A 57,671-nucleotide genomic window follows, 5' to 3' on the forward strand; every position below is an offset into this window, starting at 1 on the left:
CGCAAGTTCGCCCAGTATTTTTTCCGAAATCGCGAGTTTGAAACAGGCGATTGATCAAGGTCTAGCCCAAACAAAGAAGGCTTGGAATTTCTCAACGGGAACTTTTGTGGTTCCATCGGCGACTGATTTAGCTTGGGCGAAACAAATAAATGAAATGTACACAGACAAGAAAATGGAAGCTATTTTAGATAAGATTCCTGAATTGAATCAAGAGGACTTAGCATCTGTATTAGAATTTGCTAAAAATCACCCTGATGATGAAATACCAGACCCATTAATTAATTATTTAAAAGAAAATAAAGACGATATAATTTCAGATATAAAAAATGATGCTCTATCAAACTTTATTGAACAATTAGGTGTTGGGATTACAAGGTTTTCTGGTATAATTAATGTTTTAGAAGGGATTAAGGGACCTGTTGGTGAAAATTCCTTCGTGATGATTAATCCGAATGGTGTAGGAACACAAATGATGAAATATGGGAATAATATTGCTACTGCCGGAAAGGCTTTTGGTTATGGCTTCGCTGTAGCTGGATTTGGACTAGGAATGTATGATGATATGAATAATAAAGGAAAAACTGTAGGTCAAGCTATTTCACACAATACTGTCTCTACTGGAATAGGTATTGGTTCTGGTATACTTGGAACAGTTGGTGTAGGATTACTTGTGTCTAATCCAGGTGGATGGGCTGTTCTTGGAGGTATGGCTGTTGGTACTATTGTTAGTGTAGGGTTTGATTATTTATATGATAATAACATTCTTCATATCCAAGATGGCTTAGACTGGGCTGGTGACAAAATAGACTCTGGCATTGATTGGGCTAGTGATAAAATTGATGAAGGGGTTAGTTGGACAAAAGACAGAATAAAGGATACTGGTCAGGCTATTAGTCATATAGGTGAATCAATTAATCCAATGAATTGGGCGTGGTGAAGATTAATTTTGGGAAAATGAGATCCATATTCAAAAATACGCGTTATAAAATTTTAGAATATGAGTCAAAATTTTATTTGATAGATATGGATAGAGGTTTTTATGGATTTATGCTTTTTGCTTTAAGTTGGCTAATACCAAAGAAAGCTATTTTAATTACTCAAACGGATGCTGATGATTTAATTATAAAAAAAACTTATAAGTCAAGCCATTCAAATCAAGTTATTTTATTAATTTGTGCAATAATCATAAGCAATTTAGTTCTGCCCCCCTTATTGATAAAAATTGTTGAAGATCGATTTGAGGGTGGTCTAATTTTAAGTTTATGTATTTTATCTATTTTTGGTGTACTTATTCGAATCATTTATAGCATGAGAAATAAAATTAAGTGCAAAAATAGTGAGGGTAATCAAGAAGTTCTGGTAAAACTAAAACCACAAAAATGGGTCTATTGTTTTAAAGCTTTATGTGTCTACGTTCTGTTTTTAGCAGTAGTGATAATAGGAGCCTATTTATCTCTTTTAGTAAAGGGCTATTGGATACTTTCAGTTTGCTACACAATAGTGGTATTTGTATTTTTACTAACAAATTATCTAGCTTACAATGCAGATGAGTATAAAATTGAAATAGTGGAGGTAAAGTAGATGCTAACCATAGGAAGTATCATATATTTAAAAGAAGGATCAAAAAAAATTATGATTTTAAATAGAGGTCCTTTAGTAGTGGTAGATGGAAAAACGAATAAGTTTGATTATTCAGGATGTGTTTATCCAGTAGGCTTAGTACCGAACGAGGTTTTATATTTTAATGAAGCAAATATTGATGAAGTATTATTTACCGGGTTTTATGATGAAGATGAAGCTCGATTTCAAGATTTATACTCGAATTGGGCAGAAAACAATGCCTCGAGAATTAAGAAAGGCGTTGTAGATAAACCCTTGGAAAACTATGAAATATAATTAATGCATAGTCACATGATAAGAGTTAACTAGAAACTTTGTTTTTCTGCAGAGTAAATAAGTAAAACTACGTCAAACGAGTCAATTCAGAGCATACCCTAAATTGACTCGTTTGACATTCATTTATTTTAAGTTTCGAATCGGAGAGAGTCTAGAACTTATAAATTCTAGACTTTTTTCATGCCGACCAAAAGAATGAGAGTGTCATTTTTAATGGTAAATTGCATATGGCGTTACATCTGAAAAATACTACTCACAATGTACAGTCTAGGATTATATAGTGCTTGATAAACGTTCATAGGAAGAAAATTAGAGAAAGTTGTTATTAGCGTTTCACCAAGTTTTACTGCAAATGATCTTTGAAAATCCTGCAAAATAAAATTAAAAATGACAACTTGGCATTCTAAGAGAAAACAGATTGTTGTTTTCTCGTTTTTCTTCACATGTTTTAAATCTTACTTAATATGTAATATTGGGAAAAGAGGAGCTTTTTGATATTGTAGAAAAAAGACGCTTTGTTGTGATTGATAAGGTCTACCCTTTGTCGCACGCTTAGCAATGATCGCCTAACTCGGACAAATTTTTTTAAAGAGAGCAATCTAACAATAAAAAGAAAACAACTACCAACCGGATTTCTCTAGTTGGTAGTTGTTTTAATAATTGGGTCCATAACATGTTTTCCTCTGAAGCCATCTTCTTTTGACGGCTTTTCGTTTCTCTTCAGTAGTTGGCGAATAAGCAACTATTGAAGAGAAATGCTAGTGATGAAAAGCTTTTGATGGGAAAACTGTCGATGCTTAATAATTAAACTAACTCTTGGGGTGGAGCGACGTCAAGATTCATACCATAGAGGTCACTAATACATCTTTACTATTAGTCGTCAGGAGGGGGATGCGCGATAAGGTAGGATGGTATAAGTGACTGTCACAGAGGAATCTTCTACAACACCGCTGCTATTAGATGGTACTTCTAAGACATTTGAATAGTCATAAAGGATATATCCCCCCATGTTTTTGTCTTGTAAGCCATTAGAAAGAAGACCATTTTCATCATATATTTTAAATTTCATATATTCTGGTAAAGAATAAGATTCACCTATTTTAGTAGGTATTGTAATATCAGTTACAGCCATAGTTTGTGAATAAATCGCGCCATTATAGCTTAATTTAAAGAAATATTTATCAAGATTAGGGTGGTTATCTACATATTGTCCATCGTATATTGTTGTAAGATCTGGTAAAACAAAAGGATCTCCAAAGGCATCTACAAACTTAATAGTAATAGTGGCATCTTGTTGATTTTTTGTATAGACAAAAAGGATTTCTTGTGCTTGTTCACTTAAGCTTCCTTGGATATTAGCTGGTAATTTTGAAGTATCTAACGTGTATCCATCAATTGCGATTTGATATTTTTCGGTTGAAGCATCATAAGAATCACCAATCTGCCCACTGATTGTTTGCGCATCTCTTAGTTCATTTCCGTTCTGATCCACATATTTTACCAGGACATTTGCAGCGAGAATCGCGTTTTGTTCGTACGTATAGACAACTGTTTGCGGCTGATTGCTAAACGTACCCGATGGATTCCCTTGGACTGATTTATAGGTATAGCCGTCAATTTCTTTTGCTTCGGTTGTATAGTTTTCTCCAATATTACCACTTACTATGACATTATCTGTTAATGAATTCCCAGTTTCGTCTTGGTATTTGACCGTAATAGTCCCTTGCTGAGTAGGACGAACATTCGGCTGAGAAGGATTATCTGAATATTGATGAATATAACCTACATACTCATAACCTGCTAGATCTGTATTTGGAGAAAAGCTACTGCCTTTATCTAGTGTTTGTGTTGTTGATTCAGGTAAGGACTGTTCTGCTGCGTTAACAACGGCCGTCGTACCTAGGCTACCTGCAAAAATAATGGCTAAAAGTAGCGTTGTTCCTTTCTTACGGTTCCAAATTAATAAGCCAAATGCTGTTATGAATAACACACCACCGATTAAAACAATAAATGGAAGTTGCATTTCACCAGTTTTTGGTAAATTAGCCCTCTGTTGCTCGTTTGCCTTTGTAAATTCTTTTTTTGAAGGATTGGCTAGTTTGCTTTCAGTAATAGGTGTATGACTATTTGATACAATTGTATCGGCGTTTTTTCTATATACTAAGAGAAAATCCTCTTTATCGTGTGTAAGTGTTGTTTTTGGGACGCCTTCAATAATAGTAGCTTGTTCTTCGGCTGATAAGTCATCAAATAGTGTATAGTTTGTATTGACGATGGACTTGGTGACTGTTGCCGCAGCTACGTTTAACGCAAATAGATTGGTCAATCCAATGATTAAAGTAAGCAACAGCACTAATTTTTGTAAGTGTTTTTTTTTCATAGTACTCCTCCTTTTCTATCCCCTTTAATTTTCTGTGATTACAATCAATGCGACTTTTCTTATATTACTATCTTAAAAGACATTTTGTATAGAATAATTTGTAAAAAATAGCCATTTTTAACACATAATTCACTTTTTAGACGTTTTTTAGACACTTTTTAGACACAAATATTTTTCTTCATACTTTCGTTCATTTAAACGGTCGTTACCGGGAAGGAAGATTAATACTACAGAATCATTACAAACCGAACTTTGTCGTACAAAGATGTCGAAATCTCGGAAAACGCTCTTTTTCAATTGCTCAAAATAGCACAATATCTGTCTACCGTACAAAATTGTCGAATTCCTGCCGGTGCCCCAAGAAATGTTTATTGTTTTGTTATCTAACTTTATTTTTCTCATTTTTAGCTTGATGGCAATGTCCCGTACCCTTTTTTTGCTTTGAAAACGGAAAATATTTCAACCGGTTGAAATATTTTTATGTTAACCGGTTGAAATATTTTTAAAAAATGATATACTGAAATTGTTAACAAAAGAAAGCGCTTTCCTTGTTGCGTAATTTTCGTGGATATGTCGAGTTTTTTATTTTAGAAAGGATGGACGAGCCAAGTGAAACTAAAAAAAATTTTATTAACGGGCATGTTGGCACTGATAATGATTGGTTTATTGAGTAGTTGTGGTAAAGAGTCAAGTAAAACTGAAGAGGATACAGATAAAACGTTAAATCTTTTAGTTGAAGGTGGAGGCCCTGCCTTTAAAGTAGCAAATCAAACAGCTAAAGAGTTTGAAAAAGCTACTGGCTATAAGGTCAATATTGACTCGGTGCCCTACAGTGGTGTTTACGATAAGTTAAAAGCAGAGATCGATTCAAAAAAAGCGACGCATGATGTTGCGATTATTGATGTTTTGTGGCTGCCATCGTTAGCTAAGGGATTAGAGCCTGTTGATCAAGTCCTTAATGAAGAACAAATGGCTGATTTTTTACCACAATTGAGCGATAGTGCTACCTTGAAAGACCAGCTTCTGGGGTTACCCACTTGGACCAATTCTAAAATTCTGCTTTATCGTAAGGATTGGTTTGAAGATTCAACAAACAAGAATGATTTTAAGAAACAATATGGGTATGATTTGAAAGTTCCATCAACATGGAAAGAATACGAGGATGCTGCAGAATTTTTTACAAAAGATAATGTTTATGGCACTTCTGTTTTTGGACAAACTGGAGGTGACTCTGTAAGTAGTTGGTTGGATCACGCAACACAAGCTGGAGCAGAAGGACTAGTGGAAAATGATCAAGGAAAAGTTGTCTTAGATTCACAGCCATATGTTGATTCATTAAAATTTTTGCAAAAAATCGTCAAGGACAAATCGGTTCCAGAAGATTATTTATCAATTGCTAGTAGTGAAACAGCAGAGCTATTTAATAATGGTAATTTAGCCATGCAAATTGCTTGGGGACATTTCTATCTTTCTTCAAATGAAGCATTACCTGGAAAAGTTGGCGCAGCACCAATGATTGCTGGTTCTTCAGGGGTTGGTTCAGTACCAGGTCCTTGGTATCAAGTTGTTTTGAAGGATTCAAAAAAACAAAAGATTGCCAAAGAATATCTAAAATTTATGTATGAAAAAAATGAATTATATATGGAAACCTTAGGTGTAGCAGCTAGAAAATCAGTTTTTGAAAAATTTGCTGATAATCCTAAATATGCTCATGTCCAAGCGATTCAAACGACATTAAATGGACCACAGACACAAAATCGACCGCAACTTGGAAAATGGTCTTTTATTGAGAATGAAGTATTATCGCCAATGTTGCAAAGAGTTCTTCGTGGAGAAGATGCTGAAAAAGAATTGAAAAAAGCCCAAAAAGAAATCGAAGAAGTTTTAGCAGAATAACGTAATTTAAGAAGGAGGGATTAATTGATGGAAAAAACTGTGAATCAACATGGAGTGACTTTGAAAAAATCAAAGAAGAAAACAACTACTTCCATTATGAATCGAAAAACATTATTTCTGTTTTTTTTACCAGCTGCTATTTTTATGGCGTGTTTCTTATTGTATCCTTTGTTGACATTAGCAATTGATAGTTTCTTTGTTTTTGATGAATGGGGGCAAAGAAGTTTTGTAGGGTTGCATAATTACTTGCGAGCCTTTCATTCACCAACATTTTTAAAAACATCATTAAATACAGGGATTTATGTGATTGTAGCTGTTGCGGTAGAGACTGTTCTGGGACTAACTTTAGCTGTTGTTTTAACGCATAAGTATAAAGGTTTAAAATCTTTACGAACGTTAATTTTATCGCCACTAATGATTGCGCCTTTAGTTGCTGGCTTAATTTGGAAATTTATGCTTAGCAATCAATTTGGGATTGTTAATGCACTTTTAGTCAAAATAGGACTGATTGAGTCAACTGGTAGTATTCTTTGGTTAGCGGACCCCAAAATTTCTTTATTGTCTTGTATAATTGCCGATATTTGGCTGACGACTCCTTTTATGATGTTGATGTTTTTAGCAGGGATTCAAGGCATTCCTAATAGTTTATATGAATCAGCAATGATTGAAGGAGCAAATCGTTGGCAAATGATTTTAAAAATTATTGTTCCCAATATCAAACCTGTGTTGATTAGTGCATTGGTTGTTCGGATTATTGATGCGGCACGTTCTTTTGATATTATTTGGATCATGACGCAAGGTGGGCCGGAAAATTCTTCTGAATTGTTAAGTGTTCATATCTACAAGATGTTACAACGGTATGGTGATACAGGTTATGCAAGTGCGATGGCTATGTTGTTTATTCTTGTATTAGTAGGTATCACTTTGCTCTCTATGAAAAAAATTAAGAAAGGGGTTTAGCTATGTTTACTGAACGTTTTGGCAAGAATAGTAAAGACAATCGTTGGATAATAGGGATGTATGTTTTAGCCGTTATCTTTCTATTGGTGTTTCTTTTTCCTTATGTGTACATGCTTTTATCATCCTTTAAACCTTCTGCTGAAGTCATTTCCACGACACCAAGTTTTTTTCCAAAAGTTTTTTCTTTGGAAAACTATCGTAATTTAACAGAATACGCGGATATGGGGAAATTTTTTGGGAATAGTATTTTGGCAGCAGTTTTTAGTACAATTATTTGTTTGATTTTAGGATCAATGGCTTCCTATGCTATTTCACGAACAGCTGTCTCGAAATTAAGTAACTTCTTTTTAATTTTAGTTCTTTGCTTAAAAATGATTCCCATGTCCTCTGTTTCCGTTCCAATTTATTCTTTGATTCAAAAATTGGGTTTCTATGATTCTTTACCAGCATTAATTGTTGTTTATGCAGCAGTGAATATGCCATTTGTACTTTGGATGATGATTAGTTTCTTTAAAGCAATTCCGATTTCATTAGATGAAGCGGCTTCGATTGATGGTGCATCACCTTTTACCACTTTTAGAAAAATTATTTTACCAATTACAGCTTCAGGTATTGTTTCAACAGGGATATTTACCTTTTTATTAGCTTGGAATGATTTCTTATTAGCTTTATTACTTACTAGTAGTAATGCGAAAACAGTTCCGGTCGCTTTATCTGAATTTTTAACAGCATATAATTTAGATTTAGGTCCAATGACTGCTGCAGCGACGTTATTTAGTTTACCTGTTATTGCCGTGTCATTTTTCTTACAAAAATATCTAGTATCAGGAATGATGGCCGGTTCAGTTAAAGAATAGGAGGAATGATTCATTGAATCAACATCAACATAACTTACAACGAGCAAATCAACAAATAAATCACTATCGAGATAAAATTAGTCAAGGGGCGTATCGCCAAAATTTTCATTTTTGTCCACCTGTGGGTTGGTTAAATGATCCTAATGGGTTTATTCAATATAAGGGAGAGTACCACCTGTTTTATCAATTCAATCCTTATGCCGCTCAATGGGGTACTATGCATTGGGGACATGCGAAAAGCAGTGATTTAGTCACCTGGGAACATCTACCAGTTGCTTTAGCACCTAGTGAATTTTATGATGAAGATGAAAACGGGGGTTGCTTTTCTGGTACGGCAATTGAAAAAGCTGGGAAGTTGTATCTCTTTTATACAGGATCTGTGATTCGTGATGGGGTAGTGATTCAAACTCAAAACATTGCTTATAGCGAAGATGGAATCCATTTTGAAAAGTATGCTCACAATCCGATTGTGGAGGTCAACTATCCTGGAGCCAGCCCAGAATTTTTTAGAGATCCAAAAGTCTGGGAGCATGCGGGGAAATATCACATGCTAGTAGGAACTCAAATTGACGGCAAAGGAAATGCGCTTTATTATACGTCAACTGATTTAGTCAATTGGGAAGTTGTCGGGCCAATCATGGAAACGACAGAAGACTATGGTTTTATGTGGGAATGTCCAGATTTTTTTGAAATTGATGGCAGAGGTGTCTTGATGATTTCACCAATGGGTATGCAACAAGGAAATGTAACTACCCTTTATTTTATTGGAGACATGGATTATGAAAAGGGCTGTTTTATTCCTGAATATCAAGAAACAATTGATTATGGTTGTGATTTTTATGCTCCTCAAACGATTCAAACAGAGGATGGACGCCGTTTAATGATTGCTTGGCAAAATGGTTGGGAATGGATGCCGTGGTGGAGTGAGATTAGCTTTGGACCGACAGCAAAAGAAAATTGGTGTGGTGCAATGTCTTTACCGCGAGAAATAACCGTACAAAATAATCGTCTTCACTTTGCACCAATTACGGAATTACAGGAATATGAAGAAAATCAAAATGTGTTTAAAAATATCCAAGTATGGAAAGAGCCAACTCTTTTAACTACTGAAATAAGCGAAAGTTTTGTTTTAAAAACCAAAACTAATCACATTAATGGCTATCTTGAATTAATGATTTTAAATGAAGAAGGTAGTGGTGACTGTTTAAAACTTCAGCAGAATCAGTTAACGTATCAAGGGTCTAATAATCCTTATGCTAAAGTTAATAGAACTTTTCCTATCTCAAAAGAAGAAATTCTTATTTATAGTGATAGCTCATCGTTAGAAATTTTCGGAAAAGAATCTGGGAAAATATTCTCAATAAATACATTCTTGAAAAAAGGTGCTCGTACGTTTATTCTTAGTAGTGAAGAACCAAATGAATTAGCGGAACTTTCAATTACAGAATTGAGAATATAAAAACGAGAGGAATGGTCATGTTGGTAAATATCAAAGACGTAGCAAAAAAAGCGGGGGTATCCACAAATACCGTATCACGTTATTTAAATAATCGAGGATATATCTCAGAAAAGACCCGCATGACCATTCAACAAGTGATTGATGAGTTGAATTATATTCCGAATCAAGTAGCTAGAAATCTTTTTAAAAATAAAACGAATCTTATTGGTTTAGTTATCCCAGATGTGAAGCATCCTTTTTTCTCAACGATGACTTCCTATATTGAAAATGAATTAGATAAAAGAAACTTAAAAATGATTTTATGTAATACTGCTAACTCTAGTGAAAAGGAAAAAGGATACATTCAAATGTTGCAAGAGAATAAAGTTGATGGGATTATCATCGGCAGTCACTCAATTGATATTGATTATTCCAATATTAATGCACCAATTGTTTCATTAGACCGCTATCTAGCTCCGTCTATTCCAGTAGTTACAGCTGATCACAATAAAGGAGGCACGTTAGCTGCTCAATATTTGATTGATGCTGGTTGTCAAAATGTATTGCAAATTTCTGGGTACTCCCATGTGGATACGCCTTCTAATCATCGCTACCGTGCCTTTGAGCAAGTGATGGAAAAACAAGGGATCCCCTGTACCACCTATGAATTGAAATGGAATCAATTTGATTTCGATAGTTATTTGCAGGTAGCAAAGGAACTTCAGATACGCTATCCTGAAGTTGATGGTGTATTTGCGGTGGACTTAGTAGCTGCGGCCTTTTTGAGAGAAGCGTTAAAGAAAGGGACGATGATCCCACAAGACTTACAAATTGTAGGCTATGACGGTTCATTTGTCTCTCGGATGATGTATCCAACTTTTCCTAGTGTCGTGCAACCTTGCGAAGAATTAGCGCAAGAAGCAGTTACGATTCTTGAAAAATTAATGAATAAAGAATCACTGGATAAGTTAACATATGAGTTAGATGTTTATCTTAGTGATTGGGAAGGATAATCTATGACAACAGATAAGTATCTTGGCTCTATTGAAGCCGGCGGAACAAAATTTGTAGTAGCTGTATCAGACTTTGAGTTTAATAGCCAAGCAACAGCACAGTTTCCTACAACAACACCAGAAGAAACCTTAGAAAAGGTGATTACTTTTTTCAAACAATATGAGGTAGCTGCCATAGGAATTGGTTCTTTTGGCCCTGTAGATATTAATCCTCATTCAGCAACCTATGGATATATTTTAAATACACCTAAAGCTGGTTGGTGTGGTTTTGATTTTCTGGGAACCTTACAGAAAGCTTTGCCAGTGCCCATGTACTTTACGACAGATGTTAATGCTGCTGCTTATGGAGAATTTATTAGAGGAGCAGGAACTAAAGCGAAGGCCGTTGTTTACTTTACTTTTGGAACTGGAATCGGTGGTGGTTTTGTTCAGGAAGGAAAGTTTATCAGCACTATTTCTCATGCTGAAATGGGACATGGAACAGCACTTCCACATCCAGAAGATTTTTATGAAGGAAATTGTCCTTTTCATGGAAATCGTTGTTTTGAGGGTCTAGCATCAGGACCGACTATTGAAGGACGGACAGGTATCAAAGGGGAAGATTTACCTAGAACGGACCAGGTGTTTGATTATATTGCTTATTATGCTGGTCAACTTGCCTTTAATACGTTTATAAATATGGTGCCAGAAAAAATTATTTTTGGTGGTTCAGTTTTGCAAGAAACAGATTTACCAAATATTCGTAATTATTTTAATAAATTTAATAATGGTTATATAAAAACACCTTGCTTAGAGGGATTAATTGTTTGTCCTCAAATTAAAGAAAATGGCTCAGCGACAATTGGAAATTTTGGCTTAGCATTGAATGCGCTGACGAATCAAGGAGGTTTGGAGAGAAAAAATGACGAATAAAAATTATTATGATGTGACAACGTGGGCAGTGGGGGACCCTTATGAAGATATTGGAGAAGTAATCAATAGTATTATTGCAGACATTAAGTTACGGCAAACTGAGATTGACGTAAATGATGGCGGAAAACCAGGTGGCGTTATTTATTTACCACCAGGTGATTATCGGTTACGTACCCAAGTTTTGATAGATATTAGTTATTTAAAAATTCTTGGATCGGGTCACGGCTTTACTTCTTCCAGTATTCGCTTCAATGTTCCTAAAGAAAAATGGACACAATTGCATGAACTTTGGCCTGGTGGCAGTCGCATTCTCGTTGATTTACCAGTGGAAATTGGTGCTGAAGAGCAGGAAGGTGCGGCGTTTGTCGTAAAACGTGAAGGTGAACCACGAATTAGCTCCGTTGAATTTTCTAATTTTAATATTGATGGTCTTCACTTTGAGGATGCTGGTTTAGGGTTTGAAAATCCTGAAAATACCTACTTAAATGGTAAAACGGGAATTTATGTAGCTAGTGCCTGTGATTCTTTTCGAATTACAGAAATGGGATTAATTTATTTAGAACATGCGTTAACGATTTACCATGCGGATGCATTAACTGTACATGATAATTTTATTGCAGAGTGTGGCAACTGCATTGAACTTCGTGGTTGGGGCCAAGCGTCAAAAATTACCGATAATTTAATTGGTGCTGGTTTTAATGGTTATTCTATTTTTGCAGAAAACTTTGGTGGTTTATTAGTGACCGCCAATAATGTATTTCCTCGAGGTAAAAGTTGTTTGCATTTTAAAGGTGTGACGCGTTCTAGCGTTACCAATAATCGCTTCCATGCTTTTTATCCAGGTGTCATTATCTTTGAAAATAATTGTTCAGATAATTTAATTGCAACAAATCATATTTTACGAGACCAAGAACCGTGGGAGCCATTTTTTGACATTGATAATGGGCAAGTAGATACCTTTGGAATACTTTGTATAGATGGCAGCTATAATTCTATTATCGGTAATCATCTTTCATTAGTCATTGATTCAGCGGTGATTAAACCAGTCGGTGCAAGTCCAATTATGATTCGTTTGACTAAAGGCAAAGAAAATTTTGTATCTAATAATCATTTTATCGGAACACAAACAAAATTAATATCTGGCGAATCGGCATTTGAAGCGCAAGTAGATTCATTATTAAAACAAGAAGCTACAGAAGAAATAAAATTGATTACAGTCCTTATTGAAGAAAATGCTTCTAAAAATACAGTGTTAGACTCTGGGTATGAAGAACAAGTAGTAATGAATCACAATACAAATATTTTTAGACCATTGCCTAAGATAGGCTCTTAAAGAAAACCTTGCCCTTGAACGGACCTGACCTAAGATTGTGAGACAGCAATAAAAAAGCATTTTCCTAGACTGCTGATTTCCGATAGTCTATCGGTGATTGGTAGTCTAGTTTTTGTTGAATGCTAATTTCATTATAATAAGTAATGGGGCCACTGGAACAACTAAACAGAAAATAGCGGTAGGTTTTGGAAGGGGTTATTTAGAAGCGTTTTTACAATAACTTTTTGAAACAAGGAAGTATGCCATTGTCACACAAATACATGCCAAAAGGAACTTATGCTGGGTTTGTGATAAAAGATGGTAAATTAGATAAGCTACCTTAAAAAGGGTGGACGAGCAAGTGGAGCTAAACAAGGAAACGAATGCGCAATGGTTAAATATTTTTGATATGGTTACTCCGGCGATAAACCTTGTTCGTTTTCTTACTGGCATGGAACCAACAACTGGGAAAAAATACTAATTAAAGAATGGTTCCTAGCAGTAGGATTTATTTATATTACTGGATGAAACATAAACGTATGCAAGCAATTGGGTAAGAGAATCTCAAACTAAATTGGTTTCATTTTACATAAGAATAGACGTAGACAGGTGTAAAACAATCGGTGGTGAAAATTTTAACAAATAGTGTTGTCAAATATATGTAAGCGTGTTATTATGAAAAAGAACTGTGACATTCGGTTGGCAGATTTAGAAGTATAAATGAATATTTTTTACGATATAATAATGGTGTTGTTATTACTTATGTAAGCTTGAACCAGTTATATTCAGCTAGTTAATGTTGAATATAACTTTTTTTACGTTAAAAGCAAGGAGGTGGATAGGAATGGAAATCAAAAGAGTGATTAATAATAATATTGTAACCGCAGAACAAAATGGTAATGAAGTAGTTATAATGGGCAAAGGTGTAGGTTTTGGACAAAGCGCTGGGCAACAAGTTAGTCCAGAGAAAATCGAAAAAATCTTTTCATTAGAAAGTACAATTACAACAAATAGGTTTAAAAATTTACTTGAAAATATACCAATGGAAGAGTTGGCGGCGGTAGATGAAATTGTCTCGTATGCCAAATTATCATTAGCGAAAAAAATTAGTGATAGTATATATATTTCATTAACAGACCATTTGCATTTTGCAATCGAGCGTCATGAAAAGAATATGGACTTTAAAAATCCGCTCGCCTGGGAAGTAAAGCACTTTTATCATCATGAGTATTTAATTGGTAAAGAAGCATTAGAAATTATTTCTAAACGACTTAATGTAGATCTTTTACCTGATGAAGCAATAACCATCGCTTTACATCTTGTGAATGCTGAAATGGATATGATGATGGATGGTACTGTTGGTATGACTAAGATTATCAAGCAAGTTTTGAATATAATTCAATATACCTTTAAAACCGAACTTGAAGAGACTAGTTTAGCGTACGAAAGATTATTAACACATTTGAAATTCTTCGTACAGCGTATTACAATAAATCGTCCTTTAGTTAATGATAATATTGAATTGTTTTCATTGATTCGCCATAGCTATCCAGCTGAATTTGCCTGTGCCGTAAAAATTAAGGAATATGTATCAGAAGAAGTTAATTATCAGTTAACAACAGCTGAGTTAGCTTACCTAACGATTCATATTCATCGAGTCATCAATAATGAATAGAAATGGGATTGTTATCAATTATCGAGCTAGACCCAAACTTAGAATTCTGAGTTTGGGTCTTTATTTTTAGGAGGACAGAAAATGGACACAAAAAAAGTAGCTTCAAAGATTATAGATGAAATAGGCGGAACTCAAAATGTTAAATTTGTCACGCATTGTATGTCGCGTTTAAGATTTGTATTAAAGGATGAAAAATTAGCGAATGATGCTAATATCGAACAAATTGATGGGGTGAAAGGACTTATAAAACAAGGTGGCCAATATCAAATAATTATTGGTGGCGAAGTGTCAGAGGTTTTTAAAGAGCTACCCCAAAATATACAACAAAGTGATGAGAATGAGAATAAAAATGAAGTGAAAAAAGAACGATCAATTAAACATTATGGTTCTGCCATTTTTGATTATGTGTCAGGCTCGTTAACTGCTGCGCTACCAGTTATTATAGGTAGTGGTATGGTGAAGTTACTGGTAGCTATATTAGGACTTTTTGGCTTAGCGGAAAATCCAACCGTACAAGTCCTTAATATAATAGGGGATCTAGGACTCTACTTCTTACCTATTTATGTGGCATATGCAGCAGCAACCAAATTAAATACTGATAAACTCTTAGCTATAGCTGTATCAGCCTTATTAGTGCATCCAACATTAATAGAAGCATTTGCAGGAGATGGTCTATCATTTCTTGGGCTGCCTATTTATTCGACAAATTATGCGTATTCAGTTATTCCACCGCTATTTGCAACTTGGGTGTTAAAATATGTCTTAAAACTGGTAGACAGAATTACACCAGGTTGGACTAAATCCATCTTTCGTCCTATGTTGGCATTGATAATTACAGTGCCAATTGTCTTAATTATCTTTGGTCCACTAGGGGCTATCGCAGGAGAAGGATTAGTTAAATTAACAGAAATCGCAGACCAATTTTCTCCGTGGTTAACAAAGGCCGTATTGTCCGCTTTAATGCCGTTACTAATAATTACAGGTATGCATCATGCTTTTGATCCAATTATGTTTGCTAATTTTGCAGGGCCTGGTTATGATAGTTTCTTTTTACCGATGATGCTTGCTACCAATTTTGCAATGACTGGAGCAACTTTAGCTGTCACTTTAAAAACGAAAGATAAAAACTTTAAATCTATTAGTGCTTCATCTGCGCTTTCGGCAGGGGTTGCTGGGATTACGGAGCCTGCTTTATTCGGTGTTCTATTGCGACTCAAGCGACCGCTAATTGCAGCCATGATTGGTTCTGGAGTTGGAGGGATTTTTGTAGGATTATTTAGTATTAAATCTTATGTTCTTGCTTCACCAGGTTTAATTGCAATAATTCAATTTATCGCACCAGATAACTCTGCTAACATTATTTATGCAATTATTGTTGCGGCAATTTCTTTAGTAGTTGGATTTATTATGGTGTATGTACTAGGGTTCAAAGATGTAGGAGCGGCTAATAACGAATCTGCATTAAAACAAGAGGATAATAAAGATGTTAATGTGTTGGCAGGTAATTCGGTAGTTTCACCTATAGAGGGTTCTTATATTCCATTAGAACAAATTAAAGATGCAACATTTGCACAAAAATTATTAGGTGATGGAGTGGCGATATTACCAACTGATGGTAAAGTATATTCTCCTGTAGATGGAGAAATTCAAGTTATGTTTAAAACAGGACATGCTATTGGGATAAAATCAACTGATGGGGATGAAATTTTAATCCACGTTGGAATGGACACGGTGACACTTGAAGGACAAGGCTTTACGCCAAAAGTGAAAAATGGAGAAAAAGTAAAAATCGGTCAATTACTACTTGAATTTGATGTAGATTTCATCTTAAGAGAAGGTTTGGAGATTGTTACTCCGATTATCGTTACAAATTTAGGAGCAACAAATAGAAAACTAAATTATAATCTTGAAACAAATAAAATGATTGCTGTAGGCGAAGAAATATTTACAATAACTGAGAAAGAAGGGTGAATTATGGGATTTCCAGAAGGTTTTTTATGGGGTGGAGCAACCGCGGCGAATCAATACGAAGGCGCATATAATGTAGATGGTCGTGGATTAGCTAACGTGGATTTGCTACCACTAGGAAAAGATAGAAGAGCGGTAGTTTTTGGCGAGAAAAAAATGTTTGATTTTGAAGAAAATTATTTTTATCCGGCAAAAGAAGCAATCGACGGCTACCATCATTATAAAGAAGATATTGCCTTATTTGCAGAAATGGGCTTTAAAACTTACCGTATGTCTATCTCTTGGACTAGAATATATCCTAAAGGTGATGAACAGGAGCCAAATGAAAAAGGTCTTTCCTATTATGAGAATGTGTTTAAAGAATGTCAAAAATATGGAATTGAGCCATTAGTTACTATTTCTCATTTTGATGTTCCAATGCATCTGGTAGAAAAATATGGTTCTTGGAAAAACCGCAAAATGCTTGGTTTTTTTGAAAAATATTGTCAAACAGTATTTACTCGTTATAAAGGACTTGTGAAATACTGGTTGGTTTTCAATGAAATCAATATGATATTACATGCTCCTTTTATGGGGGCGGGCGTTTTTGTTGGCGATCTATCTGAAGAAGAAGCAACACAAGTTAAATATCAGGCTGCCCATCATGAATTAATTGCTAATGCGATGGCGGTGAAAATTGGTCATGAAATTGATCCAGAGAATAAAGTGGGATGTATGGTGGCAAGCGGGAAACATTATCCATATAGTTGTAACCCAGAAGATGTTTTAGTGAGCCAATTGACAGATAGAGAGGATTACTTTTTTTCGGATGTTCAAGCCCGTGGCGAATATCCAACGTTTATGTTGAAAAAGTTTCAAAATGAGGGAATTAACATTACTTTTGAAGATGGAGATGCAAAACTACTTAAAGAAAACACTGTAGATTTTATTTCTTTTTCTTACTATATGTCCAGAGTTGCTACAGCAGATCCATTAATTGCCGAAAAAACGACAGGTAATATATTTGACTCTGTTAAGAATCCCTATTTACCTTCCAGTGAATGGGGCTGGCAAATTGACCCCTTAGGCTTACGAATTACTCTAATTGAATTATTTGACCGTTATCAAAAACCATTATTTGTTGTTGAAAATGGGTTAGGTGCTATAGATAAGCCAAATGAAGCTGGTTTTGTTGAAGATGATTATCGGATTAAATATATGGCTGATCACATTCGACAAATGCGTGATGCGATAGACTTAGATGGAATTCCAGTTTTAGGATATACTATGTGGGGATGTATCGATATTGTAAGTGCAGGCTCTGGTGAAATGAAAAAAAGATATGGTTTTATCTATGTAGATCGTGACAATGATGGCAAAGGAACTTTAAAACGCTCTAAGAAAAAATCATTCGAATGGTATAAAAATGTTATTAAAAATAATGGAGCCAATTTATAAATTAAATCACTAGTAGAAATTGGTGTAGATAGTGGCGATAATTAAGCTATAGACCGATGGCTCATAAAATTGCTAATAAGCGCATAAATTTGAATGTATTATCCAAATTTATGCGCTTATTATTTTTTGTTTTGCATCATGGAAGCAATAGTCGCTAAAGAAAAGTATATGGAAACTAACACATTAAGCAAACAGTTGGAGGGGTACGATTTGCAAAGTCAATTAAGAAAGAGGTAATTTAAAAAGGTTAAGAATTAGAGGTGCAACAGGATTTCATTTGGAAATTTTTGGGAATTACGATATGATGATTTTGAAGGTGAAAAACATAACATAAGGAGATGAACAGATGAAGAAAAACCTGTACACGGCTGGGAGATAATCTCAAGCATAGCTGTACGGATTTATGAAATTGGGACGGGTGCCGTTGTTTTGGTCGATATGCCTTCATTTAGCGACCAAACCCCAGTTGTTTTAGAATAGTGTTGAAGTAGAGCGGGATTAATTACTAGTTAAAAAAAGGAGAGCAACAAGATGAGCAAAAAATTAGTAAGTATTATTATTTTAGGTGTTATGCTTTTGTTAGTAGGTTGTGGTAAAGAGATTATTGATAGTAAATATACGGGACAGTGGAAGTTGGAATCGTCTGGTATCGGTACGAGCGATGGATCAAATTACAAGGAAACAGCTGATTCGGAAAATGTCAGCCTTGATTTGGATATTGATGCGAAAGGGAATGTAAAAGAATTGTATATAGATGATGCAGTCGCTATAACCAATTCTTATAAATTAAAGGAAAAAGGTGACGATGAGTATCAATATGATGGCCCAATAGTTAGTAAAAGAGCCTATAGTTATGAGACGGAAAGTGAAAAAGAGAAAGTGCAGTCTGATTTGGCAGCTCTTAAAGCGAAAGATAATATTAAGATAACAAAAAGTGAACAAAAGGGCGATGAGTATCGTATCGAGCTCAAAGGTGATGAAGATAATTTTGTGCTTTCTTATGAAATTCAAAGTGAAAAATTAATTGTGAAAAAAGTAGATAACAAAGAAAAAATCTTAATAAAGGAAACATATAAGCAAAATTAAACTTTAAAAGTGGAATCGAAAACCCATTATCTTTACTTATTTATTAAAATTAATAATAAAAACTATTCTTTTGAGATTTTTTCAGAAGGATAGTTTTTTTGTTGGAAGAGCGATTATTATAGTTAAATTTAGAATAAACTTACATTCTTAGGTATAATGTGTAGGAGAAGATGAAAATATATTACATAAAAAGGATGTTTGTAATGAACCTAGTAGCATTATTAAAGTACATGCAGGAAAACTATGAAGAACAAAAAACTAATTTTCCTATGGCTGGAAATGAAGTGGCGAAAAATTTTAAGGAAGGTGTGAAATCTGCCTTTGAACAATCATTTTTAGGAGATGATTACGAAATATCTGCATCTATTGGTACTGGAGGATGGGCGAATGTACCTTGGATTGCAGTACATGATAAAGAAATTAGTACAAGTGTCCAAAAGGGGGTTAATCTGGTTTATTTATTTACTACTGATTATCAGGGGGTATATTTATCTTTAAACCAAGGATTTACATATGTAAAGAATAACTATAAGAATACAAAATTAACTTTGAGAAAAATTGCCCATTTTTGGCAGGAAAACTTAGCTACATTAAAAGCAGAGAATGGTTTTACAATTGAACCGATAAACTTAGGACAAGTGAAAAAGAATTATACTCCTCTTGTGAAAGGTTATGAATCTTGTAATATTTATAGTAAGTATTATGATATTTTGGGATTGGAAGAAGCGGACAATGATTTATTACTGCAAGATTTAATGCAAATGCTTACTGTTTTTAAAGAATTAAAAGGGCATTTAACTATAGATGGCAAAAAAGGTATAGAAACTACAATTGATTTTATTCTTAATAATGGAACTTTCAATGAATTAAGCGAAAAAACAAAATCAAAGAAAATCTTAGAAATAGAAACAAAACATAAATTGGTTTTAGGTGAAGAAGAAAAAAATTTAAGAAATTCGAAAGTTAAGGAAGAAAAAGTATCTTACATCACCAAAAGAGATTATGCAAAAGAAGCTATTAGAAATACAGAAAAAGGCTTGCAAGGAGAGTATCTTGTAGTTAATTATGAAAGAGAACGATTAATTAAGAATCCAGTCACAGAGCCATATGCTGATAAAATCACTCATGTTGCTGAAAATGGAGATGGTCATGGATATGATATTATTTCTTATGACATAGATTCATCCTCACCAAATAAAGTAATAGAGATTTATATAGAAGTGAAAACAACTATAGGTGATAGAAATGCACCATTCTATATATCAGATAATGAATTAAATATTGCTAAATTAAAAGGTGAGCGCTATAAAATATATCGAGTGTATGATTATGATTCAATACCAAAGTTAAAAATTATAAATGATTTATTTACTGAAAAATTTGTAGTAGAACCAATCAATTATATTGTAAAAGGAGTGAACCAAAATGACAAACAAACTGAAATCTAGCTATCAAAAAACAAAATATAAACTAAGTGGCAACGGTCCACGCAACATCAGCGTTTTAAAAGAAGCTTTTCAAAATGTGGATGAAAATCTAGAAAGTGACATTTATGGAAACGGAGCTATCATTGAAAACTTTCAAACAAAAATGGCGAAAATCCTCGGCAAAAAAGAAGCAGTGTTTTTCCCAAGTGGAACAATGGCGCAACAAATTGCATTGCGGATTTGGGCAGACCGTCAAGAGAATCAGCGTGTGGCGTATCATCCACTATCCCACTTGGAAATTCACGAGCAAGATGGACTAAAAGAATTACAACAAATTAAACCGATATTACTTGGTGAGGCAACGAGACTTTTAACGATAGAAGACATTAAAAACCTACAAGAGCCAGTCTCTAGCATTTTACTTGAACTGCCTCAACGTGAAATCGGTGGACAGTTACCTTCCTTTGAAGAATTAAAAGAAATCTCGGAATATTGTAAAGCACAAGGAATCGCACTGCATCTAGATGGAGCCAGATTATGGGAAGTAACGCCATTTTATCAAAAAACTACAGAAGAAATTTGCGCGCTATTCGATAGTGTGTATGTGTCATTTTATAAAGGAATTGGTGCAATTGCTGGAGCTGTTTTGGCTGGAGATACTGATTTCGTGCAAGAAGCAAAAATATGGAAACGTCGATATGGCGGGGATTTGATTAGTTTGTATCCGTATATTTTATCGGCAGATTATTATTTTGAGCAGCGGATTGGGAAGATGAATAGTTATTATCAGGCGGCGAAAAAATTAGCAGAGCGGTTTAATGCTTGTGCTGGTGTAAAAACAGTTCCGGAAGTGCCGGTTTCGAATATGTTTCATGTACACTTTGAGCAATCTATTAATGAAATAGAACCAAAGCTTGCTGAAATCCAAGACGAAACTGGTGTTGGGATTTCGGGGAATTTGCAGGAGAAATCGGAGGGTGTTTGTGGTTTTGAAGTGAGTGTTGGAGATGGACTGGAGGAGATTCAGGAAGACGTTCTCCATTCACTATTTGAAAAACTAGCAAAATTGTAAGGAGGCCACCCATGCCAAAACTAATCATCGACGCCGACGATTTTGGGTTATCCAAAGCAATCAATTACGGCATTATTGAAAGCTACAAAACTGGAATCACGACCTCCACTTTACTAATGCCTAATCTAGAAACGGCGGAACACGCAATCCATCTGGCTAAAGACCACCCAGACCTATTCATCGGGCAGCATACCAACTTTTTGCTCGGAAAACCGTGCGCCAATCCAGCGAAAATTCCATCACTTGTTGACATAAACGGCGAGTTTCATCGTTCTAAGTATTACCGGGCCAATCCAGATGTGAAATTTCAGTATGATGATGTTCGAACAGAAACCATCGCCCAAATGGAACGCTTCAAATCGCTAACAGGATATTATCCAGAACATATTGATTGTCATTCTATTGGTGATGAAACTGTGGATCAGGTATTTTGGGATATTGCGCAAGAATTTGGTATACACACTACTTTAAAATACAGTGGTGATAAAAAATGGCCGGATCAAAGTGGTTATTGGCCAATTACTAAATTGCTAGAATCAGGTGCGCTTCCTTATATTGAAAATGGGGTGACAGTTGAGAACTTCCTAAATGACGATTTTGGCTTACTCAAAATGGCGCCAGACGAAATTGCTGAAATGCATTTTGATGTAGGTTTTCTCGATCAATTTGTACTTGATAATTCTTCTTATACCTTAATGCGATGTCGTGAACTGGCGACAATTTGCGACGTTCGAGTGCGAGACTGGCTTGAAAAAAATGGTTGTCAGTTGATTTCATTTGCGGATCTTGTGAAATAAATCAAGTTGACTGTGATAATATCAGCGAGCTCTATATAAAAAAATGAGGTTGGCCAATTAAATCGGACAACCTCGTTTTTTATTTTTTTTACAAATTTTCCCCATTAGTAGCAATCACATTTTTGTACCAATCAAAGCTCTTCTTCTTATAGCGATTAAGCGAGCCACTTCCGTCATTATTACGGTCGACATAGATAAAGCCGTAACGTTTCTTCATTTCGGCAGTGGAGGCGCTAACTAGGTCGATACAACCCCAAGAAGTGTAACCCATTAGCTCAACGCCGTCTTTAATTGCTTCTTTCACTTGTGATAAGTGGGAGCTTAAGTAATCAATTCGGTAATCGTCATTGACTGTTAGGTTTCCAGCAGCGTCTTCTTCTAATTTATCAATAGCGCCAAGACCGTTTTCAACGATGAAAAGTGGTTTTTGGTATCTATCCCAGAAGTCGTTTAGAACAACACGTAGCCCTTTAGGATCGATTTGCCAACCCCATTCGGATGCTTCTAGGTAAGGGTTTTGTACGCCGCCTAGGATGTTTCCTGCGCCTTCTTTACGTTTTGACTCATCGGCTGTTTCAGTTGTGCTCATATAGTAGCTGAAAGAGATGAAGTCAACAGTGTTTTTAAGAATTTCTAAGTCTTCTGCAGTAACATCTAATTCGATATTGTTTTCAGCGAAGTAGCGTTTCATATAGCCAGGATAAGTTCCGCGGACATGCACATCAGAGAAGAAATAGTTTTTGCGTTCTGCTTCCATTACAGCAATGATGTCATCAGGATTGGAAGTAAGTGGGTATGTTGGCATTGCAAGAACCATACAACCGATTTTTGCTTCTGGCATGATTTCATGACCGATTTTTGTTGCTAATGCGCTCGCCACAAGTTCATGATGAACAGCTTGATATAAGTCTTTTTGGGACAATTTATCTGGACTTGTGGAAATTCCGCCACTCATGAATGGTGCATGTAAAATGGAGTTAATTTCATTAAAAGTTAACCAGTATTTCACTTTTCCTTTATAGCGATTAAAAACAGTTCGAACATAGTTTTCGTAAAAGTTGATCATTTTGCGATTAACCCAGCCGTCATATGTTTTTGATAGGTGAAGTGGTGTTTCATAGTGAGATAGGGTAATAAGCGGTTCAATATTATGCGCTAATAATTCATCAAATAAATCATCATAAAATTGCAGTCCTGCTTCGTTTGGTTCTGTTTCGTCTCCATTTGGGAAGATACGAGACCAAGCGATAGAGGTGCGGAAAACCTTAAAGCCCATTTCTGCAAAAAGTTTTACATCGTCTTTATAACGGTGATAGAAATCGATTCCTTCTAATTTTAAGTTATCTGGGGTTGGACCATCAGTAATAGCGCCAAATCCGCCTTTTGGAGTAACATCCTGAACGGTAAGTCCTTTCCCATCAACATTGTATGCGCCTTCAAATTGGTTTGCTGCAGCTGCACCACCCCATAAAAAATCGGCCGGAAATCCAGTGTTTGTTTTCATGTTAAAATCTCCTTTTCTTCGTTTTAAAGTATTTATTAAAAAAACCAAATACTTTTCTAAATACATGCGAAAACATGCTACTTAGAAAAATATTTGGTTATGCCCAGCTTTTGCCGGTAACATTCCTATTTATATTATAAAATATATCAAACGTGTTGTTATTAGTCAATAAAAAGGGTAACGCTATTTTAGTTTTGGAGATAAAGGGTATAAGGTAATGGTTAGATAGAAATAACTAACTAAAAAAGGAGGAACATGATGGATTCAGCAGTATCAGCAATTTTATCACCTGCCGTGGGGATTTTAATTAGCCCATTTCCAATTGTCGGACTTATTTTGATTTTACTTAGTAACAAGGCTCGCATTAATAGTATTTTTTATACGTTAGGTTGGATTATCGGTAATATTGTTATTTTCTTTATCGGATTATTTGTAATGGGTTCAGCTGTAAATACGTCAGGGGATCAGTCCATGTTAGTAAAAATAGTTCTTATTGTATTGGGCGTTCTGTTGATTTTACTAGGAGCGCATGATTTCACAAAACGACCTAAAAAAGGGGAGAAAGCGGATACGCCGAAATGGTTTGCTAAAATGAGTAATATTAAGCCGGGTGGAGCAATGATTTTTGCTTTCTTACTATCAGCGGTAAATCCTAAAAATATGTTGCTTTCACTTACTGCGGGAGTTAGCGTTGGGACACTTAATTTGGTTGGAGGACAAGAAACGATGGCAATAATTTTATTTGGTATTATTGCTTGTTGTTCTATCTATATCCCAACTATTGCCTTTTTAATAGCAGGGGATAGACTTGATAATGTATTAGATAGCACGCGCAAATGGCTGATTCAAAACAATTCGCTTATTATGGCATTATTGTTTTTATTTATTGGACTTAGCGTAATCAGTAAAGCACTTTAATAAAAAGGCCTGAGATAACAAGTCTCAAGCCTTTTTTCTATAATTGTTGTAATGCAAGTTTGGTTAAGTTATCTATGGTGAATCCAAAGTGTGCTGCTAATTCATCACCAGATCCAGACATTCCAAACGAGTCAATTGCTAACATTTTCCCTGAATCGCCAAGGTATTTGTGCCACCCATAAGAAGCGCCCATTTCAGCAGCAAAACGTGTTTTAACTGCTTTGGGTAAAATGGATTCTTTATACTCTGAGCTTTGTTTTTCAAATAGGTCGAAGCTGGGCATACTGACTACACGTGCGCCGTAGCCTTGTTTTGCTAATTTTTCTCTAACGGCTGTCATTAAATGGACTTCTGATCCAGAAGCTAGCAAGAGAATATCTAATTGGTCAAGCGGAGAGTCAGCCAAAATATAGGCACCTTTTGCTAGACCGGTTTTAGCTTTTTCTGCGCTACCTGGAAGGATTGGTAAGTTTTGCCGGCTTAACACGAGCATGGTTGGTTGTGTTTTCTGGTTAAAAGTATAACGATAGGCTTCGACAGTTTCGTTACCATCTGCCGGCCGAATGACAGTTAGACCAGGCATTGCACGGAAGGAAGCTAAATGCTCGATTGGTTCGTGTGTAGGGCCGTCTTCTCCAACAGCAATCGAGTCATGCGTCATAATGAATGTAGACGGAATACCCATTAGCGCTGCCGAACGAATGGCGGAACGAAGATAATCAGAGAAAACGAAGAAAGTAGCACCAAATGCTTGAACGCCACCGTGAAGGGTCATACCATTGACAGCAGCTCCCATGGCAAATTCGCGGACGCCAAATGAGATGTTTTTACCAGCATAGTTCTCAGGAGCAAACCTATCACTTGCTTTTAAATTCGTTTTATTGGAAGAGGCTAAATCAGCTGCCCCACCGAATAAGTTGGGTAGTTTTTTCTCAAGTTCCTGCAAGACGATACCAGAAACTTCCCGTGTTGCAATAGCCGGGTTGTCTTTTTCGTGAAAAACTGGCAACTCCAAGTCCCAATCATTTGTCAAATTACCATCCATTAGTTGTTGCAGGCTTTCGGCAAGTTCTGGATATTTTTGTTTGTAGGCATTAAACGTTCGAAGCCAGTTACTTTCACTTGCACGACCTTTAGAATGATAAAATTCTTTTTGGTTTTCTACCGTTTTTGGTAGCTCAAAAGGAGGCATTTGCCAGTCATAGGCTGCTTTTGCTAGTTTAAGCTCTTTTTCGCCAAGTGGGGATCCGTGTGCAGCTGATTTACCAGCTTTTCCGGGACTACCATAGCCGATGACGGTTTTTACTTCAATTAAAGTGGGGCGAGATTTTTCCGTTTTAGCTAGGTGGATAGCGGCATCGAGAGCTTCCAAGTCATTCCCATCATCAACACGTAGCGTTTGCCAACCTGCAGAACGGAATCGCAATTCTATATCCTCGGAAAAAGATTCGTTTAAATCCCCATCAAGTGAAATATCATTGGAATCATATAAGACGACCAGTTTTCCTAGTTTTAAATGACCGGCAAGAGAAGCTGCTTCATAAGAAATACCCTCCATTAAACAGCCGTCGCCACAAAGGACATACGTATGATGGTCGATGACAGGGAATTCTGGTTGATTGAATTTGGCTCCAAGATGCGCTTCGGCCATTGCCATTCCAACTCCCATTGCGAATCCTTGACCGAGTGGACCAGTCGTTGCATCTACTCCAACTGTGTGACCGAATTCAGGATGTCCAGGGGTTTTACTACTAGTTTGACGGAATTTTTTTAGTTCGGATATTGGTAAATCGTAACCAAATAGATGGAGCAAACTATAAAGCATTGCTGAGCCGTGTCCTGCCGAAAGTACGAAACGATCACGGTTAAACCAAGTTGGATGTTCTGGATTGAACTTGAGATGGTTTTTCCAAAGAGCGAATGCCATTGGTGCGGCTCCCATTGGTAAGCCGGGATGTCCGGAGTTTGCTTTTTCAATCATATCCATTGATAAAACGCGAATGGAATTTACCATTTGTTCATCAATTCTACTCATATTAATTGCCTTCTTTCTGACTGAACGCTTCCCAATCTTTTAAAAATCCTTCGATGCCTTTGTCAGTCAAGGGATGGGACCAAAGTTTTGGAAATAGGCTGCCAGGAATTGTTGCGATATGCGCTCCAGCTTCAGCGGCTTCTTCGAGATGACCGATATGACGAATACTAGCGGAGATGATTTCTGCTTTAAGTCCGTAGTTATCTAGAACGGTTTTGAGATTTTTGATTAAGAGAATGCCGTCTGTACCAATATCGTCTAGTCTGCCTAAGAAGGGGCTAATATATGTTGCTCCGGCTTTTGCTGCCATCAGCCCTTGGGAAACGGTGAAAATAAGCGTAACATTTGTTTTTATTCCTTCTGCTGCAAGTGTATGGACTGCTTTTAAACCTGCTTCTGTCATAGGTATTTTTACAACTACATTTGGTGCCCATTTTGCTAGGATTCGTGCTTCTTCAATCATTTTTTCTGCTTCTAAACCGATGACTTCTGCGCTAACAGGACCTTCTACGATAGAACAGATTTCTTTGATTACTTCTTCAAATGGACGTCCTTCTTTGGCAATAATGGTTGGGTTTGTAGTGACCCCATCCACTAAACCTAGTTCGCTAATTCGTTTGATTTCGGCTACGCTTGCCGTATCTAAGAAAAATTTCATTACTACTCGCTCCATTCTCTCAGCTGGAATTTAATGCTGAATTGATTATTTAATCGTGTATCCGCCGTCGATTATTAGGTTTTCGCCAGTAATTAGGCTTGCTGCATCACTGACTAAAAATAGTGCGCAGGCCGCCACTTCTTCTGGATAACCAAATCTACCAGCGGGAATTAATTTTTTCATATCTTCACCGACTTGACCGGCCCATGCTTTTTTGCCGAGTTCTGTTAAAATAACAGTTGGTGAAATGGCATTGACGTTAATATTGTAAGGAGCCCATTCCATTGCTAGTACTTGTGTCATAGAAACAATAGCTGCTTTGCTAGCGCAGTATGCAACATGTTTATCAAGGGCGATGACAGATGCTTGAGATGCCATATTAACGATTTTTCCGCCACCAGTTGCTATCATTTCACGACCGATAATTTGCGCCATGAGGAAGGATCCTTTTAAGTTAAGCTCCATGGTTTTATCCCAATATTCTTCTGGTAAATCTTCTGCTTTTTCAAGAAGTGCGACACCTGCTGAGTTTGCTAATATATCAATTTTTGGGTAGACTTTTTTTATTTCAGCGACGGCATTTTCGATATTTTCTTTTTTAGTGATATCGACTTGAAGTGCGAGCGTTCTTGATGGATTGATTTTTGCTGCGACATCTTTTACATCTTCCTTAATATCAAGCAAAACAACATAAGCGCCTTTTTCGGAAAAAAGTTCTGCCATTGCTTTCCCAATCCCGCTTGCTGCACCTGTTACAACTGCTACTTTATCTGTAATATTAAAATCTTTATCAAAACCCTTAAAAGTCATTTTCATTACCTCCAATAAATTATTATCTATTTTTCTGGTCGATTTCTTCCATTAAATCTACTTTTGCTTGTGAACGACCACCTGAAAAGTCACTATCAAGCCATGTGTCTAAAAGCGAGACGGCAAGAGATGGTCCGATGACGAGTGCCCCCATAGTCATAATATGTGCGTCATTACTCTTTCTCGCCCGCTCTGCTGAGTAGGAGTCATGAATTTGTGCAGCTCTTATTCCGTGGATTTTGTTAGCAGTAATCGCCATTCCAATTCCCGTGCCACAAATCAGGATTCCACGATCATACCCATTATTTTTAACTTCTAATGCTACTTTTTCGGCGATGCTAGGGTAAAGTACTTTTTCATTTTCAAAGCTACCGAAATCCGTGCATTCAATATTTTTCTCCTGTAAACGTGCGATGAGAACTTGTTTTAGTTCAAATCCCATTTCATCACAACCGATTGCGATTTTCATGCTAAATCATCCTTTCATTTGGCTAACGATAGCAACAATATCTGCGAAGTTTTGAGGTTTATGACCAAATCTTCCAACAAATAAGCCATCTACGTTTTTTTGACGAACAATTTCTGCGGCATTTTCTTTGCTAACAGAGCCGCCATAAATAATTCTTACAAGTGAGTCGTTGCCACCATTTTCACGAATGATGTCTCGTAAAGTTTGGTGCGCATTTTCGATATAAGTTATATCCGCAGAAGCAGCTTTGCCGATTGCCCATTCTGGTTCGTATGCTAAAACAATATTTTGCCACTCAGATAAAGCAATTTCTCTAAATAAAGCTTTGATTTGTGGTTGGAGTGCTGCTTTTAAATCAAGCCTGTTTGTTGCTTGAATTTGCTCCCCAATACAAACGACAGGAGTAACTTTTGCGTCTAGTGCTAGCTTGATTTTCTTTGCGATTTGGTTTTCCTCTTCATGGAAAATATTTTTTCGTTCGGCATGACCAAGCTCTACATAATTTGCTTTTAAATCAATTATCGATTCTACTGAAAACTCCCCAGTAAGGGGGCCGGATCTCTCCGGCGCCATATTTTGTGGACCAAAACCAAATGAGCGATTTGCTAAAATAGTGGCAGTTGTTTCTAATGTGCCCATCGAAGGAAAAATGAACGTATCCACATTAGAAAAATTTTCAAGTAGGGGGATAGTTGATTCTAACCATTCAGCTGTTTCTTTTCGCGTGTTAATATAATTTTTCATATTAATACCAACTAAAGGTTTACGCATAAGTTAGACCGCCTTTTTTAAATTTTCTAAAATAACATTCATTAGCATCCAAGACGACTCCGAGCCAGGATCAAGGTGACCAATCGCTCGTTCACCAAGTCTTAAAGCGCGTCCTTTTTTAGCGATAAGTGGAATAGTGGACTGAGCGCCAGCGTGCATAGCATCAACAAACGCGGTAAAAGTAACTACAGGATCTGCATCTACAGCCCGGTTTTTTAGAACTTCTACCCCTGGCAAAAAAGCATCCATCATAGTTTTATCACCAAGTTCTGCTTTTCCGCGATGTTGAACTGCCGCCGCTCCGTTAATAATCATGCCGCAAAGATCATCAAAGCTAAGTTCCGTTTTTCCTGCTACATCCGCACCACATTTCATAAAAAAGCTACCGTAGAGCGGACCAGATGCACCGCCAACTTTACCTAATAAAATCATTCCGGATTTTTTGAGTAAAGTTGCAACATCAGGGGATACTGCTAGCAATTCGTCTAATTGTTTATTTACTTCACGGAAACCGATGCTTAAATTGATACCATGGTCACCATCGCCAATGTCTGAATCTAGCTCGGTTAAATAATCACGTTCTTTTTCAATTAGCGCTCCCATATCTTGTAAAACTTGGCCGAAAAAAGCACTATCCATAACTAATTCGCTCATTTTTATTCCTCCAGTAGTAATTTAGTCCAATTTGAAGTATGGTGTGTCGCAAGGGGTGTCTAGTAATTCTTTTAGTTCATCATCTAAACGAACAAGAGTAATCGACATCCCAATCATATCCATCGAAGTTGCATAGTTCCCGACAAGTGGATGATGAATTTGAACTCCTTTTTCTTTCAAAATTTCATCGACACGGCGATAACAAATATATTGGTCCATTACTGGTAAACCGCCGAGTCCATTAATTAAGACATGTACTTCTTCACCAGCTTTAAGTTTCATCTCTTCTAATAAAAATCCCATAATCTGGTCAACTACTTTATCTGCTGGTTCAACGGAAGACCGTTTTATTCCAGGCTCCCCATGAATTCCCATACCAACTTCCATTTCACCTTCATGCATTTCAAAAATTGCTTTACCGGTTACAGGAAGTGTAGAAGAGGATAATGCGACTCCCATCGAATAAGTATTTGCATTTGCTTTTTCGGCTGCTTGTTTTACAGCGTCTAGGTCAAGTCCTTTTGCTGCTGCTGATGCCGCTGCTTTAAAGACGATTAAGTCACCAGCTACACCGCGCCGATCTTCCACTTTTTCTGCGGAATAAATATCGTCAGTTACAAGGACAGTTTCTACGCGTATTCCGTCGTCTGCCGCCATTTCTGCGCCCATATCGAAGTTCATCACATCGCCAGCATAATTTCCGTACATATAGAGACAGCCTTTGCCGCTATCAACAGCTTTTACTGCATTGTAGCAAGGTTCGGGGGAGGGAGAAGTATTGATATTACCTACAACAGCAGCATCTGCAAAATCTTTCCCAACATAACCTAAGAAAAGTGGTTCGTGTCCAGAGCCGCCACCAACAATGATACGTACCCGTGGTTCTTCGCTTATTTGTTTGCTAACAATAACGCGTTTGTCATTTTCGGCAAAATCAACATATTTTCCTTGTGCCGCCACATATCCAGCCAACATTTCTTCTACTGCTTCATAGCCATCGTTCACTAAACGTCTCATTTTTGTTCCTCCTCAAAATTTTTATAAGAATAAGGATAATAAAAATCCGCCAATAGTTCCACCAACAAGTGCTGCCGCCAGATTTACCACTGATTTAGAAAATTTTCCGCCTGTTAAAAGGGAGGCAGTGAATACACCAATTCCGGCTGCAACTGCCATATCTACCCAAACTGTACCAGATTGATAGATCATTGATTTTGGGATACCGTGATTAATAGTCCAAACTGTTCCAACGATAAATGCTGCTGCCATCCAACCTCCGATAGCGCCCCATTCATCAACCATTTTCCCCCACATCATTCGAATAGCAAAAGGGAATAAAAATCCACCTGCAATCGTTGCTAATGCAATACTTATGCTCATTATTTACACTCCTTTTTAGACTAATTGATTTTTGTTTAAGCGTTCTTCTTCTTGAATATTTGTGCCAGGTTCTGTTTTTTCTTGTTTTGCTTCCTTTTTCTTTGCCATATCTTTTTCAATAATTGCTGAAACAATTCCCGCAAGTACTGCGCCAATTGCTACAAGACCAATTGTTGGTAGCGAAGTAACAAGCTCGCTGCCACCTTGAATAAAGACGTCACGCATAATTCCGCAAATCCCAATTCCAACAGCCATGTCGACAAACGCAGCATCTTCATCGTTTTCAATTAAACCAACATAGTGATTCATAAACCACATTGGACCAATAATGATAAAAGCTGCTAGATAACCTCCGAAAATACCATAGTCAGTGGCAAGGGGAGTCCAAACACTCATAACAAGCATGCCTGCAATACAATAACCAATTGTTCCTCTAAAGAATTTCATAATAAACTCCTTTCAAACATAGTATTGTCATGTAAAATTAAATTTACAATATTACCAATTATTAAGTTGCGTTTTATTACGTTTAATGTGTATTTGTAAGTTCCTGTAAAATAGCTTCTTTGGATGGATTAACGAGAGATTGAACAGCGGCAGTAAAAGCGCCTTCAACTAGTGGGGCATCAATAATAGTAGTTTTTTCGAGAAGGTCGGGGTCTAATAATTCTAGTGATGTTTCGGCACTTAAGATAGCGCTTCCAATATCGCAAAAAATATAAATATGTTCTGAATGAGTGCAAGCAGAAATATTATCTGCTATCATAAGTGCGTTTGTACCAAGACGGCCATCACCAGTTCCCCCTGAAGATATAACATGTACCGTATCGCCAACCATTTCAACAATCATTTCTTGTAGTCCTTCTGTGATTTTCTGGCTATGGGATACTAAAATAATACTTATCATCGCGTTGCTCCTTTCTGTTTTTAGTTGTGTTTGTTTGTTGTTTAAATCCTAACATAATTGCGTTTTGTTGTAAAGTATTATTATTTGTTGTGTTTTTGAGAATAAATTTGTGTTTTGTTATTTTTTTAGGTAATATGTATATACATAAAGAAATCATTTATAGTCAAAGGAGGGCGAGCAGATGTTTCCATTTGAAAGACAAAATAAAATAATTCATCTACTAGACCAAAATAACAAAATTACTGTACCAGAATTAAGTCGTATCTTGGATGTCTCTATTAGCACCATCCGAAATGATTTATCTGCATTAGAAGAAAGCGGGATGATAAAAAAAGTGCACGGGGGTGCGGTACTTTTAAAAAGCGAAGAAAAATTTACTAATTTTAACGATCGAATTATTCGTAATATAGAAGAAAAAGAAGCAATTGCGAAGGAAGCGGTGACTTTAGTAAAAAACAACCAAACAATTATTCTGGATGCTAGTTCGACTGCACTTGCGCTTGCGAAAGAATTACACGGTTTCACCAGACTCACTGTAATTACAAGCGGACTTTATACAGCAATTGAGTTAAAAGATAATCCAAATATTAGCGTTATTTTAACTGGTGGTATTGTTACTACAAATTCTTTTACACTTGAAGGTATTCTTGGTTCTAATTTAATTGAAAATATTCATGCGGATATATGTTTTATGTCAGCAAAAGGCTTTACGATGGAAGAAGGTTTAACAGATTTCAACATTTATGAAACGGAATTAAAGCGACTTTTAGCTAAGCGAACTAATAAACTCGTGGCATTGTTGGATCACACCAAAATGGGGGTTATTTCCACTGCGAGTATCACGGCGGCGGAAAATATTAATTTATTGATTACAGATAACAAAATAAATCGTACATTATACAAACAATTTCAAGATGGCGGATTGCCCGTGAAAATTGCAGAGTGAAGATTTAATAAGAGGCAATAAGTTGACCAGTATGCGACGGGATTATTTTTATTGTATGGACGCTCTAGCTGATAATTTATACAAATAATGTGTGTGTTATAAATCTGCACCTGCCATAGTTGGAATGCTTTATCAGGGTAGAAACAAATGACTAAATAAGTTGCAAGAAAAAACCAAGAATGTGCAAATGTTTGCTATGCTTGGTTTTTTTTGATGGAATAAATAGGTGTTAATTAAATGAAGCTTCAGTTTGCGACAGTATAGGAATATAGTGTTATAGTTTGTATATAGTCTGGAAAGGAAGTGTTTTTATGAAAAAATTACCAACTGCAGAACGAATTGTTGAAATTAGAAATGATGCAAAACGAAGCAAAGCGATGGAAGCATACAAGTTTTTTTATCCCACAGTTTCAATGGTATCGAATTTTGAAGCACTTGAATCTTTAGGAGCAAAAGCAAATAAAGGGTTTCTTATCCAGTTAACAACACCTGATATTAACGCACTTACGCAAAATTCAGATACACCATATGGGTTAGGGTACGGCGATGTTACTGAAGGACCACTAGTACTAGAATTAGCTCCAGGACCTATTATGGGAGTCATTGATGATATTAATTTTAAATATGTGACCGACATAGGCTTAGCAGGCGAGGACCAAGGGAAAGGGGCTAAATATTTATTTTTACCACCCGGATTTGACGGAGAAATTCCAGCAGGTTATATCGTTCGAACTCCCGCCAGCAATCGTTTTTTAATTTGCTTACGTGCAGTAGTGCAAGGAGCGGGTACGGAAAAAGCCTTTGAATTATTAAAACAAATAAAAGTCTATCCACTGAAAGATAAAGCTAATCCAGCAGAAAATATTTTTACGGACTATTCTCATAAAAAAGCAGAAGCGACACCGTATTTTGTAGATGGTAAATTTGCTTTCTGGGAAGAATTAAAAAAAGCTATAGATATAGATGAAATAGACAAAGAATATTACCAAATGTACGGTTTACTTGCAGAAATTGGAATTGAAAAAGGAAAACCATTTTCTCTGACTGCTGATATGGTGAAAATTTTAACCGAAGCAGCTGAATTGGCAGATGAGCAGATGACTATTAACGCTTTTGCGAGTGATGTACCGGAAAGACTTGTATGGGAAAATAAGCGTTGGGAATGGGTAGTTTATGGCGGAGATAATGGTTATTATTTAGATAATTATTTGTCATTATCCGTACGTGAGCGTTGGTTCTATCAAGCGACACTGGAAACGCCAAAAATGTTTATCCGTCGTGAAGGAAGCGGCTCAATTTATTGGTTAGGAATTCGCGATAAAGATGGTGATTTCTTAGATGGAGCGAAAAGTTATACTTTAAAAGTGCCAACTCCTGTTCCGGCTGGTCTTTACTGGTCAATAACTGGTTATGATCTTGATACACGTTCAGAAATTGTTTCAAATGGGAAAATCCCTGTTATTAGTTCTTTAAAAAGAGATTTTGAAGCAGACGCAGATGGAAATATTACATTGTTTTTTGGACCAGAAGAACCAACAGATAGCGCGCTCCCTTGGATTCAAACTGTTCCGGGACATGATTGGTTTGTGTATTTCCGAATATATGGACCAGAAAAACCAGCTTTCGACAATAGTTGGGAATTAGCAGATTTTGAAAAAGTGACCGAAAAAAGGTAAAGGTTAAAAAGAGAAAGTTTGATGAGTAATGAGTGAAGGAAGAAACTATAAAAGCAAAAAATAAAATAAAAACCATCTATTGACAGCGATTTCAATTGATGATAGTATGTGTTTGTGGCTTGTTACCGGTAATGCGGGCAATACCTAATAAGTAAGAGTGCGCTCTGCTTTTGGGTATTGCCCTTTTTTGTTCAAGTCCAAAATGATGGTGGTGATAAATTTGAAAATTGAGAGGATATTTAATAATAATATTGTCAGTGCGAGGGGCGAGGATGCGCATGAATTATTGATTTTAGGCAAAGGTCTTGGATTTAAGTCTAAAGTTGGTGATGAAATTAATGAATCGCTCGTTGAAAAAATATTTCAATTGCAGGATGAGGCCGTAAGCAATAAATTCAAAATGATTATTGACGAAATTCCGCTTGCTATTATTGAAATCACGGATGATGTTGTCCAATTAGCGAAACAAAATATCTCGAAAACAATAAGTGACGTCATTTATATTTCTCTTTCTGATCATCTTTATTTTACTACACAACGTATGGAACAGAATTTAGTCATTCAAAATCCTTTATCTTGGGAAGTGAAGCGCTACTACCCAGAGGAATATGCTGTGGCAAAAGAAGCAGCAAAGATAGTCGAGAAACGCTTAGGATTAGATTTACCTGACGAGGAAATTTCTAATATTGCGCTCCACTTTGTTAATGCGGAAATTAATAACAGCATGAATGACGTAACCCACATTATGCAGTTGCTTCAAGAAATCATGAATATTATTAAATATCATTTTGTCATTGAATTTGATGAAGATAGCACTAGTTACTTCCGGTTTATGACGCATCTGAAATTTTTCTGCCAGCGAGTGATTACTGGTGAGGCAATGGATGAGACGGAAGACTATTTATATCAAGTAATGTATAAAAATTTGCCAGATATATTCGCATGTATTGATAAAATTGCTGTATTTCTGGAAAAGAATTATTCATTTAAAATGAGTCATTCAGAACAACTATATCTCGGAATTCATTTGGACCGAGTATTAAATAGAAAATAATAGGCTTGTTACTGATTTTTTATATCAGGCAATACCTGAACAGACTGCTCCTTATTTTGGTGCGTTTCTGTTCAGGTTTTTCTTTTTTTAAAACATATTTAGGAGGATTAACATGGACTACAGTCAATTAGCAAAAGAGATTATCCAAGCAGTCGGTGGAAAAAACAACGTAAATGAAGTCTTTCATTGTATTACACGGCTTCGTTTTCAACTGAAAGATCAATCAAAAGTTGATATTGCTAAATTAAAAAGCTTAGATAAAGTAATGGGGACAAACGTTTCCGGAACGCAATTCCAAATTATTATCGGCAATGATGTACCAAAAGTATTTGACGCAATGACAGAATTAAATCCAGCTTGGAAAAATAAAGCAGATAATGCTACAAAACCAAAATCAAAAGGTGTAAAAGGTTTCTTTTCAAATATGTTTGATGCTATTTCAGGCGTATTTGCACCAATTTTACCGGCAATTGCTGGAGCTGGTTTACTTAAAGGGTTTATGGCATTGTTCGTATCATTTGGTTGGTTAGCTGCGAATACCGAAACCTACCGAATTTTAATGGCGATTGGTGATGGCGTATTTTACTTCCTACCAATTCTTGTAGCTGTTAGTGCAGCACGTAAATTTGGCGCGAATATGTATGTTGGTTTAGCAGTTTCGGCCGCGCTACTTTATCCTGATTTGACTGCACTTCTTGCAAAAGGTGTGACAACTCATTTTCTAGGGTTACCAGTTACTTCGGTCTCTTATGCATATTCTGTTATCCCAATTCTAATTGCGATGTGGTTTATGGCCGTAGTAGAGCGTAATGTTGATAAAATTATTCCCTCTTCCCTAAAATTACTGTTTGTCCCATTAATTACAATGTTTATCGTTGTTCCTGTAACATTAATTGTTATTGGACCACTTGGCACGTTTGTTGGTGATGGTATTTCTGGTGGGATTAACTGGCTATTAAATAATGGCGGATTATTCGCAGGTCTGATTTTAGGTGGAGCAATGGCGATTATCGTTATGACAGGTATGCACTATGCGATTGTGCCATTCATTATAAGTAATTTAGCTAAATATGGTTATGATAAATTTTTACCACTAACTTATATTTCGAATATGAGCCAAGCAGGAGCAACATTTGGTGTATTCTTCCGTTCTAAAGATAAAAAAGTAAAATCATTAGCATTTTCAACTGGTTTAACGGCTTTGATGGGTGTAACGGAACCAGCAATGTATGGGATAAATATTGTCTATAAACGCCCATTCATGGCATCACTTATTGGTGGAGCAGCTGGTGGTGGATTCGCGATGTTATTCGGAGTTAAAGCTTACGTATTAACAGGAAATGGCGGAATTCCAGGGCTTCCGGGCTTAGTAGGAGATACTTTTGTTTATGCCCTAATTGCTATGGCACTAGCATTTGTTGTTTCGCTCATTTTCTCATATATTTTTGGAATTGATGAAACAGTAGCAATATCTGATTTAGATGAAGCACCAAAAACAGTGGATACAGTCCAAATGGGTGAAAAGCTTAATGCACCGGTTTATGGTGAAATGAAAAATATTAAAGAAGTAAGTGATGCAACTTTTGCAGATGAAATGATGGGTAAAAGTGCAGCATTTCTTCCAACAGAAGGCAAATTATTTTCACCAGTTAATGGAACGATTATTTCTGTCTTTAAAACAAAACACGCAATTGCGATTAAAAGTGATTCCGGAGCAGAAATTTTATTGCATGTTGGAATTGATACAGTGAAATTAGATGGAAAATATTTTGAAGCACACGTTAAAACTGGTGATATTGTTGAACAAGGCGATTTATTGTTAACTTTTGATGCAGAGAAAATTAAAGAAAATTATGATTTAACAACCATTATGGCAGTTACCAATACTAATGATTATGCTGCTGTCGAGTTAGTAGGATCGGGAACTATGACACCAAAAAGCCAAGTATTAGAATTAAGGAGTGAAGCAAATAATGAGTAAATCCGTATTTCCAGCAGACTTTTTATGGGGTGGTGCAACAGCCGCTAACCAATTTGAAGGTGGCTATAATTTAGATGGGAAAGGGCTAGCCGCAGCAGACTTATTTAGTAGCGGAACCCACACCGAGCCACGGAAAATCACCGCAGAAATAGACGAAAACTTATTTTACCCAAGTCATGAAGCAGTAGATTTTTATCATCATTACCCCGAAGATATTAAGTTGATGGCAGAAGCTGGTTTTAAAACATTCCGCATGTCGATTAACTGGACGAGAATTTTTCCAACTGGAATGGAAAGTGAGCCAAATGAAAAAGGGCTGCAATTTTACGAAGATGTTTTCTTGGAATTGAAAAAATATAATATCGAACCGCTTGTAACAATAGCTCATTTTGATATTCCGCTACAAATTACAAACGAACTAAACGGCTGGGCGAGTCGCAAAGTAATTGATTATTATTTACAGTTTTGCAAAACGATATTTACACGATATAAAGATACTGTGAAATATTGGCTGACTTTTAATGAAATCAACACTGCAACAATGGAAATTGGGAATTATTTAACACTTGGAATTAGAAATGCAGAAGGCGATTTCCTTCATCAAAAAGACGATCCAACTATGCGTTTTCAAGCTTTGCATCACCAATTTGTTGCCAGTGCAAAAGCAGTAGAACTTGGTCACGCAATCAATCCTGATTTTATGATTGGCTGTATGATCGCGTATATGCCAAGATACCCGCGGACCTGTGAACCAAGCGATGTCTTGCTTGCTAAACAAACAGAAAACATGCATAGCCATTTCTGTGGGGATGTTCAAGTAAAAGGAGCTTATCCATTTTTCGCAAAAAAATATTTTAAAGAGCATAATATCGAAATCGAATTCGCGGATGGAGATGAAGAAATTTTGCGCAAAGGGACAGTAGATTTTTATACATTTAGTTATTATTTATCGCTATGTGCTTCTAACGATCCCGCTTACAAAGATACCGGAAAAAGTGTTATCGGAGGCGCGGAAAATCCTTATTTACAAACAAATGCCTGGGGAATGCAAACCGATCCAGTGGGGCTGCGAATTTCTTTAAATGACATCTATGCCCGCTACAATGTCCCAATTATGGTCGTAGAAAATGGTCTTGGTGCATATGATAAATTGGAAGAAGATGGCACTATCCAAGATGCTTATCGTGTAGATTATTTTAGAGATCACATCATCCAAATGAAAAAAGCAGTAGAAGATGGCGTAGATTTAATTGGTTATACAATTTGGGGTTGCATTGACTTAGTAAGTGCCTCAACTGGCGAAATGGCAAAACGTTACGGTATCATTTACGTAGAAAAATATGATGATGGCACCGGAAGTTATGCAAGACGTAAGAAAGACTCTTTTTATTGGTATAAAAAAGTGATTGAAACTAGTGGGGAAGATTTAGTTTAATACGGAAGAGAAACAAGTGAAATTCTGTTTCAGAAAATGATATATAATTATATAGAAAAGGTGATTTGCGAAATAAGCAAGCCACCTTTTCTTTTCATATGTATAAAACTATCGGCTCATCAAACAAGAATTAATTTAAAAAGATAGCATTGTCCAAAAATTCGACACATTTTATAGATGTATTCTTTGTTATACTATAGATATTCTAATATTTGGGAGATAAGTGCTAATGGATTTTTGGGATATTTTAGAAATAGAAGCAACGCGAGATAAGAAGGCAATTAAAAAAGCTTATGCTATCAAGCTTAAACAAATACGTGCCGATGAAAACCCAACAGAATTTCAATTGCTAAAAGAAGCCTATGATGCTGCAGTAAAGTATTGTAAGGGAGAAAAAGTTACAGGAAATTTTGACATAGTGGAACAAGTAATTCCTCCGAATATAATGGATGAAGAATTTGTTTTAAATAGTGAGAAAAAAATTGTGAAATCAAAACAAATAAGAAAAGATTTTATGTTGAGTGTATATTCACTAATAAAAGACTATTCCATTCGATTAGATTTAAGCAAATGGGAGAAAGCCTGTGAATCAATGGACACTTGGGATCATAATGTGTTTCTCGAGAACCAAAAAGTAATTTGTTTAATTTTATATACATATTATAAAGGGATACCAAAATCAATTATCCATTTTTTATTCGAACGATTTGAATTATTAAGTTTAAATTTGGCAATGGATGGTTCTGATGAGATTATGAATGATTTTATAGGGCAGATACAACAGATTTACGATGTTCCAGATTTTCAATTTGCAAATTATAGTAAAATTCCTAAAGAAGAACGAGATAGTTATTATGATTTCAGGTATGATTACTACTACAATTTAAATGGAGGAAGAACAGATAGTTTTTTTGATTTTAAAAAAGCATTTGATAAAGCGGAAGCGATGCAAGTAGAAGATGCTGATTTTATGAACATCCTTGCTCAGTCTGTTTTTTTAACGGATTTCCCGCACAATATTAGAAATCATAAAATAAAGAAATATGCAGAACTGGCATTAGAAATTGATAAAGAAAACCCTACTAGTAAATTTCTTTACTTTTATAGCCAAGTTTTTCGAAACTTTAAAATAAGTAGAAATGGGGTAGTATTTTTAGAAAGTAATCCCACAATTAATTTGAAACTTGACTTGTTAAATTGTATGAGCGGTTTCATTTATTATTTTGCGATTGGTTATAATGATAAGGCGTTACTTTGCTGGGAACAAGTGGAAAACTCACTTTTTTTTCCAGCATTTCAAAGAGAATTGGCGAAAATTCGGACTGATAAAGATAAAGAAATAAAGAAAGTAAAAATTCAAACAATAAAAGAAGCGGAAAGAAAAGATAGAAAAAAAATTAAAGAAATAGAGGCAGCCAAAAAAACAGAAGCAAAACGAATTGTAATTGAAAATGAAAATATCCAAAAGGAAAAAAATTCTGTAAACGTAAACCAAGCACCTGAAAAAAAATGGCGAAAATGGATTTTGATTCTACTCGCTATATTAATACTTGCGATTGGAATTAGAAGTTACCTTTACATCAAGCAAGTAGATGAAAACAAACCAAATATAACAGAAAAAGAACAAAAAAGTATCAATAATTCAATCAAAAATCCAAAGCTAGATTTAGATGGGAGGTAATGAATAATAAATATTAGTAATTTTTGTCAATAATTGTAAATTGACAAAGTGACTTAAATATTCGCACTAAAATAAAAGCGTGTTGATTCGGGATTCAAACAGAACTGACCCACATTAATAGGCCAGTGGTTACCAATCAACACGCTTTTTTTATTTATTCAGTAATTCCCGTTCCATTTGCAGACGTTGTACTTTCATTGTTGCAGTTCTTGGGATGTCTTCATATTTCATTACGATAGGTTCGTTCATATGTGGTAAATCAGAAACTGCTTTCCACCAAGGATCCCATTTCATTTCTTTGTCACCATGGACGGCGATAATTGGTTGTGGGCTACCATTTTTGCCGCGGATGATTACGACCTCATCCAAGAAAGTTAGTGTATCAAGTAGTTTATCTTCAATTGCAAGGGTGCTATCAATCGTTTCCACTAAATCCACTTGGCGATCTTGTAAGAATAGGCGACCAAGTTCATCTTTCATACCATAATCGCCACTATCCCACCAAGGGCCATAAACATTTTCTTCAAAACGAGCCTCTTCTTTGTAATACGTCAGTGCGCGCCCTTTGGAAAGCATTTGAATATTCCCGCTAACACCAGCTGGTACAGAGACTCCATCTTGATCGACAATACGAACTTCTGTAAGTCCAGGCATGCCAATTCCCATATCACGTGCATTTAACGTTTCGATGGATTTTAATGTATGAGCACGTAAAATCATCGGTCCACATTCACTTTGACCATAAATTTGTAAGAAAATCGGTTTTTTATAAGACGATGTGCGTAAGAAAGTAGCCATCGTTTCTTTATTAATTGCATCAAATGTAGAGTGATAAAATTTAATACTTTCAAATACATCTGGTTTTTCGCGCGCAAGGGAAGCCCATTGTACAAAGTGATTTGGATGTGTTTCAAGTACATATGGTTTATATTCACGTAATATTTTAGTGATATTTTCTTTAGATGGGTTGGCAATTGGAAGCAGTGGGAAGCCAAGCGACATCAAGGAAGAAACACCAATATTAAAGCGAGAATGTACAGGCGATATATGGAAAGCAACAAGGTCTCTTGGTTTGATGAAATTAAGAATACGGCGTTGATATTTTGTTCTCCAGCCCATTGAATTCGCAGAGTGGGCAATCAGTTTTGGTATTCCTGTTGTTCCGGAAGTGTGGGTCATATAAGCAATCATATCTTTTGGAAGCTCTTCTTGCGGACATGTATAATCGCCAATTGGTGTTTTAAACACTTGTTCAGCATTGATCAAACGGCTGTCCGGTAAATTATTTAATTGATGACTTTTAGAAGAAGTTTCACTATCAAAAAGCAACCAAGGTTCGTCCAGTCTGTTAACAAAAATATCAATTGTTGATGCTGGAAGGTGAGGCGAAACCATGATTGGTACTGCACCAAGATAAGAAATCGCAACAGCTAAAACATAGGAATCAAATTTGGCTGATTTATAAACAATGACTTTATCGGCTTTACGAACTCCAAATTTATGCAAGTGTGCTGCTTTTTGAATAATTGCCGCTTCACACTTTTTATAAGTCGTATGTAGTCCTAATTCTGGAAAAGTGACGAGCTCTTCATCAAAATGAATTGGCATTTCTGGATAACGCTCTGCAGCATCTTTAAAATTGGTATAGAGGTTTAATGGTTCATACTTATTAATCATATATGGCGTAGCTCCTTTAACATTTGATGCTGTTATTATATCATTTTGTTGAAATAATGAGGAGTAGTTATGGAAAAGATGCAGCATTTTTATAAGAAGTCTGTAAATTCCTCTTTTTCTTACTTTAACAAATCCTTCAGTTGCCCTGTAAAGATATCGCAGTTAATGCTATAATTATGTTAAGATAATCACAAACTTTTAGACAGAAGAAAAATTATTCAAAAAAGTGGAGGTACGAAAATGAAAAAAAGGTTGTCAATAACACTCATCATGCTGCTATCACTTGTACTAGTCATTGCTGGCTGTGGAAGTAATAACACAAGTAAGAGCGACAAGGTTGAAACAAAAGAGAAGGAAAAAACAGAAGTAACATCAGGAGCATCCAAAACAAGCTACACAGATCCATCTGAATTAAAAGATAAATATGATATTGTTATTGTTGGTGCAGGTGGGGCAGGAATGTCAGCAGCACTCGAAGCAAAAGCAAAAGGAATGAACCCAGTAATTCTTGAAAAAATGCCACTAGCAGGCGGAAACACTATGAAAGCCTCTTCCGGTATGAATGCATCTGAAACTAAATTCCAAAAAGAACAAGGAATTAACGATAGCAACGATAAATTTTACGAAGAAACATTGGCAGGTGGTCACGGAACAAATGACAAAGAAATGCTACGTTTCTTTGTTGACAATTCCGCAAGCGCGATTGATTGGTTAGATTCCATGGATATTAAATTAAATAACCTGACTATCACAGGCGGAATGAGCGAAAAACGTACACACCGCCCAGAAGATGGTTCCGCAGTAGGTAAATACCTAGTCGACGGTTTATTAAAAAATGTCCAAGAAGAAAAAATTCCAGTATTTGTTAACGCTGATGTAAAAGAAATTACTCAACAAGACGGAAAAGTAACTGGAGTAAAAGTACGCCTTAATAATAAAGAAGACAAAAATATCAGCTCTAATGCAGTAGTTGTAACAACAGGTGGCTACGGAGCAAATAAAGAATTAATCGAAAAAGAACGTCCAGACTTAAAAGGATACGTAACAACCAACCAAGAAGGAAGTACTGGCGACGGTATTAAAATGATTGAAAAACTTGGTGGTACAACAGTTGATATGGACCAAATCCAAGTTCACCCAACTGTGCAACAAGATAAATCTTACCTGATTGGTGAAGCTGTACGTGGTGAGGGAGCCATTTTAGTTTCACAAGAAGGAAAACGTTTTGGGAATGAATTAGATACACGTGATAATGTGACAGCTTCCATCAATAAACTACCTGAAAAATCAGCTTACCTTATATTTGATTCAGGTGTAAAAGATCGCGTAAAAGCAATTGCTCAATATGACGAAATGGGCTTTGTTGAAGAAGGCGCAACTATTGATGAACTAGCGGGCAAAATCAATGTACCAAAAGAAGAATTAACAAAAACGTTAGATACTTGGAATACTAGCGTGAAAAATAAAAATGACGAAGCGTTTGGCAGAACTACAGGTATGGAAAACGAATTATCTAAAGCGCCGTATTACGCAATTAAAATCGGTCCAGGAATCCATTACACAATGGGTGGCGTGAAAATTAATACTAATACAGAAGTTTTAGATAAAGATGGTAAACCAATTACAGGATTATTTGCTGCAGGAGAAGTAACAGGGGGCTTGCACGGAGAAAATCGTATTGGTGGTAACTCAGTAGCTGAAATTATTATCTTTGGTCGTCAAGCTGGCGATAAATCAGCTGAATTTGTAAAAGAACAATAATATTTTCCGAGTAATAGTTTGTGATTAGAAAAGCTTGCGGAGACACTTTTTAATAAGTGTTTTCGCAGGCTTTTTAGTTGCTAGAATTTGTTTGCGGTAAAGGATTTATAGTATTATGAGTAAGTGAGGATGAATCGGCTAAAGTCGAAAAAAGTACATATCCGAATGATCATTGGCAGTTCCCACACAACAGTCATAGCCTTTGCCACTTGTTAAAATAAAAGGAGGAATCATTATGTTGAAAATGGGTTTTATTGGTAATGGAAAAAGCACCAACAGATACCATCTACCATTTATTTTAGAACGCGAAAATATCCAAGTGAAAACAATTTACAATCGAAATCCAAAAACGGCAACTTGGGATAAAATCGAAGGCGTGCACTACACAACCGACTTAGAGGAACTTTTAACTGATCCAGAAATTCAGCTAATTACAATTTCGACAACACAAAGCTCTCATTTTGAATATGCTAAAAAGGTGTTAGAAAATGGCAAAAATGTCCTAGTCGAAAAACCATTTATGATGACGTATGCAGAAGCAAAAGAAATTTTTGAGTTGGCAACAGAGCGAGGGCTAATTGTTCAATGCTATCAAAATCGCCGCTTTGACTCTGACTTTTTAACAGCTCAAAAAGTGATTGAAAGCGGAAAACTAGGAGAACTTTTGGAAGTGGAAATGCATTATGATTATTTCCGACCTGAAATCCCTGAATCTGTCCATGAATTTAAGTTTTATGATAGTTACTTGTATGGTCACGGTTGCCATACCATCGACCAAGTGCTTTCTTACTTCGGAAAACCAGACGATATTCATTATGATGTTCGCCAATTACTCGGAGAAGGCCGAATGAACGACTATTTTGACCTTGATTTTTATTACGGAATTACAAAAGTCTCGGTAAAATCAAGCTATTTCCGCATTAAAGCTCGTCCAAGCTTTGTTTTGTATGGAAAAAAAGGAATGTTCACGAAAGAAACAAAAGATCGCCAAGAAGAACATCTAAAACTATTTTATATGCCGAGTCATAAAGATTTTGGAATTGATTTACCAGAACATTACGGCACATTAACTTATGTGGATGATGCGGGAGTATGGCATGAGGAGAAAGTCATTTCCGAAGTGGGCGATTATGGTCGTGTGTACGATGATCTCTATGAAGCCATTATAAATGGAAAACCGAAGCAAGTAACAGACGAAGAAACGCTACTACAAATGGAAATTTTGGAAAAAGGCGTCGAAGCTTGTAAATAAGGAAAAATGCCGCGAGAGAATCTTGCGGTATTTTTGTGGTGTAATACTGTAGCAAAAAGTGTGTTATTAGCATATTGATTTCGTGAAAACAGACCATTTTGTGACAATTCAATGAACTTTTTTCACTTCAATTATATTTTAGAAAATTATTGCTATACTTATTTAGTAAACAAGCAGTTGGGAGGAAACTTATGGCTGTGAAAAAACACCAATAGTTTTAATAGTATTAACTATTTTTCTGTTAGTAACATTAAGATTCATAGGCATGGCAATAGTTTTCTTTATGTGGGGGAGTTATTATTCAAAAAAATTATTCCCTAGCAAAGAGGTTAAACTAGAGATAGAATATTTGAGAAAAGAGCAAACGAAAATCGAATAATACTTAAAGTACAATTTAGGTGAAAACATACAGATAACTTTTGCCAAGAGTAGAGTTGCAACATTTGGAGTTCCTTACATTATGGGGTATATCAATAATGAAAAGGAGTTGCAATTCACAGCGTTTATGGATGAAGAAAATCATTTTGAAGATAGAATGATTGTAACAAAAGAACTTTCAGAAAAATTTCGGGTAGACGAATTATCCTATACTGAAATAATAAAACAAAAGCAACGGGAGGAAATACGATGACAACGTTAGGAATTGATTTAGGAACATCCAATAGTTTAGTGGCATATTGGAATGAGGACAAAGCAGTGTTGATACCAAATGTATTTGGTGATGTTTTAACGCCATCTGTTGTAGGTATTGATGACAACGGTGAATTTTTAATTGGTAAAATTGCTAAAGAGCGTTTAACAACTCATCCTGATAAAACGGCTGCTGTTTTTAAGCGTTTTATGGGAACAGAAAAGAACTATTATTTAGGAGAACATAGATTTTCAGCTACAGACTTGTCAAGTTTCGTTTTAAAAGCGCTAAAAGAAGATGCTGAGAAATTTTTGGGAGAAACCTGTACAGAAGCAGTCATAAGCGTCCCAGCATATTTTAATAATACCCAACGAAAAGCTACAGTAGATGCCGCTTTTTTAGCCGGTTTAAAAGTAGAACGATTAATAAGTGAACCGACAGCCGCTGCTATTGCTTATGGGATTCATGAACAAAAAGACACAACCATAATGGTAATTGATATTGGCGGAGGGACTTTTGATGTCTCTATATTAGAAATGTTTGATGGTGTCATGCAAGTAATTGCGATTGCTGGAAATAATTACCTAGGCGGTGAAGATTTCACAACAGTAATCATCGAAACTTTTTTAAATGCAACAGGTTTGAAAAAAGAGAGATTAACTACAAAAGATTTTGCATCATTATATAGACAAGCAGAAGATGCAAAGCAAGTTGTTTCTGAAAATGGTGTCGGAAAAATTGTTTTAGCTGAAAATGAGTTTACACTTACAGTAGACCAGTTTGAACAAATCAGCCAACCCCTAATTTTAAAATTGCGAGAACCGATTATCCAAGCTTTAAAAGATGCACAGTTAAAACCAGCAGATATAGAACAGATTGTACTAATTGGTGGAGCAACAAAAATGCCTATTATAAAAAGTTTTGCTAGTAAATTTCTTGGGAAAATTCCGTTTATGCACATTAATCCGGATGAGACAGTTGGGCTAGGTGCGGCAGTGCAAGCCGCTTTGAAAGAACGACATGAATCATTGGAAGAATTTATTTTAACAGATGTCTGTGCGCACACATTGGGAGTGGATTCAGTGCGGCAAATTAGCAATTCTAAGTATCAAGAGGGTGTTTTTACACCAATTATTGAGCGGAATACAACAATACCTGTAAGCCGAATGAAAGAATTTTATACAATTTATGATAATCAGAATACTGTAAAATTAAGTGTATACCAAGGAGAAAGTAGCAATGTTAAAGATAATTTGAAACTAGGAGAATTGGAAATTAAGTTACCTCCGAATACAAATAAAGATGCAAAAATTGAAACACGTTTTACATATGATAAAAATGGGCTTCTAGAAATTTTGGTGAAAATTGTTAGTACTGGTGAAGTAAAACAATTAATTATTCAAAAAAATCCTGGAGTATTGTCTGATAGCGAATTAAAAGAGCAGTTAGAAAAGCTAAGTGATCTGAAAATCCATCCACGAGATCGTTCCGAAAACAGGTTATTACTTGCAAGAGCGGATCGGATTTATCAAACATCGTTAGGTGAAACACGTCAATATATAGAATTTTTAATGTTGGAATTCCAAAAGGCTATTGAATCTCAAAATGAAAAGAGCATACAAATACAAAGCAAAAATTTAAAAGAGAAATTAGCCGATCTTGAGGGATTAGGATGGGATTGACAGTTTGGGAGATTCTAAAAATAGAAAAGACGACAGATAAACGTGTAATCAAGCGTGCCTATGCAAAAGCATTAAAATATACACATCCAGAAGATGAGCCTGTTGCTTTTCAAAAATTAAAAGAAGCTTTTGATCAAGCTCTAAAGTATCAAGAATTTGATGATGCTGTATCAACGTCAGGGGATATTTCAAGCTTTGAAATACGAGAATTAGATGAATGTAATCCCACAATGGATTTAGATGAGCAAACAGAAGCAATAGAGTTCTCTTTTAAAGAAAGACTGGAAATGGTTTTTGCAAATTATAATGAGCGAATAAACATAGAAGCATGGCGGGAAATATTTCAGTCAGAAAGTGCATTTAAAGTAGACGAATATGAAAGAGATAGATACTATTTAGCTATCTTTTTAATTGAAAATAGATACTTTATTCCTAAAAAAATTATCAATTTAGCATTTGAAATATATAATTTAAATGAAATGATTTCAAATGATACAAATTTAGACTTGGTTTTTGCTTTAAAGGAAGTGAAGGATTTACCTCCGTTTGAGTTTGTTGCATTACAGGACTTAGAAGAGAACGAGCGAATTAGATTTATTTTAGCACGTTTAAATGCATATCAATGTTTGGAAACGAAGAAAATTCAAAGTTACATTAAACAGGCTAAAGCTATTTTTGATAAAGATCCAGACCTTGAATTAATTGAAATTATAAGTAGAACAGGAAAGTTTAATTTTAATTCAATATTAAAAGAAATTAATGCCTTTATCGCTAAAAATCCGGAACAAGCGACGGCGCGGATGTATCGATTATTTCTTCATAAAAAGCTTAGTAAGCCACTAAACTATAAAGATCTTAAAGGTGCAATATTGGAGACATATTATTCTACTCCACGAGAGAATGAGTTTTTTGATGAAATTATCTTTCATATAGATAAAAACAAACTGTTAGGACTTATTTACTATGATTTAAAAGAATACACAACAGCATATACTTATTTAATTAATGCTAGTGACACAAGTAGAAAAGAGATTCGAGATAGGGTTGCTTTTTGTTTAAAACTAAAGCTAGAGCAAGAAAAAAATTCTTTTAAAAACAAATCAAAAATTAATGATATCAGAACAGAATTAAGTTTATACTCTTTGTGGACTTTTGAGCAGTTATGCTTAAAAACACAAAAAAAGCGTATCTTACTCATGCTCATATTGACTGCTTTTCCCGTATTAATTTTTGCTGCTTTAATTACAGATGACCAAAAAACAGATACTATTTGGGCTAATTACTGGTTTGTATTTGGCTGTATATTTGTTATTATACTAGCAGTCGCTTATTTATTATTTAGAAAAGATTTATGGAAAAGATATAGAGAGGCAAAAATAGAAAAGTATTATCAAAATAAAAAATAAACTAATAAGCAGGATATTCTATAAAGGGATTTCCTGTTTTTTGATTTATTCAGCTCATTATACGGATCATAAATTGCCTTAAAATGAACAATTTGCATAATTGGCGCATTTTGTTGAATGATTTCGTTCAACATGATATAGTGTAATCAAATGAGGGAAGCGCTTACTTCGTTAAGAGAGGATGTAGAGGATGGACATATCAAATTTGATAAATGAAAGTCGGATTATTTTTGATACTAGTATTCAAACCAAGCAATTATTATTTGAAAAAGTAGCGAATGTACTAGGTGAAGAAGGGGCTATAACGAATCAAAAGAAATTTATACGTGACTTGTATAAACGAGAAGAGGAAACTTCGACAGGTATTGAGTCTGGATTTGGTATTCCTCATACAAAGAGTAAATATGTGAAAGAGCCTTTGATTGTTTTTGTTCATTCAGATGTTATGACCGATTATTTTGGACTAGATGATGCACCAATTGAATGCAGTTTTATTATTGGAGTCCCAAAGAAGGCAGCGGATACACATTTAGAAATATTAAGTAACCTTTCAAGGAAATTAATGAACGATGAATTTATTGAAAAGTTAAAAAAATCAAAAAACGAACAAGAGATTATGACAATTTTATCAGAATAGGGAGGCGTTTTACATGAAAATAGTTGGAGTTACAGCTTGTCCCACTGGCATTGCTCATACGTACATGTCTGCTGAAAAGTTAACTAAAACAGCAGAAGACCTTGGTTATGAAGTGAAAATAGAGACTCAAGGAGCAAAAGTTGAAAATGTTTTAACGAAAGAAGATATTGCATCAGCTGATTATGTTATTTTAGCGGTTGATAAAGAAATTGATACAGCTAGATTTGCTGGAAAGAAAGTAAAAAGAGTATCTACTTCCAGAGCAATTAAAGAAGCAGATGTCATAATTAAAGAAGTCATTGCAGAAAAAGGACTAATAAATTATTCAGCGGAAAGCAGTTTAAGTAATTCTGAACAGCCACCAAAAGCAAGTTTATATAATCATTTTATGAATGGTGTTAACTATATGCTACCATTTGTTATCGCGGGTGGAATACTAATCGCAATTAGTTTTGCTTTCGGTATTGATGCTGCCAATCCAGATTCTGCTTCCTATAATGCAATTGCAGCAGCATTTTCTAAAATAGGTGGAGATACCGCATTTGCACTAATGGTTCCAGCACTTGCTGCCGGAATTTCCGTATCAGTTGCAGGAAGGGCTGGTTTTGCTCCTGGACTTGTTGCCGGAACGCTTGCGACAGCTGGTGGATCTGGTTTTCTAGGCGGAATGATTGGTGGTATTTTGGCAGGATATGTAGCTCATTTCTTTGCTAATAAAGTGAATGTTACAAAATCACTTGCTTCTATTTATCAGTTGATTGTTGTACCACTTCTAGCTATTACAATAGTCGGTTTGGCGATGGTATTTGTTATTGATACACCAATTGCTTGGGTGCTAGATGCGCTTACAAGTTGGCTAAATGGTCTTGGTGAAACATCGGGTGTTTTATTTGGACTTCTTATTGGAGTGATGATGGCAGCAGATATGGGTGGACCTATAAATAAATCTATCTCTACTTTCTCTATTGGGCTTATGACGGCCGGGGTTACAGCACCAATTGCCGCATGTATGGCAGCAGGTATGGTTCCGCCACTTGGTCTAGCACTTGCAACGTTACTTTTTAGAAATAAATTTACAACAGAAGAAAAAACAGCAGGAAATTCTTGTTGGGTATTAGGGGCATCATACATTACAGAAGGGGCTATCCCGTTTGCAGTCGCAGATCCACTTCGAGTTATCCCTAGTCTTATGTTAGGCTCAGCAACAGCAGCAGCTATTTCGATGGGTGCGGGAGTAACTTCACTTGCTCCACATGGTGGCATTTGGGTAATGTTCATTCCTAATGTTATTGACCATCTATTTATGTATATTATTGCAATCGTAGCAGGAACAATAGTGACTGCAGTTTCAGTAGGATTATTAAAAACACCAGTAAATAAACGAAAAAATAAAGGGGAGATGCTATAATGTTATATACAATGAAAGATTTATTAAAAGTAGGAAAAGAACATCAATTTGCGGTACCGGCATTTAATATCTGTAGTTTTGATATGTTAAAAGCAGTAATGGAACAAGTAGAAGAAAGTAATGCACCCGTTATTATTGAAATCCATCCCGATGAGATTGCTTATCTTGGTGATAATTTTGTCGCGACGGTACGTGAATACGCGCTTAGAAGTAAAGTTCCTGTTGTAATTCATATGGATCACGGTGGAACCATTCAAGATGTTATGCGAGCAATTAGAAACGGCTATACATCAGTTATGATTGATGCTTCACGTGCTAGTTACGAAGACAATGTTGCGCTAACAAAAGAAGTAGTAGCACTTGCACATAAAGTAGGTGTATCAGTGGAAGCCGAACTTGGAACAATTGGCGACAATGGATCGGCAGAAGGTGGAGCAGATACAATCATTTATACCGATCCAGACCAAGCGGAGGATTTTGTAAAAAGAACAGGTATTGATACATTAGCGGTTGCAATTGGAACAGCACACGGACTATATCCTAAAGATAAAAAACCGGAACTCAATATGCCGCTACTAAAAGAATTAAATAAACGTCTAGATATTCCATTCGTCCTTCACGGAGGTTCTGGTAATCCAGACAAAGAAGTGAGTGAATCTGTACATTTTGGAGTTAGAAAAGTGAATCTAAGCTCTGACTTGAAAAGTGTGTTTTTTGAAGAAATTCGCCAATTATTAGCAAAAAATCCAGATATGTATGAACCAAATCAAGTTTACCCATCAGCAAATGAAAAAGTAAAAGAAGTTGTAAGACATAAATTACAAATTTTAAATACTACTGGGCAAGCGGACAAATACTAATCGGAGGGGTAGAAGCGCTAATTATAGTGCTTTTGCCCTTTAAGGAGTGGAGGAATATGTTAAGCACAGCAAAGGAACGACAATTAAAAATCGTTAATCGGCTAAAAATCGAACAATTTATGCGGATTATTGATTTAGTGGAGCTTGTCAATTACAGCGAAGCCACTGTGAAACGAGATTTAGTAGCACTAGAAAAAGAAGGACTTGTAAGACGAACACGAGGCGGCGCAATGATTATTGATAATAAAAAAATCGATTTGCCGTATTTAATGAAAATGAACGAACGCAGTAATGAAACAAGTAAAATAAGAATTGCAGACATTGCAAAATCACTTATTCGTGATGATATGGTGATTTTCTTAGATTCAAGTTCTACATCGCTACATTTAATTGATGTTTTAAGTAAATTTGATGGTTTGCAAATTATTACTAATGGAGTGATGACGGCTTCGATGTTATCAGAATTTACCAATGCGCGGGTTAGTATTTTAGGAGGATCCATTCTAACAAAGCGATACACGGTAAATGGAGCAAAAGCTTATAATGATGCCCTTACATATAATGCGGATATTGCATTTGTTTCTTGTCGTGGAATTGACTGTGACAAAGGTGCGACGGAAACACATGAAGGCGAGGCGCTAATCAAACAAGCATTTAGGCGCCAGTCAAGTTTGCTCGTTTTACTCGTTACAGAAGAAAAAGTAGGCCATAAGTTTATGCACCAAAGTCTTGCGTGTCACGATATTGACTACTTAATAACGGACTTTAAACTGGATACAGAAGTGGAGCAACAGTTTAAAGCCCATCAAATTACTTGTTTGTATTAACGTTTTTAGTGGTGATTTCATTATCGCGGATTAATATCGCTTCCTTATTACTAATTGGAAGCAGAGGTAGTGAACTAGCATAGTCAGCTAGGATTTTTTGAGCTGCATTTTTAAAAGGTGCAGAACCATAATGCGGCACAGTATAGAAATCAACTAAATTTAAAGCATTGTAACTCGTCAAAGTTGCGGCTTTTTGCATGTTATCCATATCTTTAATATACTCAATATTAGCTGAAGTTATAACCGCACCAGCTGATTCCCCGATATATAATTTACCGGCTGCGACTTCTTTTAAAATGCACTTGTCCGCGCCAGTTCGTTTTAATTCTTGCAATAAAAAGAAACTATTACCGCCAGAGACATAAATATACTCATTTCGTGCTAATTTCTGCCGAATGGTCTCTGAGTCTGCAGTAGATATATCTAATTCATCAATTATTAACCCTAATTTTTCTAGGGCTTTTTTTGCTGTCTCCACATAAAATACCACTTTTTCCACATTACTTGCTGTAGGAATAAATGTTACTGTTTTGCCATGTACATTTTTTTCAAATGAACTAAATAAACTTACAACATCGTTAAAAGAAGATGCTAAAAATAGTTTTTTCACGCTATCAGCTCCTATGGATTTGTCTTTATTTATAGTATAATGTGAAAAGGTATCAAATAGTGACACCTTTTAATTTACTTTAAGGAAAAGAGATGCTTATGAAAAAATCAGAGAGATTAACTGATATGATGCTATTTTTAAATGATAAAAATTCTTTCCAATTGAGCGAACTAATGTCTAAGTATAATATTTCTCGAAGTACCGCTATTCGCGATATTAAGTCATTAGAAGAAATAGGCATGCCGATATATTCCCAACTAGGTAGAAATGGTTATTACGGTTTACTTCAAAATCGCTTATTATCACCAATTGTGTTTAATATGGAAGAGGTATTTGCGTTATACTTTGCCATGCTAACTTTAAAAGCTTATGAAACTACACCATTTCATTTAAGCGTAGAAAAATTAAAAAAGAAATTTGAAACTTGTTTAGCAGAAGAAAAAATTACTATGCTTCGTCAAATAGAAAATGTATTTAGTTTAAGTTTTATTCAACATAACAATCAATGTGAATTTTTAGATGTTATTTTACGCTGGACAATAGAAGAACAAGCCTGCGAAATTGCCTATAAGAAAAACGGGGAAATAAAAAACTATCTAGTACAATTTTTTAATATATCTTCCGCGCATGGGCAGTGGTATGGTACCAGCTATAATTTTGAAACCGAAAGCACCCAAGTATTTCGCTGTGATAAAATTGTAGCAATTAAAGTAACTAACAAATACCCGCCAAAATCACTAGCAGATCTTAAACGAAAATCGGAGGAACTTTATCAAAAGAAAGCAGCAAATAATTTTGAAGTAGAAATAACTACTAAAGGGATAGATTTATTTTATAAGGAACACTATCCATCCATGGAATTACACATAGAAAATGGAAAAAATATCATTCGCGGTTTTTATCATCATGCGGAAGAGGCCTTTATTATCAATTATTTGCTAGGATACGGTACGAATATTTTGGCGATAAAACCGAAAACACTAAAACCAAAACTAATCCAAAGGCTAAACTTTCTAAAAACAAATCTCGAACAAATATAAAAGTAAAAACAGCGAAACAAATTTAAAAAGAGGAGTGATTTAATGGAGGAATGGGATTTGCTAAATGTAAACCGTGAACGAACAGGAAAAACGCATATCCGTGGTGAGAAATTAGCGGCTGGAGATCTTCACTTGGTTATTCATGTCTGTATTTTTAACCAAAAAGGGCAACTTTTAATTCAAAAGCGCCAAAAAGATAAAGAAAGCTGGCCAAATTATTGGGACTTTTCTGCGGCTGGCTCTGCACTTAAAGGCGAAACAAGTAGACAAGCCGCTGAAAGAGAAGTGCAAGAAGAACTTGGAATTACAATTGATTTAAGCAAAACTCGTGCAAAATTTAGTTATCATTTTGATGCAGGATTTGATGATTATTGGTTTATTACAGAAGATGTAGAACTAAAAGATTTAACATTACAAAAAGAAGAAGTAGCAGATGCTCGTTTTGTAACACCAGAAGAGCTAGAAATGTTGAAAAATGCAGGTGAATTCATTCCTTACTTCTTTTTAAATCAGGTTTTCGAGCTAAAAAATGCCACAAGTAGTCACTTTTAATAAATATAACTAAAATTCCACTTAACAAATCACGCGCTTACACTTATAATAGTACAGAGACAAGAGAAAAACTCCAATTCAGAAAGAGAGTGGTAATATGGGCCGTAAATGGGCAAATATTAAAGAGAAAAAAGCGTCAAAAGATAAAACAAATAGTCGTATCTATGCAAAATTTGGTATTGAAATATATGTAGCGGCTAAATCAGGCGACCCAGATCCACATTCCAACCAAAAATTACGCTTTGTTATCGAACGTGCAAAAACATACAATGTACCAAAACATATTATTGATCGTGCTATCGAAAAAGCAAAAGGAACTGGCGACGAAACGTATTCCGAACTACGCTATGAAGGCTTTGGTCCAAATGGTTCAATGATTATTGTCGATGCGTTAACAAATAATGTAAACCGAACTGCCTCTGATGTACGTGCTGCTTATAGTAAAAATGGTGGTAATATGGGCGTTAGTGGCTCCGTTGCTTATATGTTTGATAATACAGCTATTTTCGGTGTAGAAGGTAAAGACGCCGACGAACTTCTCGAACTTTTAATGGAAGCGGATATTGATGTTCGTGACATTTTAGATGAAGATGGACAAGCGATTATTTATGCAGAACCAGAAGATTTTCATAAAGTTCAAGAAGGATTAAAAGCTGCTGGAATTGAAGAATTTACTGTAGCTGAAATCGAAATGATCCCTCAAAACGACATTCAATTAGCAGGAGAGGATTTAGAAAAATTCGAGAAACTAATTGATGCTTTAGAAGATTTAGAAGATGTGCAAAAAGTATATCATAACGTCGAATTAGAAGATTAATAACAACCACAATCGGAGGAACCAACAAAATGCCAAAATTACCAAATTGTCCAGAATGTAACTCAGAATATGCTTACGAAGACCGCGGACTCCTAATCTGCCCAGAATGCGGACATGAATGGAGCGCGACTGCCACAGCAGAAGTATCCGAAGAAAAAGTATTTAAAGACTCCAATGGCAACATCCTAACAGACGGAGATTCCGTTACCGTCATCAAAGACTTAAAAGTAAAAGGCGCATCTAACCCAATCAAAATGGGTACAAAAGTAAAAAACATCCGCCTAGTTGACGGCGACCACGACATTGATTGCAAAATTGATGGCTTTGGTCCAATGAAGTTGAAATCAGAATTTGTGAAGAAGATATAATAAAAAAGCAGCGACTCTCTCAGTTACGAAAGAGTCGCTGTATTTGTTAAAAATGGAAGTTATCTACTCCTTTTTTATCAAGCTAGAAAGTGTTATAATGTGTGAAAAGGAGCGGAATTGCGATGAAATATGTAAAATCACAAATGAAAGAGCTTGTAAAAGATAGCGTGGACCTTCAAGAACGCCTTCAAAAGCTAATGAAAGAAATGGATTTAGAAAAAAGTTTCGCTTTAAAAGCACTGTATCATTCAGAAGTTGCTGATGGTGGACATTACCAAACAGCTTATCAAGATTTGGATTATAAATATAAAGATTAACTAACTAATGGCTCTGCTAAACAAATTGGCAGAGCTATTTTTATAAATATTTTGCTTGGATTTCGTTTAAGTAAGCAACAAAATTATCGTAAAAGTCATCGCGATTTTGGATAGTTACATGGGTTCCTAACTGCAAGATAAAGCGATACACAGCTTCATGGTCGGGCAGCGTTACCTTTACAAGAAAATGATCTTCATCCTGCCTTGAAATCTCAACTAAATCAAAACGCTCAATAATTTGTTCACGAGCCACTTTATCCACGATTAGAGTTACTTTATACGTCAATAGTTGTGGCGGACTACCCACTATTCCTAATGGCTTTACGACAAATGGTCTGGCTTCAAACGTTTCTGTTAAAACATCAAGCTCCACCATCCGTGCAAGTTTAAATGTACGGAAGTCGCTGCGCTCCAAACTATACCCTTGTAAATACCAAGAACGATTCCTAAAAAGGAGATGATATGGTTCGGTTTTTCGGATAGTTTGATTACCATCCCTGTCAATATAACTAAGTTCCACTAATTGATGTTTTTTAATCGCTAAATATAGTTTTTCAACTTGAGAATTCACTTTACTTTTTGTAGACAAATGGGAAAAATCTACTGAAATGGAACTTGCAGGTGATTCATTTGTTGGGTCGAGCATATTTTTCATTTTTTGTAATGTTTTCTTTGTTTCAATGGATGAAAGTAACTGTTCCATTCCGTCTAAACTAGTGATAATCGCTTGTAAATCTTCTGTTGTAAGGAGCTTCTTGTCCACTTTGTAGGTAGGCATAATCCCGATACCACCTTTTGCCCCAGCAATTGTATAAATGGGG

52 protein-coding genes and 1 pseudogene (1 of these 53 running past the window's edge) are annotated in these 57,671 nt (G+C 35.7%); 38 read left to right on the plus strand and 15 right to left on the minus strand.

Translation table 11 applies throughout. From position 1 onward, the window contains the following. The 3 genes from HCJ45_RS02955 to HCJ45_RS02965 form a co-directional block, all read left to right on the plus strand. The coding region (locus HCJ45_RS02955; protein ID WP_187123953.1) for a DUF433 domain-containing protein at nucleotides 1–937 on the plus strand (937 nt) is incomplete at its 5' end. Beyond that, entirely contained in the window at nucleotides 934–1,581 is a 648-nt protein-coding gene (locus tag HCJ45_RS02960) for a DUF443 domain-containing protein (RefSeq protein ID WP_343068867.1), read from the plus strand. The genes HCJ45_RS02955 and HCJ45_RS02960, both read left to right, overlap by 4 nt. Next, entirely contained in the window at nucleotides 1,582–1,896 is a 315-nt protein-coding gene (locus tag HCJ45_RS02965; protein WP_185381673.1) for a DUF4176 domain-containing protein, read from the plus strand. It begins immediately after the preceding gene. Between the two features lie 880 nt (nucleotides 1,897–2,776). Here the strand turns inward: HCJ45_RS02965 and HCJ45_RS02970 are convergent. After that, the gene (locus HCJ45_RS02970) at nucleotides 2,777–4,276 is read right to left on the minus strand and encodes a MucBP domain-containing protein (RefSeq protein ID WP_187123955.1); all 1,500 of its coding nucleotides are present in this window, start codon (nucleotides 4,274–4,276) and stop codon (nucleotides 2,777–2,779) included. 609 nt (nucleotides 4,277–4,885) lie between these two features. Between HCJ45_RS02970 and HCJ45_RS02975 the strand changes: the two genes are divergently transcribed. The 14 genes from HCJ45_RS02975 (at nucleotide 4,886) to HCJ45_RS03040 (ending at nucleotide 22,126) form a co-directional block, all read left to right on the plus strand. Then, entirely contained in the window at nucleotides 4,886–6,172 is a 1,287-nt protein-coding gene (locus tag HCJ45_RS02975; RefSeq protein ID WP_343068868.1) for an ABC transporter substrate-binding protein, read from the plus strand. 27 nt (nucleotides 6,173–6,199) lie between these two features. Then, nucleotides 6,200–7,132, plus strand: coding sequence for a carbohydrate ABC transporter permease (locus HCJ45_RS02980; RefSeq protein WP_187123956.1), 933 nt, complete (start codon nucleotides 6,200–6,202; stop codon nucleotides 7,130–7,132). A gap of 2 nt (nucleotides 7,133–7,134) precedes the next feature. Continuing rightward, a complete protein-coding gene (locus HCJ45_RS02985) occupies nucleotides 7,135–7,989 on the plus strand; it encodes a carbohydrate ABC transporter permease (RefSeq protein ID WP_187123957.1) in 855 nt (284 codons plus the stop codon). 13 nt (nucleotides 7,990–8,002) lie between these two features. Continuing rightward, the gene (locus HCJ45_RS02990; protein ID WP_187123958.1) at nucleotides 8,003–9,448 is read left to right on the plus strand and encodes a glycoside hydrolase family 32 protein; all 1,446 of its coding nucleotides are present in this window, start codon (nucleotides 8,003–8,005) and stop codon (nucleotides 9,446–9,448) included. 17 nt (nucleotides 9,449–9,465) lie between these two features. Continuing rightward, the gene (locus HCJ45_RS02995; protein ID WP_239079155.1) at nucleotides 9,466–10,440 is read left to right on the plus strand and encodes a LacI family DNA-binding transcriptional regulator; all 975 of its coding nucleotides are present in this window, start codon (nucleotides 9,466–9,468) and stop codon (nucleotides 10,438–10,440) included. Nucleotides 10,441–10,443: 3 nt separating this feature from the next. Further along, entirely contained in the window at nucleotides 10,444–11,352 is a 909-nt protein-coding gene (locus tag HCJ45_RS03000; protein ID WP_187123959.1) for an ROK family protein, read from the plus strand. Continuing rightward, the gene (locus HCJ45_RS03005; RefSeq protein WP_187123960.1) at nucleotides 11,342–12,685 is read left to right on the plus strand and encodes a NosD domain-containing protein; all 1,344 of its coding nucleotides are present in this window, start codon (nucleotides 11,342–11,344) and stop codon (nucleotides 12,683–12,685) included. Before HCJ45_RS03000 ends, HCJ45_RS03005 begins: the two co-directional genes overlap by 11 nt. Nucleotides 12,686–13,508: 823 nt before the next feature. Continuing rightward, a complete protein-coding gene (gene licT, locus HCJ45_RS03010) occupies nucleotides 13,509–14,339 on the plus strand; it encodes a BglG family transcription antiterminator LicT (protein ID WP_187123961.1) in 831 nt (276 codons plus the stop codon). Nucleotides 14,340–14,420: 81 nt separating this feature from the next. Further along, complete coding sequence (locus HCJ45_RS03015) at nucleotides 14,421–16,310, plus strand: beta-glucoside-specific PTS transporter subunit IIABC (protein WP_187123962.1); 1,890 nt, start codon at nucleotides 14,421–14,423, stop codon at nucleotides 16,308–16,310. A gap of 3 nt (nucleotides 16,311–16,313) precedes the next feature. Continuing rightward, nucleotides 16,314–17,744 carry a 6-phospho-beta-glucosidase gene (locus HCJ45_RS03020; RefSeq protein ID WP_187123963.1) on the plus strand — a complete coding sequence of 477 codons (1,431 nt, stop codon included), beginning with the start codon at nucleotides 16,314–16,316 and terminating at the stop codon, nucleotides 17,742–17,744. A gap of 531 nt (nucleotides 17,745–18,275) precedes the next feature. Then, entirely contained in the window at nucleotides 18,276–18,830 is a 555-nt protein-coding gene (locus HCJ45_RS03025) for a hypothetical protein (RefSeq protein WP_187123964.1), read from the plus strand. Between the two features lie 203 nt (nucleotides 18,831–19,033). Then, nucleotides 19,034–20,278 (plus strand): MrcB family domain-containing protein, encoded by a 1,245-nt coding sequence (locus HCJ45_RS03030; RefSeq protein ID WP_187123965.1) that lies wholly within the window; start codon nucleotides 19,034–19,036, stop codon nucleotides 20,276–20,278. Next, on the plus strand, nucleotides 20,256–21,329 hold the full coding sequence (locus HCJ45_RS03035) for a threonine aldolase family protein (protein ID WP_187123966.1): 1,074 nt from the start codon (nucleotides 20,256–20,258) through the stop codon (nucleotides 21,327–21,329). Before HCJ45_RS03030 ends, HCJ45_RS03035 begins: the two co-directional genes overlap by 23 nt. A gap of 11 nt (nucleotides 21,330–21,340) precedes the next feature. Further along, on the plus strand, nucleotides 21,341–22,126 hold the full coding sequence (locus HCJ45_RS03040) for a ChbG/HpnK family deacetylase (protein ID WP_187123967.1): 786 nt from the start codon (nucleotides 21,341–21,343) through the stop codon (nucleotides 22,124–22,126). 88 nt (nucleotides 22,127–22,214) lie between these two features. On the opposite strand, the gene HCJ45_RS03045 is transcribed toward HCJ45_RS03040, so the two are convergent. After that, the gene (locus HCJ45_RS03045) at nucleotides 22,215–23,630 is read right to left on the minus strand and encodes a glycoside hydrolase family 1 protein (protein WP_187123968.1); all 1,416 of its coding nucleotides are present in this window, start codon (nucleotides 23,628–23,630) and stop codon (nucleotides 22,215–22,217) included. A gap of 258 nt (nucleotides 23,631–23,888) precedes the next feature. On the opposite strand from HCJ45_RS03045, the gene HCJ45_RS03050 reads away from it, so the two are divergent. Continuing rightward, a complete protein-coding gene (locus HCJ45_RS03050; RefSeq protein WP_187123969.1) occupies nucleotides 23,889–24,548 on the plus strand; it encodes a GAP family protein in 660 nt (219 codons plus the stop codon). A gap of 37 nt (nucleotides 24,549–24,585) precedes the next feature. Here HCJ45_RS03050 and tkt read toward each other — a convergent pair whose 3' ends face one another. From tkt to dhaM, 10 genes are all read right to left on the minus strand, one after another. Further along, a complete protein-coding gene (tkt, locus tag HCJ45_RS03055) occupies nucleotides 24,586–26,583 on the minus strand; it encodes a transketolase (protein WP_187123970.1) in 1,998 nt (665 codons plus the stop codon). Nucleotide 26,584: 1 nt separating this feature from the next. Beyond that, the gene (fsa, locus tag HCJ45_RS03060) at nucleotides 26,585–27,241 is read right to left on the minus strand and encodes a fructose-6-phosphate aldolase (RefSeq protein WP_187123971.1); all 657 of its coding nucleotides are present in this window, start codon (nucleotides 27,239–27,241) and stop codon (nucleotides 26,585–26,587) included. Nucleotides 27,242–27,286: 45 nt separating this feature from the next. Next, the gene (locus HCJ45_RS03065; protein ID WP_187123972.1) at nucleotides 27,287–28,051 is read right to left on the minus strand and encodes an SDR family oxidoreductase; all 765 of its coding nucleotides are present in this window, start codon (nucleotides 28,049–28,051) and stop codon (nucleotides 27,287–27,289) included. Between the two features lie 22 nt (nucleotides 28,052–28,073). Then, nucleotides 28,074–28,520: a ribose 5-phosphate isomerase B gene (gene rpiB / locus HCJ45_RS03070; protein ID WP_185346023.1), complete on the minus strand. Its 447-nt coding sequence runs from the start codon at nucleotides 28,518–28,520 to the stop codon at nucleotides 28,074–28,076. A 6-nt stretch (nucleotides 28,521–28,526) separates the two neighbouring features. After that, nucleotides 28,527–29,291 carry a triose-phosphate isomerase gene (locus HCJ45_RS03075; protein WP_187123973.1) on the minus strand — a complete coding sequence of 255 codons (765 nt, stop codon included), beginning with the start codon at nucleotides 29,289–29,291 and terminating at the stop codon, nucleotides 28,527–28,529. 3 nt (nucleotides 29,292–29,294) lie between these two features. Further along, complete coding sequence (gene dhaL / locus HCJ45_RS03080; protein WP_187123974.1) at nucleotides 29,295–29,945, minus strand: dihydroxyacetone kinase subunit DhaL; 651 nt, start codon at nucleotides 29,943–29,945, stop codon at nucleotides 29,295–29,297. 21 nt (nucleotides 29,946–29,966) lie between these two features. Continuing rightward, nucleotides 29,967–30,962, minus strand: a complete 996-nt coding sequence (dhaK2, locus tag HCJ45_RS03085; RefSeq protein ID WP_187123975.1) for a dihydroxyacetone kinase subunit DhaK2 — start codon at nucleotides 30,960–30,962, stop codon at nucleotides 29,967–29,969. Between the two features lie 21 nt (nucleotides 30,963–30,983). Further along, nucleotides 30,984–31,325: a Lin0368 family putative glycerol transporter subunit gene (locus HCJ45_RS03090; RefSeq protein WP_185346015.1), complete on the minus strand. Its 342-nt coding sequence runs from the start codon at nucleotides 31,323–31,325 to the stop codon at nucleotides 30,984–30,986. Between the two features lie 15 nt (nucleotides 31,326–31,340). Next, nucleotides 31,341–31,772: a Lin0368 family putative glycerol transporter subunit gene (locus tag HCJ45_RS03095; protein ID WP_185346014.1), complete on the minus strand. Its 432-nt coding sequence runs from the start codon at nucleotides 31,770–31,772 to the stop codon at nucleotides 31,341–31,343. Between the two features lie 82 nt (nucleotides 31,773–31,854). After that, on the minus strand, nucleotides 31,855–32,232 hold the full coding sequence (dhaM, locus tag HCJ45_RS03100; protein ID WP_185346012.1) for a dihydroxyacetone kinase phosphoryl donor subunit DhaM: 378 nt from the start codon (nucleotides 32,230–32,232) through the stop codon (nucleotides 31,855–31,857). Nucleotides 32,233–32,413: 181 nt separating this feature from the next. On the opposite strand from dhaM, the gene HCJ45_RS03105 reads away from it, so the two are divergent. The 6 genes from HCJ45_RS03105 (at nucleotide 32,414) to HCJ45_RS03130 (ending at nucleotide 41,005) form a co-directional block, all read left to right on the plus strand. After that, nucleotides 32,414–33,178, plus strand: coding sequence for a DeoR/GlpR family DNA-binding transcription regulator (locus tag HCJ45_RS03105; protein WP_185346010.1), 765 nt, complete (start codon nucleotides 32,414–32,416; stop codon nucleotides 33,176–33,178). 311 nt (nucleotides 33,179–33,489) lie between these two features. Beyond that, nucleotides 33,490–34,854, plus strand: a complete 1,365-nt coding sequence (locus tag HCJ45_RS03110) for a DUF1214 domain-containing protein (protein ID WP_187123976.1) — start codon at nucleotides 33,490–33,492, stop codon at nucleotides 34,852–34,854. A 220-nt stretch (nucleotides 34,855–35,074) separates the two neighbouring features. Beyond that, nucleotides 35,075–35,908: a BglG family transcription antiterminator LicT gene (gene licT / locus HCJ45_RS03115; protein ID WP_185380997.1), complete on the plus strand. Its 834-nt coding sequence runs from the start codon at nucleotides 35,075–35,077 to the stop codon at nucleotides 35,906–35,908. Nucleotides 35,909–36,020: 112 nt separating this feature from the next. Continuing rightward, nucleotides 36,021–37,889 (plus strand): beta-glucoside-specific PTS transporter subunit IIABC, encoded by a 1,869-nt coding sequence (locus HCJ45_RS03120; RefSeq protein ID WP_187123977.1) that lies wholly within the window; start codon nucleotides 36,021–36,023, stop codon nucleotides 37,887–37,889. Further along, nucleotides 37,882–39,324, plus strand: coding sequence for a glycoside hydrolase family 1 protein (locus HCJ45_RS03125; protein ID WP_187123978.1), 1,443 nt, complete (start codon nucleotides 37,882–37,884; stop codon nucleotides 39,322–39,324). Before HCJ45_RS03120 ends, HCJ45_RS03125 begins: the two co-directional genes overlap by 8 nt. A gap of 229 nt (nucleotides 39,325–39,553) precedes the next feature. Continuing rightward, nucleotides 39,554–41,005, plus strand: coding sequence for a J domain-containing protein (locus HCJ45_RS03130; RefSeq protein ID WP_187123979.1), 1,452 nt, complete (start codon nucleotides 39,554–39,556; stop codon nucleotides 41,003–41,005). A gap of 150 nt (nucleotides 41,006–41,155) precedes the next feature. Here HCJ45_RS03130 and HCJ45_RS03135 read toward each other — a convergent pair whose 3' ends face one another. Beyond that, nucleotides 41,156–42,682, minus strand: a complete 1,527-nt coding sequence (locus HCJ45_RS03135) for an AMP-binding protein (protein WP_187123980.1) — start codon at nucleotides 42,680–42,682, stop codon at nucleotides 41,156–41,158. Between the two features lie 240 nt (nucleotides 42,683–42,922). Here HCJ45_RS03135 and HCJ45_RS03140 point away from each other — a divergent pair, with 240 nt between their 5' ends. The 9 genes and pseudogenes from HCJ45_RS03140 to HCJ45_RS03180 all read left to right on the plus strand — a co-directional run bounded on the left by HCJ45_RS03140 (nucleotide 42,923) and on the right by HCJ45_RS03180 (nucleotide 53,146). Next, the gene (locus HCJ45_RS03140; protein ID WP_187123981.1) at nucleotides 42,923–44,443 is read left to right on the plus strand and encodes a flavocytochrome c; all 1,521 of its coding nucleotides are present in this window, start codon (nucleotides 42,923–42,925) and stop codon (nucleotides 44,441–44,443) included. Between the two features lie 235 nt (nucleotides 44,444–44,678). Then, nucleotides 44,679–45,695: an oxidoreductase gene (locus HCJ45_RS03145; RefSeq protein ID WP_187123982.1), complete on the plus strand. Its 1,017-nt coding sequence runs from the start codon at nucleotides 44,679–44,681 to the stop codon at nucleotides 45,693–45,695. A gap of 391 nt (nucleotides 45,696–46,086) precedes the next feature. Beyond that, nucleotides 46,087–46,326 (plus strand): annotated as a pseudogene (locus HCJ45_RS03150) (DUF1433 domain-containing protein); the annotation flags it as partial. Continuing rightward, nucleotides 46,323–48,008: a molecular chaperone HscC gene (locus HCJ45_RS03155; RefSeq protein WP_187123983.1), complete on the plus strand. Its 1,686-nt coding sequence runs from the start codon at nucleotides 46,323–46,325 to the stop codon at nucleotides 48,006–48,008. The pseudogene HCJ45_RS03150 and the gene HCJ45_RS03155, both read left to right, overlap by 4 nt. After that, on the plus strand, nucleotides 47,999–49,414 hold the full coding sequence (locus tag HCJ45_RS03160) for a molecular chaperone DnaJ (protein ID WP_246456444.1): 1,416 nt from the start codon (nucleotides 47,999–48,001) through the stop codon (nucleotides 49,412–49,414). The genes HCJ45_RS03155 and HCJ45_RS03160 overlap by 10 nt, the downstream gene beginning before the upstream one ends. Nucleotides 49,415–49,604: 190 nt before the next feature. Beyond that, the gene (locus HCJ45_RS03165) at nucleotides 49,605–50,051 is read left to right on the plus strand and encodes a PTS sugar transporter subunit IIA (RefSeq protein ID WP_038406620.1); all 447 of its coding nucleotides are present in this window, start codon (nucleotides 49,605–49,607) and stop codon (nucleotides 50,049–50,051) included. Nucleotides 50,052–50,064: 13 nt separating this feature from the next. Then, entirely contained in the window at nucleotides 50,065–51,459 is a 1,395-nt protein-coding gene (locus HCJ45_RS03170) for a PTS fructose transporter subunit IIC (protein ID WP_038406621.1), read from the plus strand. Beyond that, entirely contained in the window at nucleotides 51,459–52,319 is an 861-nt protein-coding gene (locus HCJ45_RS03175; RefSeq protein ID WP_185345986.1) for a ketose-bisphosphate aldolase, read from the plus strand. The genes HCJ45_RS03170 and HCJ45_RS03175 overlap by 1 nt, the downstream gene beginning before the upstream one ends. Before the next feature lie 56 nt (nucleotides 52,320–52,375). Beyond that, nucleotides 52,376–53,146: a DeoR/GlpR family DNA-binding transcription regulator gene (locus HCJ45_RS03180; protein ID WP_185345984.1), complete on the plus strand. Its 771-nt coding sequence runs from the start codon at nucleotides 52,376–52,378 to the stop codon at nucleotides 53,144–53,146. Here the strand turns inward: HCJ45_RS03180 and HCJ45_RS03185 are convergent. Next, nucleotides 53,130–53,756, minus strand: coding sequence for a Type 1 glutamine amidotransferase-like domain-containing protein (locus HCJ45_RS03185; protein WP_187123984.1), 627 nt, complete (start codon nucleotides 53,754–53,756; stop codon nucleotides 53,130–53,132). The two genes, HCJ45_RS03180 and HCJ45_RS03185, sit on opposite strands and share 17 nt — an antisense overlap. A 98-nt stretch (nucleotides 53,757–53,854) precedes the next feature. Here HCJ45_RS03185 and HCJ45_RS03190 point away from each other — a divergent pair, with 98 nt between their 5' ends. The 5 genes from HCJ45_RS03190 (at nucleotide 53,855) to HCJ45_RS03210 (ending at nucleotide 56,850) form a co-directional block, all read left to right on the plus strand. Beyond that, nucleotides 53,855–54,796 carry a helix-turn-helix transcriptional regulator gene (locus HCJ45_RS03190; protein WP_185345980.1) on the plus strand — a complete coding sequence of 314 codons (942 nt, stop codon included), beginning with the start codon at nucleotides 53,855–53,857 and terminating at the stop codon, nucleotides 54,794–54,796. 42 nt (nucleotides 54,797–54,838) lie between these two features. Beyond that, nucleotides 54,839–55,348 (plus strand): NUDIX hydrolase, encoded by a 510-nt coding sequence (locus tag HCJ45_RS03195; RefSeq protein ID WP_187123985.1) that lies wholly within the window; start codon nucleotides 54,839–54,841, stop codon nucleotides 55,346–55,348. 97 nt (nucleotides 55,349–55,445) lie between these two features. Beyond that, nucleotides 55,446–56,165 (plus strand): YebC/PmpR family DNA-binding transcriptional regulator, encoded by a 720-nt coding sequence (locus HCJ45_RS03200; RefSeq protein ID WP_187123986.1) that lies wholly within the window; start codon nucleotides 55,446–55,448, stop codon nucleotides 56,163–56,165. 29 nt (nucleotides 56,166–56,194) lie between these two features. Next, a complete protein-coding gene (locus HCJ45_RS03205; RefSeq protein WP_185397933.1) occupies nucleotides 56,195–56,533 on the plus strand; it encodes a zinc ribbon domain-containing protein YjdM in 339 nt (112 codons plus the stop codon). A 122-nt stretch (nucleotides 56,534–56,655) separates the two neighbouring features. Further along, a complete protein-coding gene (locus tag HCJ45_RS03210) occupies nucleotides 56,656–56,850 on the plus strand; it encodes a hypothetical protein (protein WP_003718474.1) in 195 nt (64 codons plus the stop codon). Nucleotides 56,851–56,890: 40 nt separating this feature from the next. Here the strand turns inward: HCJ45_RS03210 and HCJ45_RS03215 are convergent, their stop codons facing one another. Beyond that, nucleotides 56,891–57,671, minus strand: partial view of a helix-turn-helix transcriptional regulator gene (locus HCJ45_RS03215; RefSeq protein ID WP_187123987.1) — the 3' portion only. Its footprint extends 140 nt past the window's final position; the window shows 781 of its 921 coding nt (coding positions 141–921); the start codon falls outside the window, past its right edge; it ends in the stop codon at nucleotides 56,891–56,893.

The sequence above is a fragment of the Listeria immobilis genome, from assembly GCF_014322845.1.
Taxonomy (GTDB): Bacteria; Bacillota; Bacilli; order Lactobacillales; family Listeriaceae; genus Listeria; species Listeria immobilis.

Coding starts and splice junctions, on each gene's coding strand:
- HCJ45_RS03000 (WP_187123959.1), top strand. CDS start 10,444: ATGACAACAGATAAGTATCTTGGCTCTATTGAAGCCGGCGGAACAAAA.
- HCJ45_RS03110 (WP_187123976.1), top strand. CDS start 33,490: ATGAAAAAATTACCAACTGCAGAACGAATTGTTGAAATTAGAAATGAT.
- HCJ45_RS03130 (WP_187123979.1), top strand. CDS start 39,554: ATGGATTTTTGGGATATTTTAGAAATAGAAGCAACGCGAGATAAGAAG.
- HCJ45_RS03200 (WP_187123986.1), top strand. CDS start 55,446: ATGGGCCGTAAATGGGCAAATATTAAAGAGAAAAAAGCGTCAAAAGAT.
- HCJ45_RS02980 (WP_187123956.1), top strand. CDS start 6,200: ATGGAAAAAACTGTGAATCAACATGGAGTGACTTTGAAAAAATCAAAG.
- HCJ45_RS03015 (WP_187123962.1), top strand. CDS start 14,421: ATGGACACAAAAAAAGTAGCTTCAAAGATTATAGATGAAATAGGCGGA.
- dhaL (WP_187123974.1), bottom strand. CDS start 29,945: ATGAGCGAATTAGTTATGGATAGTGCTTTTTTCGGCCAAGTTTTACAA.
- HCJ45_RS03125 (WP_187123978.1), top strand. CDS start 37,882: ATGAGTAAATCCGTATTTCCAGCAGACTTTTTATGGGGTGGTGCAACA.
- HCJ45_RS03175 (WP_185345986.1), top strand. CDS start 51,459: ATGTTATATACAATGAAAGATTTATTAAAAGTAGGAAAAGAACATCAA.
- licT (WP_187123961.1), top strand. CDS start 13,509: ATGGAAATCAAAAGAGTGATTAATAATAATATTGTAACCGCAGAACAA.
- HCJ45_RS03180 (WP_185345984.1), top strand. CDS start 52,376: ATGTTAAGCACAGCAAAGGAACGACAATTAAAAATCGTTAATCGGCTA.
- HCJ45_RS03190 (WP_185345980.1), top strand. CDS start 53,855: ATGAAAAAATCAGAGAGATTAACTGATATGATGCTATTTTTAAATGAT.
- HCJ45_RS03155 (WP_187123983.1), top strand. CDS start 46,323: ATGACAACGTTAGGAATTGATTTAGGAACATCCAATAGTTTAGTGGCA.
- HCJ45_RS03195 (WP_187123985.1), top strand. CDS start 54,839: ATGGAGGAATGGGATTTGCTAAATGTAAACCGTGAACGAACAGGAAAA.
- HCJ45_RS03135 (WP_187123980.1), bottom strand. CDS start 42,682: ATGATTAATAAGTATGAACCATTAAACCTCTATACCAATTTTAAAGAT.
- HCJ45_RS03040 (WP_187123967.1), top strand. CDS start 21,341: ATGCCAAAACTAATCATCGACGCCGACGATTTTGGGTTATCCAAAGCA.
- HCJ45_RS03210 (WP_003718474.1), top strand. CDS start 56,656: ATGAAATATGTAAAATCACAAATGAAAGAGCTTGTAAAAGATAGCGTG.
- dhaM (WP_185346012.1), bottom strand. CDS start 32,232: ATGATAAGTATTATTTTAGTATCCCATAGCCAGAAAATCACAGAAGGA.
- HCJ45_RS03095 (WP_185346014.1), bottom strand. CDS start 31,772: ATGAAATTCTTTAGAGGAACAATTGGTTATTGTATTGCAGGCATGCTT.
- fsa (WP_187123971.1), bottom strand. CDS start 27,241: ATGAAATTTTTCTTAGATACGGCAAGCGTAGCCGAAATCAAACGAATT.
- HCJ45_RS03045 (WP_187123968.1), bottom strand. CDS start 23,630: ATGAAAACAAACACTGGATTTCCGGCCGATTTTTTATGGGGTGGTGCA.
- HCJ45_RS03105 (WP_185346010.1), top strand. CDS start 32,414: ATGTTTCCATTTGAAAGACAAAATAAAATAATTCATCTACTAGACCAA.
- HCJ45_RS03170 (WP_038406621.1), top strand. CDS start 50,065: ATGAAAATAGTTGGAGTTACAGCTTGTCCCACTGGCATTGCTCATACG.
- HCJ45_RS02965 (WP_185381673.1), top strand. CDS start 1,582: ATGCTAACCATAGGAAGTATCATATATTTAAAAGAAGGATCAAAAAAA.
- HCJ45_RS03030 (WP_187123965.1), top strand. CDS start 19,034: ATGAACCTAGTAGCATTATTAAAGTACATGCAGGAAAACTATGAAGAA.
- HCJ45_RS03120 (WP_187123977.1), top strand. CDS start 36,021: ATGGACTACAGTCAATTAGCAAAAGAGATTATCCAAGCAGTCGGTGGA.
- HCJ45_RS02970 (WP_187123955.1), bottom strand. CDS start 4,276: ATGAAAAAAAAACACTTACAAAAATTAGTGCTGTTGCTTACTTTAATC.
- HCJ45_RS03145 (WP_187123982.1), top strand. CDS start 44,679: ATGTTGAAAATGGGTTTTATTGGTAATGGAAAAAGCACCAACAGATAC.
- HCJ45_RS03035 (WP_187123966.1), top strand. CDS start 20,256: ATGACAAACAAACTGAAATCTAGCTATCAAAAAACAAAATATAAACTA.
- HCJ45_RS03075 (WP_187123973.1), bottom strand. CDS start 29,291: ATGCGTAAACCTTTAGTTGGTATTAATATGAAAAATTATATTAACACG.
- HCJ45_RS02985 (WP_187123957.1), top strand. CDS start 7,135: ATGTTTACTGAACGTTTTGGCAAGAATAGTAAAGACAATCGTTGGATA.
- HCJ45_RS03090 (WP_185346015.1), bottom strand. CDS start 31,325: ATGAGCATAAGTATTGCATTAGCAACGATTGCAGGTGGATTTTTATTC.
- HCJ45_RS03025 (WP_187123964.1), top strand. CDS start 18,276: ATGAGCAAAAAATTAGTAAGTATTATTATTTTAGGTGTTATGCTTTTG.
- HCJ45_RS03140 (WP_187123981.1), top strand. CDS start 42,923: ATGAAAAAAAGGTTGTCAATAACACTCATCATGCTGCTATCACTTGTA.
- HCJ45_RS03065 (WP_187123972.1), bottom strand. CDS start 28,051: ATGACTTTTAAGGGTTTTGATAAAGATTTTAATATTACAGATAAAGTA.
- HCJ45_RS03020 (WP_187123963.1), top strand. CDS start 16,314: ATGGGATTTCCAGAAGGTTTTTTATGGGGTGGAGCAACCGCGGCGAAT.
- rpiB (WP_185346023.1), bottom strand. CDS start 28,520: ATGAAAATCGCAATCGGTTGTGATGAAATGGGATTTGAACTAAAACAA.
- HCJ45_RS03205 (WP_185397933.1), top strand. CDS start 56,195: ATGCCAAAATTACCAAATTGTCCAGAATGTAACTCAGAATATGCTTAC.
- HCJ45_RS03050 (WP_187123969.1), top strand. CDS start 23,889: ATGGATTCAGCAGTATCAGCAATTTTATCACCTGCCGTGGGGATTTTA.
- tkt (WP_187123970.1), bottom strand. CDS start 26,583: ATGAGTAGAATTGATGAACAAATGGTAAATTCCATTCGCGTTTTATCA.
- HCJ45_RS02995 (WP_239079155.1), top strand. CDS start 9,466: ATGTTGGTAAATATCAAAGACGTAGCAAAAAAAGCGGGGGTATCCACA.
- HCJ45_RS03160 (WP_246456444.1), top strand. CDS start 47,999: ATGGGATTGACAGTTTGGGAGATTCTAAAAATAGAAAAGACGACAGAT.
- HCJ45_RS03165 (WP_038406620.1), top strand. CDS start 49,605: ATGGACATATCAAATTTGATAAATGAAAGTCGGATTATTTTTGATACT.
- HCJ45_RS03005 (WP_187123960.1), top strand. CDS start 11,342: ATGACGAATAAAAATTATTATGATGTGACAACGTGGGCAGTGGGGGAC.
- dhaK2 (WP_187123975.1), bottom strand. CDS start 30,962: ATGAGACGTTTAGTGAACGATGGCTATGAAGCAGTAGAAGAAATGTTG.